Genomic DNA, 57,671 nt, shown 5'->3' with positions numbered 1-57,671 from the left:
GCAAGACTCATTGCCGGGTTTATTTTGCTCACGCTGGTTGCCTGGGTCGGCGCAAGTGTTGCTGCCTGGCAGCAAACCAGCAAAACCCTCAATAAACTCTTTGATACCCAACAAGTGCTGTTTGCCAAACGCCTGAGCGCGTTAGAGCTTGATGGCGTGCAAAACGATACACAATTGCCTCGTACCAAAAAGATGATTTCGCATCATCGAGGCAAACAAGATGATGACACCCTCGCCTTCGCCATTTATACCGCCAACGGGCAGTTGCTGCTAAACGACGGCGACAACGGCAGATATCTCAGCTATCGCTACCAGCGTGACGGATTTGTTGATGGCAAACTGGCGGGCGATGACGATATGTGGCGCATGGTCTGGGTGACAACACCCGACGGAAAATACCGCATCGTAGTAGGTCAGGAGTGGGAATACCGCGAAGACCTGGCACGGGACATCGTTTTGTCTCAGCTCACCCCATGGCTTATCGCCTCGCCGATGATCTTACTGTTGTTGGTATGGCTGGTCAGCCGGGCACTCTCCCCGCTTCACAAACTGGCACTGCAATTACGTAGCCGCAAACCAGACGATGCCAGTGAGCTGCCAACGCAAACCCTGCCACAAGAAGTACGCCCTTTGGTAATTGCGCTTAATCAGCTATTTACCCGCACCGGGGAGTTTATGCAGCGCGAACGGCGCTTTACCTCTGATGCCGCACATGAGCTACGCAGCCCACTCGCCGCATTAAAGGTACAGGCCGAAGTGGCACAGCTTGCACAAAATGATGAACCGATGCGCGATCACGCACTGAATAACCTGAGCGTAGGCATCGATCGCGCGACTCGTCTGGTCGATCAACTGCTGACTTTATCGCGGCTGGATTCTTTAGCGGGTCTGGATGATGTCCAGGACGTGCCTTTCCAGCCACTACTGCAAAATGCGGTGATGGATGCTTATCACGAGGCGCAGCGTGAAGGCATTGATATTCGCCTTGATATTCAGGACGCAAAAGTAAAACGCCAGGGTCAGCCGCTACTACTTAGTTTGATGGTCAGAAACGTGCTGGACAATGCCGTGCGCTACAGCCCACGCGGCAGCGTAGTCAATGTCGTTCTCCAGAGCCACGAAATTACGATTACCGACAACGGCCCGGGCGTCAGCCCTGAATATCTGACCTCACTTGGTGAACGCTTCTTCCGTCCACCCGGGCAGGAAAAAACCGGCAGCGGCCTCGGGTTATCTATCGTCAGGCGAATCGCTGCATTACACGGTATGCAGGCGAGCTTCGTAAACGCCCCCAGCGGTGGATTTCAGGTACAAATACGCTGGTAAAAACGGATTCAGCCCTTTGATTATTGCGTTTTTAGCAAAAGTCTTTGCCTATATATGGCATTTAATTGTGACATACATCACGGTAAACTCCGCGCCAGACGCAATTATTCGAGGACTAACTATGAGCAATATTCTGATTATCAATGGTGCGAAAAAATTCGCCCATTCTAATGGCCAACTTAACGACACCCTGACCGACGTCGCGGAAAGCTTTTTGCGCGACCTCGGGCATGATGTTCAGGTCACCCGTACCGACAGTGAGTACGACATTAAAGAAGAAGTCGCGAAATATATGTGGGCCGATACCGTGATTTACCAGATGCCAGGCTGGTGGATGGGCGCACCGTGGACCATGAAGAAATACATTGATGATGTATTTACTGAAGGTCATGGCTCACTGTATGCAAGCGATGGTCGTACCCGTTCTGATGCAGAGAAAAAATACGGTTCTGGCGGCCTGATCCAGGGCAAAACTTATATGCTGTCACTGACCTGGAACGCCCCGCTACAAGCTTTTGAAGACAAAGAACAGTTCTTCCACGGTGTTGGAGTTGATGGTGTTTACCTGCCATTCCACAAAGCTAACCAGTTCCTTGGAATGGAAGGTCTGCCGACATTTATCGCCAACGACGTAATGAAAGCGCCTGATGTACCGCGTTTTATTGCAGAATACCGCGAGCATCTGGGCCGAGTTTTTGCTTAACTGTCTTATGACTACAACAAGGAGTTGAACATGATTACAGTAATAGCTGAAATTCGTACCCGCCCTGGTGTTCACCATCGCCAGGCTGTACTGGACGCGTTTGCAAAAATTATTCCTACTGTGCTCGAAGAGGAAGGCTGCTTTGGTTATGCGCCACTCATCGACCATAACGCACAAGTCGCGTTCCAGACCACTGCACCAGATTCTGTGTTTATGCTGGAAAAATGGGAGAGCGTGGCTCACCTCGAAGCTCACCTGCAAACAAAACACATGAAAGATCACAGCGTCACTGTTAAAGACGACGTTCTGGACGTTCATATCCATATTCTGGAAGACGCAATTAAGTAATTGGGTTTACCGAATGATTTAAGGGGGCGGCTTTCATATCTGCCCCCTTTTTGTATCTGCATTCTAAACGCTGCCCTGAGCCATTCACATTGAGAAAATGCTGCTAAGCTATTCTTTAATCAATATTCTCAGCAAGGCCAGGACATGAAGACGAACACGGTTTCCGATAAAATCATCAACCTTGCCAACTTTAATCTCAATCTTTTAACCACCTTCTGTTTGATCTATTCCACACGCAGTATTACTGAAGTTTCTGAAATATTGGATGTAACTCCGCCGTCAATAAGCCACTCGTTACGTAAACTGCGTCTGCATTTTGCCGATCCGTTATTTATTCGCCATGGCAATACCATCGCACCAACTGTATTTGCAGATGATCTGTACGTTAAACTTAAACAGTCTCTGGAAATAATGAGTGATTCTGTCGAGCGGAGTAAAAAAACAAATAAACGAGAGACAGTGGTTATTTACTCTCCTTTTTCAGTAGCAATACATGATTTGTCAGACACGGTATTAAAGATCAAGGAGGCGAAATTAAATTATAAAATAAAATATATAGAAACGCTTCTTGGTATTCCAGATGCTGTTGGTCTGCTTAATTTACGTAAAGCCGATATTGTTTTCTCTGCCACTTCTGTTATCAACACGACACTAACCAGTGTCCTGCTGCGTGATTTCACCCCAGTTATGGTCTGTCGGGAAGACAATCCATTTAAAAAGACCACAATTAGCACCGATGAATTAAAGCAACTGGATCTAGTCAGCCATTTGACTGGCGATGAAATGATATACCAAAGAAAGCAATCATTTCTGGCAACCTTAAAAGATGCCCATATCGTATTCGAAACGAATTCAATAATGATGCTTCTCACGCTGTTATCCGAGACCGATTGTGTAGGGTTTCTGACGCCTGAAGCCTTTACCCGCTATAAAGTACTCTTCAAGCTGCGACAGATAACACCGCTATTCCCGCTACAGCTTATTGGTGTCTATTTAGTTTACCGTAAAGAGATGGAAAAAAAGCCAAGTTTTATGCAACTCCTGGAAGCAATTAAGGGGAGTTAATGCGTAAAGAAAAGCGATGTAATAGAAATAAATCCGCAATTAACGCCACGTAATACCCTCAAAGTAAGCTGTACGTATAATCACCAGCACATAACGCCACCCGGCTTCAATATTTATACTCACCACTTTTCCCCATTATATTATCAATATACTGTCGAAATTTTCGTTGGTGATTATTCATTTACGTACAGTTACTAACATGAATATCCGTAATCAGGATTCATGGAGGCATTCGCATGAAAATCATCAAGATACTCCCCACATACACCGGGCAAAGCAGACGAAAAATAATTCTTAAAACATCGGCGAGTCTGGTTGCTGGTGTACTGAGCTTTGGTTGCGCCGATACCCGAGCAGAAACACTGCTTAATACTTCCGGAACCATAGGAATTGGTACCAGTGGTTTATATTTCGATGAAACAATAAAAATGAATGCTGCAAATACAGCGGGAATTAAAATAGGTGCCGATGGCACGGTTACCCTGAGCAGAGGTAGCATTAAAAATAATGCAATCTCAGCAGCGGGATCAAAAAATCAGATCGGTGTTTATGTTTTTGATGGAGGTCATGTTGCCCTTTCTGACAGCGCAGTAGCACTTGATCCAAAAACCGCAGCGGGAGCAACCGTCACCGCAAATAACATGACTGCATTGGTCGCGAAATCTGGTGGGCAGCTCAATCTTGATAATTCCACCGTGACGGTAGGTGGCGGCGCTAAGGGAAATAACAACTTCGGAATTGTCGTAACAGGCCCGCATTCTAAGGCATCACTCAGTAAATCCACGGTGCAGACTTCATCCTGGGGAGCCCCGGCGGTTTCAGCAACTCAAGGTGGTCGAATCAATCTTTCTGAAGGAACTGTAATCCTGACCACGGGGGCAAGAGGCAGCAACGGCGGCAGTCATGGTGCAGCCGTTGATGGCCTGGACAGCACACTTTATGCGGAAAGTACCTCCATCACTACCACTGGTGCTTCAGCATATGGCGTCAAACTCGAAAATAGTGCGGCGCTTAATTTAACTGAAACCACTATCACAACCAGCGGAGCGAATGGCCACGGTATTTTGCTTGATGGGGACGCCACCAGCGGCACAATATCAGGCAGCAGCATTCAAACCACAGGAAAAGGGGCGACAGGGTTATGGGCACGTAACGGCGCAAACGTATCGCTGCAACAAGGGACACGAATCAACACTTCTGGGGCCGCGCTATCTACCGCTTCACCGCTGGATAATGAAAAAAACCTGAGCTTAAGTCATACCCTGCTGGCAAGTGAGTTCGGCAGTGATATTGACGCGCAGGGCGTGTTTTTGACCACTTCTGCCGCCAGCGCCAGTGCCGCGCGAGCCGAGAATAATGCCCGTATTAATTTGCAGGCAAGCGAGATTGTAAGTAGCGGCGGTGCTGGTAGCACAACCAGCACCGCCGCCCTTCATGCATTGTCAGGGGCCACTATCACCGGTTCAGACCTCACTGTTAACGTCACGGGGAATTATCAAGGAGGCGGACGTGCCGAGGGTGATGGTAGCTCAATTTACCTGAACAATAGCCACATCCTGGTGAAAGGTGCCGGAGGCGCAGAAGCCACATCAACTGCAGCTCGCGCAATATCTGGTGGCTCTGTACTTGTTAACCGTTCAACAATGACCACATTGGGTATGCAAAGCCATGGTGTCTCAGCAGAAGGAGCCGGCTCTCACGCACAAATCAGCGATACAACTATCGAAACGTTCGGCGCGCGCAGCTCTGGGGTCAATATCATAAATGGCGCAACTGCTGACATTAGCGGCTCAATTATCAAAACAACGGCTCCTGATAATGGAACTGGCCCATGGGGGCCGGGCATACTGCTTCAGGGGGTGGGTTCATCCTTAAGCCTTACCAACACTGATGTCAGCACCACACAAAAGTCCAGCGTAGGCATCAGTGCCACAAGTGGCAGTCATCTGGAGGTTGATACCTCTCGAATTACCACCTCCGGGAACTACGGCTCCGGTATTGCCGTCGCGAACACCACGGCCACGATAACCGGCACTCACATCACGACATCAGGTGATGATAATGCAATGGGAGTTATTGCCGATGCGGGAGCTACAGTCACAGTCGTGGGTGGTAGTATCGTCACGTCGGGTAATGGCTCAATCATACAGTCAAACCTTACCTTCCCACACGCAGTCGCGTCACGTAACCCAGGTTCTTTGCTGACAATTGAAGGGACCAGCCTTCTTACCACGGGCACCCAGGCCTATGGAGCCACCGCCGATGACGGCGGCAATATCATCCTGAAAAATATGTCGGTCAAAACGCAGGGGGATAATTCACTCGGTTTATACGCCGGAATTGGTGCGGCAAAACCGGGTAGCGTTAGTTTATCGGCCAGTAATGTCACAGTCGAGACACTTGGAAATAATGCGACAGGTGCTTTTGTTGGCCGCAAGTTTAAAACCGAAACAGCTGAAATGGCACTTGATAGCGTCACGTTAACGACACATGGGGATAACTCACGTGGTATCTGGGCCGAAGCAGGCGCTGACTTAAGTGCCGAAAACTCAGTCATTCGAACCATGGGCGCAGGCTCAACAGGTGCGCTGGTGAATAACACGGCAACATTGTCGCTCAACAAAACAGGTATCACCACATCAGGGGAGCTGGCGCACGGCATCCTCGCCAGTAACGGAGGGAGTGTTTTTGCCGAGAATACGATTGCTACCACACAAGGTGATGGCGCGGCGGCACTGGCGGTTCAGGGTTCAGAAACTCAACCCGGAAAGGCCAGCATCAGCAATACTATTTTGTCCAGTAATCATGGCTATGGCATTGAAACTACTGGCTATGCGGATATTGATATGCAAAACAGCCATGTTAACGGCGAAAACCAGTGGCTACAGGTGAAGAATGGCTCTGGAGTGGTGCCAGGCAATGCTTCTGTAGATATGTCCGGGAGTATTGTCACGGGTGCGGCATTAACAGATGCAGGTGCATGGTCTGAGGTGTCATTAAACAATACCAGTCTGTGGTTTTTAACCGGTAACTCTGTGCTTAGCGAGCTTACCAATAACCACAGCCTGATAAATTTCAGCACTCCGGAAAACAACCAGTACAAAACGCTGATGGTGAATAACTACCATGGCGACAACTCAACGATTGCGTTAAACACCCATCTCCATGACGACGATTCACCTACGGATCTGCTCGTTATTAACGGCGGGAAGGCTGATGGATCCACAAGCCTGAAAATTACCAATACCGATGGTAGCGGTGCACTCACACATGGCAATGGTATCAAGGTCGTCGATGCCATAAGTGGCGCAACCACCGCAACGGAAGCATTCAGTTTGCTCAGTAAGGTTAAAGCTGGGCCCTATGAATATTCGCTTTACCGTTCAAGTGTTGATGACAGTAATAAACAGGCCTGGTATCTGCGCTCTCATAAAAATGTACCGGATGATGTTAAGAATGATGATCCGCCTCCTCCTCCTCCTCCAGCAGATCCCGTACCCGATCCTGAACCAGAGCCAATCCCGGAACCTAAGCCCGGAGAAAAACCGGTCATAAAACCGCCAGTGATTCCTGTAAATCCCCCTCCCGTCACGCCGGTTGATGAACAACCAGCACCAGATGAACAGGTAAAACCAGATGAGGAGGGAAAACCAGAAACGCCGCAGCATCCTGAACCGCCACAACATGCTGGCGAAGTCCCGAACTACCGAGCAGAAACCTCGCTGTACCAGGATATCCCACAGTTGGCTTTGCTCTACAGCCGAATGCTCGTCGATAGCCTGCATGAACGCACCGGGGAACAGTTCGCCAGCGCAGAAAAGATCACCCTGGCAACGCAGTCGCCACACATGAGTTGGGGGCGTGTGATATATAAAAATGGCAAATCAGACTTTGATGGGCCGCAATCGCGCTTTACGCTTAATGCTATTCAGTTAGGAATTGATTTGTATCGAGAAAGCAAAGACGACGGAAGTTCGAATTTTGCTGGCGTGCTTGGAAACATCGGCAAAATAAATAGTAAAGTCACTCACACCGACGGTGAAAATGCAGGTCGAAACACGCTGAAGTCATGGGGAATCGGCGGCTATTGGACGCACTTTACGCCTGCGGGAAGTTATCTGGATGCGGTCGCGCAGTACAACCGGCTGTATGTGGAATCCAGCCCCACCGATCTTAGCCCGATGAAAACTAAAGGTTACGCGCTTAGCGCCTCGCTGGAAGCCGGTTACCCATGGCAGCCCGATGCAGAGGTTCAACGTTTTATCGAACCTCAGGCGCAGCTGATTTACTCAACGGTTAAGCTGGATAACACCCATGACGACGCTTCCGGGGTGAATTTCAGCAATGCCGATTCGCTTACCGGCCGCGTGAGCCTGCGTTTCCACCAGTCGTGGAACCACAATAACACCCAAAAAAGTCAGGAAAAGAGCACTCGCACCACGGCATGGCTGCGCCCAGGGATTGTGCATGAATTCAGGGGAGAGACTAAAACCAATTTTGCCTCACAGGACGGGTATATTCCTTTCGTCACCAATAGTGCTGGCACATGGGGGCAGTTAAATGCAGGCGTTGATCACCAGCTTAATAAGTCGGTTTCTCTTACCGGTTCTTTAAGCGTTGAAAAAGCGTTTACAGGTAACAGCATCAATTACGGCGGGATTGTGGGCTTAAAAATTAAGTTTTAAGAAACGATATGGGGCGAATAAGTGCAAACCAGACAAATGGGTAACACTTATTCGCTCTGAAAAATTAGGGCAGCTTAAAGGAAATCAGCCTTGCGGAAGGCTTGCAGCGCATCTTGCTTTTGCTGCTCAGTCATTGGGCGCAGCGGACGACGCGGGTCACCTACATCAATGCCGTGCAGTTTCATCGCAACTTTACCAGCCGCAACGCCACCGTACTGCACCAGCACGCGGATGATAGCGATGACCTTATCCATACAACCAGCAACATCTGCCTGATCACCACGATTAAAGCTATCAATCAGGCGGTGATACAACGGCGCTGCATAGTTATAGGTACTGCCTACTGCGCCAACTGCACCACATGCCAGACCCGCAGGTAAAAACTCATCAACACCGAATGGAATATCAAACTGGCCGTTATTCACGCGCACACAGCGCTGATACTCATACATGTCACTGGAGTTAAACTTCATGCCAGTGAGGTTAGGAATACGATCGGCTGCAACCTGTAAAAATTGCTCCATATCGAGATTCACACCCGACATGCCGGAATGGTAATAGTAGAAACCTTTAGATGGTGCGGCGGCCGCATTAATACGGCAGTATTCCACTAGATCTTCAATATTGCCCGGCTTGAAGAAGCAAGGACCAATTACTGAGGTAGCGAAGATATCCAAAGTTTCAGCGTGACGGCTAAGTTCAACGGAGTCCGCGATACTCAGAGCACCTGTATGCAAAGTAATACTCAGTTTACCCGCACTTGCACTCACCCAACGTTCTGCAATTTTTTTGCGCTCATCGACCGAGCAATGAATGCCCTCACCGGTAGTGCCCAGTACATAGGCACCTTTAACACCTTGCTCAATCAGATGTGCGGCAATTTGGTCAATAACCGGATAATTAACACTTCCATCAGCGGTAAATGGTGTGTGTGGCGCGGCGATTAAGCCAGTTAACTTTTCCATGCAAGCCTCTTTGGAGTTTTACTTCTAATGATTTGTGATTATGAAGTTTAACTCTATATTAAGACGACAAATGGAGTGATGCAACCATCGTGGCATCGCTAAAATGGCTTAATACGTTGAACTGTGATCAATGCCGCTAATGTGGCATTACTTTGCGATATTAAGTGCATCCATGGTACGCAACTTACTTTCGCGAGCTTGCTCTGGCGCAGCCTGTACCAGCAAGGTATAGAGCAAATCCAGCACAAATAGTTGTGCTGTCTTAGTGCCAATCGAATCGCCTTGCAGCATCCCCTGGCGGTTACCGTTGATCAGGCTAAAATCAGCTACTTCAATTAGCGGGGAGCCTAAATTATGGGTCAGAGCAACGGTGGTTGCCCCCGCTTGTCTGGCAAGCTTGAGGGCATGGACCGTTTCCGGAGATGTACCGGTGTGGCTGATAGCAATCGCCACATCGCCCGCTTTGAGCAATGTAGCCTGCATATACATAAAGTGATTATTGGTAACGGCATCGACCCGCAAACCAATACGCATCAGCTTATGCTTCATATCTTCCGCAGTAATTCCCGACGAGCCGACACCGAAAATGTACACCGAGTTGCTGGTGCGTAATGCGTCGACGACCTGATTAACCTGATTCATATCCAGCAAATTCAGGGTTTCAGACAACACATTATTAATGGTGCTTTGCAGTTTCAAACCAATGGTGCGCGCATCGTCTGACTCATTGATTTCCCCATCTAACAGCGGGCTACTGTTATCGGTATCCACCGTGGCCAGTTCAATAGCCAAATCCATTTTAAAATCTTGAAAACCCTTATAACCCAGGGTGCGACAGAAACGAATGACGGTGGCTTCTCCAGCCTGTGTTTCGCGTGACAACTCGGCGATAGAGAGCTGAGTCACCTGCTGTGGAGAGGTCAAAATATAGTGCGCGATCCGCTGTGAAACACGCGTCAGGCTATTTTGCATCGCACCAAGTGTGTCGAGGATTTTTCCGGGTTTAAGGCGTTGGACTTGAGACTCCATAATTTCCTGCTCTTGAGTACGTGATGTGGCAAAAAGCCTGCAATATTGAATGGTTGAGAGCGTAACAAGTCTGTGGCATGAAAAAAAGCGCGATGTAAGCATAGGGGGTATGCGTACATCGCGCCGTCAAAGAAGAACTCATTTACTGCTTAATATTATTATGACGTTAAAACATCGTGTTATAGACAGCGATAATGCACTTTGATGACTACCTTGCTAATAGACTGCGCCGTTTCGCTGATACAACCTGGTTTATGTGGCTCGCCCGGAAGGAATATCGCAAACATTCCGGGTTGCATATGCAAAGTCTGGCAAGGTGCCACCTCATCACAAAGCAGATAATCATCATCTTCGTGATAAATATCTGGCTCTATTGCCGCACCAATCGGGCCAAAATCAATGCGCTCCTGACCACTGAGTAACAGCTGAATATCAAGATATTCGCGATGCTGCTCGTAACGCTTGCTCTGTGGTTCTGAGGTATCAAAGCTCATAACATTCATAAAGATATCGTCACCGTCTATTTCATGGCGGCCCGCACTTAGTGTTTCCGGATGCTTCGCCAGCGCCTGCTTAATAATGGCCAGTAACTGAGGTGCAATACCAGTCTGAGCGCTGAGCTCTGAAATTCGTCCTAAAATCATGATGTCACCTTTTACTCACGTGTTTCATCAAGCGTCAGCGCCGGCGCTGAAGCAAATAATGGGGCGAAAATAACGCCGCTGATAACCACACTCAGACAGCCAACCACGCCATAGAAGAAGAAATTCAAGTCGGTGGCATAGCGAGCAAACAGCACCGCTACAATACTGACCACAATGCCAAGAGTTGCACTACCCGCATTGGCACGTTTGCAGAAAATCCCCAGCATAAACAGACCAGTCATAGGGCCACCCATCAGCCCAATTAAGCTGTTAAAGGCATCCCAGATTTCTGATTCATTCGCCATCACCAACCATACCGTCGCAGCGCTACTAAATAGCCCGGCAATAAGGATCACCAGTTTAGCCATACGCATACTGTTTTCTGGGGTTCTTTTTTTGCTGCTCAGTCTTTGATAAATATCGGAGTTAAAGCAACTGGAGATACTGTTCAGGCTACTTGAAATACTGGACTGCGCAGCTGCAAAAATAGCGGCGATAATCAAACCGGCAATACCTGTAGGCATTTCCGTCACCACGAATAGCGGCAAGATCCCCCCGATGTTAAAGCCTGCTGGTAACAGACTTGGGTTTTGTTTGTAGTAAACAAACAGAGCCGAACCGATAGCAAAGAAGAAAATTGGAATAATGGCGATTAGCTTAGCGTTGGTGAGCAGTGTTTTCTTCGTCTCCTCAATGGAGTCCGTCACGATATAGCGCTGGACCACATCCTGACTGGCGGTAAATTGCTGAATATTGGCAAACAGGAAACCAATCATCAGAACTGGCACAGTGCTTTCCGTCCAGCTCCAGCGGAACTGTGACGCCGGGAAGAATTTATCGGCATGTTGTGTCACGGTGAAAATCTCACCGAACCCGCCCTGCACCTTGAAGCAAATCACGATGAAAATAAGCACCGCGCTGCCCGATAACAACAACCCCTGAATAACGTCAGTCCAGATAACCCCTTCAATACCACCCATCCAGGTATAGATAATGCACATAACACTAATCAGCAGCACCAAAACGATTGGGTCAATGCCAATAAATGGTCGCAAAGCCAACACCGTTAAGTAAGTGATAATGGCGATACGGCCTATGTTAAACATCATAAAAGAGAGGCTGGCGAACAAACGGCTACGAACATCGAAACGAGCTTCAAGATATTCGTAGGCAGAGGTTACCTTTAGCTTACGGAAGAATGGAATATAGAAGTAAAAGACCACCGGTAAAATAGCAATAACCAGATATTGGCCAAGAATAAACGTCCAGTCGGTGGTGAATGCCTTGGCTGGAATTGACATAAAAGTAATCGAGCTTAGCGTGGTGGCGAATACACTAACACCTGCAGCCCAGCCAGGAATTCGGCCACCGCCACGGAAATAATCATCAGCCGTTTTCTGCCGCTTTGAAAAATAGACACCGACTAACATCATTGCCAGTAAATAACCGAAAAGAACAACGTAATTAAAGATGCCGAAAGAGTGAGTCATTATGGCACTTTCCTACTTATGGTTTTATTAGGATGAAGTAACTGTCTGAATTTTAAATTTTATAAATGATCAGACTGCGTGATGTTCAGACCAGAGGGCAGCCCCCATTAACCCAGCATCATGCTGATAGTGAGCGGAATAAACAGGAACATAGAATGCCGCAGGTAGTGTTGCGAGCTGCTTTTCCACCTGTATACGGTAACCCGGAGCAAGCCCGACGCTGCCGCCTAGCACGATACATTCGGTATCCAGCAGGGCTTTAAGATTGGCGATCAGTTGGCAAATCGCCTGTGCTGAACGCGCAAATAGTTGTTGTGCCTGCTCGTTGCCTTCTTGCGCCAAGGCAAAGATTTCACGGGCATTTTTGCCCAAAAGATCGTGCTGAGCCCCTGCTGCAATGGCGCGCCCGGAGGCTATAGCCTCAACGCAACCAACGCGTCCGCAACCACACATTGGGCCATTCGGATCGGCCTGAGTATGCCCAATATGGCCTGCGAAGGCATGAGGACCCGTTAGCAATTCGCCATTGATAACGATGCCACCACCTACTCCAGTGGAAACCGTAATAAACGTAACGTGTTTGAATTGATCTGACAGATAGCAATATTCTGCCCAGGCGGCAGCCTGCGCATCGTTGAGAACCACGCACGGCAACCCTGTGAGGCGTTCAACGGTTGCCTGCAACGGGAAATGATTCAGGCCACCGAGATTATCTGGATTTAGCGCGGTAAGAATTCCGTTATCAATAATACCTGTAGAGGCAATCGCCACTCGCTGTGCTTTCCCCTCATAGGCTGCAACCAAATCAGCCAAAGCCTGCTCCAGAGCTTGTGGCTTGGCATTAGCCGGAGTGGGAATTTCCGTGCGTAAAGAGATTTCATGCTGTGAGTTGATAAGCGCCGCGGCCAGTTTTGTGCCGCCGATATCAATGGCAAGTGTGTTCATCGTCTTCTCCGGCTTAGCGCTTAACAGCATCGCTGAACCACTGGCAAATATGTTCAATACGGGTGATGGCTGAACCAACAGTAACAGCCCATGCGCCATGATTGATAGCCTGTGATGCCAGCTCAGGGGAGTTGTAACGACCTTCAGCAATGACGCGGCAGCCAGCATCGCTTAACTCGGACACCATCATCAGATCCGGCCCTTCAGGCGTAACTGAAGTGGTGTACCCAGACATCGTTGTGCCAATGAACTCAACGCCTTTGTGTTTGCAATTGAGGCCTTCTTCTACCGTTGAGCTGTCTGCCATTGCCAGTAATCCATGATGGTGAATACGTGCAATCAGTTCATCAATGGCCACCGGGCGTGGGCGGAATGTTGCGTCAAAGGCAATAATATCGGCCCCGGCGTTTGCGAGCGCATCAACGTCATGCAAAAACGGAGTGATGCGCACAGCAGAATCTTCCAGGTCGCGTTTCATAATGCCAATAATTGGAACTGAAATAAGTGGCCGTACCGCTTCCAGATTGGCGATTCCTTCAATGCGGATGGCAACAGCCCCCGCAGATACGGCAGCCTGCGCCATTGCTGCCACGATATCGGGCCTGTCCATTGGGCTTCCGGGTACGGGCTGGCAGGAGACGATGAGCCCCCCACAATCACGCACGCTTTGTTCTAATTTTGTTAGTAGTGACATTCTGCTCCGCCTTGCAAATTCAAATGAAGTTTAACTCCAAAAAAGAATAGCGGATGGAGTATTACTATTTCAAGCTGCAAACGGGAAAAATGTGAGGAGGGTCATGCGCAAGGGGAGAAGGAACCGTCAGGAATTGAAGCGAGCAGAGAAGATTTTTAACCTGCAAGGCTGATTTGGAAAGCCAAATGGGTGTCTTTATTTTCAAAAAGAGCAAGGATTTCTGCCGGGATAATGAGTCCATAATTCAATCGCTTTATGGTTACTGCAATAAATATAATGAATAACTCAATAATTACCCTACTGATGAAAATTCGGTAATTCATATAATTTAAAAAAACTTGTAAAATAACACCATCCAGAAACATCCAAATCTATATATTGAATAGAAGATGAAATTACTTATATAATGATGCACAAAAAACTCATAACTGTCTCATTAATAATGAATAAAAAGCATCTATTGTTAGTAATTTGGGTGGTTTGCGTTGCTGCCATGTTGGGCTCATATTGGGAAAAAGATACTGTACGTATAAATGAAACTGTTGATTCATATATAAAAAGCATAAGTGAAAAAATAAATGTCAGTATTGTATTATGCGAAATGCTACGAAAACAGATGGAAATCAATTTACAATCTAACAATAGCTACAACACCATTTCAATGCCAAATAAGAACATTAACGCATCAGAGAATTGGCATTTTAAAATAACACCACACAAGAATATTTCCGGAGGGATGATTAGTGGACTTGGTGCTTATGAGAAGTTAAATCCTCAGACAAAAAATGAAGCAAATGCTGCAGCGTCTCTTAACATTGATGTAGGGGATGGTTACTTTACCAAATTATATTCATGGATTTACTATACCTCAAAAAACTCATTCGTCTATATAGCCCCTTATTCATCTAAAAAAGAGATTAGTACTTATTATTTTAATCCAGGTATGTATACCGATCCATTCTGGTATTTAATTACACCAGAAAACAATCCGAAGCGTGAGGTCAAAATCACAACTCCTTATATTGATATTGCTGGAAAGGGGCAGATATTAACGGTTACAGCACCTGTTTATAATAAAGATGAATTCACAGGGGCTATTTCTCTTGATCTCAACCTTAATTATATAAATAAAATAGTCAAGAATAATGACAATAATTATCATGTTACTGTATTTGATAAGAATCATAAAATTATAATTTCTAGTGATAATGATACATCCAATAACGCGATTTCCTCGATCGTTGAAACTAAAGGTGGAGTTTACTCTAACTATACCAACAAAGAGATATTGAGCGGTATACTCTATATTGAGCAATATACAACCTTACAAGAAAAAGTTATTAGAGTAATAACTCAAGCAGGATTACCAATAGGTATTATAACATTTATTGTTTTTTCTGTTATATTCCTTCAATCGTTTTCTCACTATAACTTTCTTTCTAAAAGATATATGCTTCGCGCGATGAGAAAAAATGAGTTCATACCTTTTGCACAAGCTATAATAGACACAAGAAACAATAAAATCATTGGTTGTGAGATACTTCTTCGATGGAAACATCCAACAATGGGACTCATCCCCCCAAATACATTTATTCCGGCGATGGAATCAAGTGGCATCATTATTAAGATAACGCATCAATTACTTGAAAATGTGCAAAAAATCTTACAAGACAAAGCACATAAACTGCCAAAAGATTTTCACTTATCAATTAATATCTCTCCTGAACATTTAGAAGATCCAGAACTAGTTACAAAAAGCAAATCATTCAAAGAAAGTTGTGATTCGATAACTACCATATTCGAAATAACAGAAAGAAACTTTAATACTGATGCTAAAATTGCGATAAAGGGCGCTGTGGCGCTTAAGAATCTCAATATACTTTTTGCTCTTGACGATTTTGGAACAGGGTATGCCACTCACCACTACCTCCAAAAATTCCCAGTAAGCTATATTAAAATTGACCGTAGTTTTATTAAAATGATTGGTCTTGATGCTATCTCTCACCATATTGTAGAAAATGTTGTCTCATTATCAAAATCACTGAATTTAAAAGTTATTGCGGAAGGTGTTGAAACTAAGGAACAGGCAAAATATTTGCATGATAACAACGTTGATTATCAACAAGGCTATTTGTATCACCGCCCAGTTCCTTTATCCGATTTTTTAGATACATTGGGGGCATAGGAGGGGTTTTACTTCGATATCGCAAAAGAATCGATTTCCGACAATTCCATATAATCGCCGGAAATCAAAAAATAATTTTCAAACTAAATCTTACGAGCTGGTTCTGATATTTTACAGCCTGACCAGAGCTTCCATGCTCAAAGCTAAGCTAATGTATCAATTTACTCTTAGGGATATTAGACGTCGAGATCTGCCATATCGCCTTTATCCTGCAACCAGTTACGACGATCTTCAGAACGCTTCTTCGCCAGCAACATATCCATGATTGCCATTGTTTTGTCGTTGTCTTCATCGTCAATGGTGAGCTGCACCAGGCGGCGAGTATTTGGATCAAGCGTGGTTTCACGTAATTGCAGTGGGTTCATCTCGCCCAGTCCTTTAAAGCGCTGCACGTTCGGTTTCCCTTTCTTACGCTTAAGCTGCTCAAGCACACCTGCTTTTTCTTCTTCATCCAGCGCGTAGTAAACCTCTTTACCGAGGTCGATACGGTAAAGCGGTGGCATCGCGACATAAACGTGACCACCGCGAACCAGCGAGCGGAAGTGGCGTACGAACAACGCGCACAGCAGCGTGGCGATATGTAAACCATCGGAGTCCGCATCCGCAAGGATACAAACTTTGCCGTAGCGCAGTTGGCTTAGATCTTCGCTGTCTGGGTCGATACCGATCGCGACAGAAATATCATGCACTTCTTGCGACGCCAGCACTTCATCCGACGAGACTTCCCAGGTGTTTAAGATCTTACCTTTGAGCGGCATGATCGCCTGGTATTCACGGTCACGAGCCTGTTTAGCAGAACCGCCAGCGGAATCCCCTTCCACCAGGAACAGTTCGGTGCGGCTTAAATCTTGTGCAGAACAGTCAGCCAGTTTGCCAGGCAATGCCGGGCCACTGGTCAGTTTCTTACGCACCACTTTTTTTGCGGCACGCATACGGCGCTGGGCGCTGGAAATAGCCAGCTCAGCGAGTTGTTCTGCAATCTGAATATTCTGGTTCAGCCACAGGCTGAAGGCATCTTTCACAACACCGGAAACGAAAGCAGCGCACTGACGCGATGACAGGCGTTCTTTGGTTTGCCCCGCGAACTGAGGATCCTGCATTTTAACGGAGAGCACGTAAGCGCAACGTTCCCAGATATCTTCCGCAGATAGCTTTACGCCGCGCGGCAGAATGTTGCGGTATTCGCAAAACTCGCGCATTGCATCAAGCAGACCCTGACGCAAACCGTTAACGTGCGTACCGCCTTGCATCGTTGGGATCAGGTTGACGTAGCTTTCCGTCAGCAGTTCGCCGCCTTCTGGCAGCCACAGCAGCGCCCAGTCTACTTGCTCAACGTCACCGGCAAAATTACCGACGAACGGTTTTTCAGGCAGCGTCGGCAGGCCGTTTACCGCTTCGCACAGATAGTCTTGCAGACCATCCTGATAACACCAGCGCTGCTCGGTGTTGTTCACTTTATCGGTAAAAGTGATCTCTACACCCGGGCAAAGTACCGCTTTGGCTTTCAGCAAATGGCTTAAACGAGAAACGGAGAAACGTGGACTGTCGAAGAACGATGCATCTGGCCAGAAGTGAACACTGGTGCCGGTATTGCGTTTGCCGCAGGTGCCGACCACCGCCAGTTCCTGGACTTTATCGCCGTTTTCAAACGCGATGCTGTAAACCTGCGCATCACGACGCACGGTGACTTCAACGCGTTTGGACAAGGCGTTAACGACAGAAATGCCCACGCCGTGCAGACCACCAGAGAACTGGTAGTTTTTGTTGGAGAATTTACCGCCCGCATGCAGGCGGCAAAGGATAAGCTCGACCGCCGGAACGCCCTCTTCCGGGTGGATATCTACCGGCATGCCGCGCCCGTCATCAATAACTTCTAATGACTGATCGGCATGGAGAATAACATCAACACGCTTCGCATGGCCTGCCAGCGCTTCATCCACGCTGTTATCAATGACTTCCTGGCCCAAATGGTTTGGACGGGTGGTGTCGGTGTACATCCCGGGGCGGCGGCGAACAGGCTCAAGCCCGGTGAGTACCTCAATGGCATCGGCGTTATAACTGGATTGCGTCATGGTTTATTCGTTCAGATAGCGAAACAGGAATCCGACATCAGGCCTTAGTGCAGGCCAAGAAAGTCGACGATCTGTGTGAAATAATCTTCGAAGCCTACAAAGGCGTGATTGCCACCGGATTCTACCGTCTGGCGACAGGGGGTGTAGTACGCAACCGCCTGGCGATAATCAAGCACTTCGTCACCCGTTTGTTGCAACAACCAGATGAGATCTGGCGAATCTAACGGGTCAACTTGCATGACTTTAAGATCGTAAATATGGCGAGACTCTAGCACATATTGCTGCCCAGTGTAGGGGTTCTCGTTGGTGCCGAGATAATCCACCAGCAGCTCAAAAGGCCGGACTGCCGGGTTTACCACTACCGCTGGGAGCGTAAAACATTGCGACAACCAGGTGGCGTAATAGCCGCCCAAAGACGAGCCAACTACACCTAACGGTTCGCCACCATGCTCCAGCACCAACGACTCCAGCAACTCTGCCGCATCGGCAGGATACGGTGGGAGTTCCGGTACAATCATATTGATATGAGGATGGTTCTGCGCAAGCCACGCTTTCAAACTCGTGGCCTTGGCTGAACGCGGCGAACTGTTGAAGCCGTGTAAGTAAAGTAGCGTTGACATCAATACCCTTCTGACGCGGTATCAGGGTTAAACACCGCACCCTTCAGGCGGCAAACCTCCGTGGTCACCTCACCGTTTGGATGAAGTTCCAGCCAACGCCAACCCGGCTCGATGGTATCGAGTGTGAAGTTGGAGCAGTGAGGTTTGAATTGCACGCAAGTCGAAGGTGTTGCCAGCATACGTCGACCATTCCAGTCGAGATCTAACTCCTGATGAATATGCCCACATACCAGAGTTTTCACTTTTGGGAATTTTTGCAGCACGTTATCAAGCTCAGCGGCATTGCGCAGGCTATGTTGATCCAGCCAACTACAGCCCGCAGGGACTGGATGATGATGCAACAGCAATAGAGTATGGCGTTCAGGCGCACCAGCGAGTTTGCGCTCTAGCCAGTCGAGCTGATAGTCGCTCAATTCACCATGTGGAACACCAAATACCTGGCTGTCCAGCAACAAAATCTGCCAGCTATCGCCTAAGAAAACTTGTTTAGCCGGGGAAATTCCGGCTTCCAGCAACGAGCTGAACATCGCCGGTTGGAAATCGTGATTACCAGGGAGCCAAACGCAGGGCGCAGGAATCTCCGCGATGCCTTCAACAAAGTGTTGGTAGGCTTGCGCACTGTGATCCTGGGCCAAATCCCCAGTTGCAACGATAAGGTCATAATGACGCTGCTCAGCGAGGATGGCGTCAATAACAGCCTGATAACTCATCCAGGTATTGATACCAAGCAGCGTTTCGTTCTTTCCAGAGAACAGGTGGGTATCTGTAATTTGCAAGATCCTGATCTGGCCCCCACCGGCCACAGGAAGATTTAACAGGCTTTCCAAATGGTGTCCTTAGGTTTCACCCTCACTAACAAACCGGAACCGCCATCGCTCCATGCGCCAAACAATAACGCAGCCAATCGGCTAGAAACTGGTTAATTTGATGCTTTTCGTCGCGTTGATGCAACTTTTTATTAGGATAATCATAACGCGCTTTGAAGCGAAAGATCTGCTGACTTGAACACACTTCCGCGACCATCGCGTCATGATATAGCCTCACAGACATCGATGGTAGGCTCCAATAGCTCACAGCTGGGGCCGTTTGTTCGATTTGCACAAGAGTTGTATAACGTGTCGACTCAATAATAGTGAGCCGATATTGGGCGCTACTGACCTGGTAAGTGACTTTTTCACCTACCTCATCATTACGAGGAAGCAGACGTCGTAGTTGTGCGAAATTGGTTTCGCACAGACGCATCATTTCCGGGAAGTCAGGTGTGTAGCGCTTCATGTTTAGTTGTTCCACTCGGCTCTTAATTTCTCATGATGCAATTGCAGCCAAAGCAGTGCGATGACTGAAGCTGCGTTATCGATTTTCCCTTCTTCTACTAACTGATAAGCCTGTTCCCGGCTCACGACATGAACACGAATATCTTCGTTTTCATCTGCCAGACCATGTATACCCTGCGCGTTCGAAGCATCCACTTCCCCCACCAGGATAGATAAACGTTCGCTGGTCCCACCCGGGCTTGCAAGGTAGTTGATAACAGGTTTTGTTCGACCTACTACCAGACCCGCTTCTTCGATTGCTTCACGGCGCGCAACGTCTTCGACGCTTTCACCTTCTTCAATCATTCCTGCAACCAGTTCGAGCAGCCATGGGCTCTCACTTGTGTCATAGGCAGCAATCCGAATCTGCTCTATCAATACAACTTCGTCTCGCACAGGGTCATAGGGTAGCAGTACTGCAGCATGCCCGCGTTCTAAAATTTCACGCCGAACTTCACCACTCATTTCGCCATTAAACAGGCGATGGCGGAAGCGATAAAGATCTAGCGAAAAAAAACCGCTATAAAGCGTTTCCCGTGCAATAATTTCAACATCGTTTTTACCTAACGTGACAAGTTGATCTTTTTGCTTAGTCATAGTGGTTTCCTGATATTTTTATGGTCATGAAATGTGCGATTTAAGTCTGTATGACTGCCGTTTCATTTCCTATGATGGTAGATTGATGAAAATTAAGGGCAGATGGCACATTACGCCAAGCTCCCCAGCTGGCAGACTCTGCTAGAATCGGCGATCATTTTCGGCTCTTGTCAGCGCTAACAAACAATTTCTGCTTCACAACAAGGAATGCAAATGAAGAAACTGCTCCCAATTCTTATCGGTCTGAGCCTAACGGGTTTCAGTGCCATGAGCCAGGCAGAAAACCTGATGCAGGTTTATCAGCAGGCACGTTTAAGCAACCCGGACTTGCGTAAATCCGCTGCTGACCGTGATGCCGCATTCGAAAAAATCAACGAAGCACGTAGTCCATTACTGCCACAGCTAGGCCTTGGTGCTGATTATGAATACAGCAATGGCTTCCGTGATTCGAATGGCATCGACTCCAATACGACCAGTGCCTCTTTGCAATTAACGCAAACTATTTTTGATATGTCGAAATGGCGTGCGCTAACCCTGCAAGAAAAATCTGCTGGTATTCAGGACGTCACTTATCAGACAGATCAGCAAACGCTGATCCTGAATACAGCGACCGCCTATTTCAATGTGTTGAGTGCCATTGACGCCCTCTCCTACACAGAAGCACAGAAACAGGCTATTTATCGCCAGTTAGATCAAACTACTCAGCGCTTTAACGTAGGCCTGGTAGCCATCACAGACGTTCAGAACGCCCGTGCACAATACGATAACGTATTAGCGAACGAAGTGACTGCACGGAATAATCTGGATAACGCGGTAGAAACGCTGCGCCAGGTCACCGGTAACTACTATCCTTCTCTGGCTTCGCTGAATGTTGATGGCTTCAAAACCAACAAGCCTGACGCGGTGAATAACCTGCTGAAAGAAGCAGAAAAGCGTAACCTGGCATTGTTACAGGCACGTCTGTCTCAGGACCTGGCGCGCGAGCAAATTCGTTACGCTGAAACTGGCCATATGCCAACCGTGGGCTTAACCGCTTCGACAGGTGTTTCTGATACTGACTACAGCGGCTCTAAAACCACCAGCCAGGCGTACGATGATAAGGGTGTTGGTCAGAATAAAATCGGGCTGAATTTCTCTCTACCATTGTATAGCGGCGGTTCTGTAACTTCTCAGGTGAAACAAGCGCAATACAACTTTGTAGGCGCAAGTGAGCAACTGGAAAGTGCACATCGTAGCGTGGTGCAAACAGTTCGTTCTTCGTTTAACAACGTTAACGCCTCTATCAGTACCATCAACGCTTATAAACAAGCGGTTGTCTCTGCCCAAAGCTCTTTAGATGCAATGGAAGCAGGATACTCCGTAGGTACACGTACCATCGTTGATGTGTTGGATGCGACGACTACGCTGTATAACGCAAAACAACAGCTCTCTAGTGCTCGTTATAACTACCTGATCAACCAGCTGAATATTAAATCAGCTCTGGGTACGCTTAACGAACAAGATCTGATTGCGTTGAACGGCACATTAGGCAAACCAGTACCAACTACTGCCGAAAGCGTCGCGCCAGAAACGCCAGACCAGAATGCTCGCGCAGATGGTTACTCCGCTGATACAGCCGCAACCACTGAGACGGCAACACCAGCAAAAGCCACTCCGGTCTCTGCAACAAACAAAAAATCAGCTAACCCATTCGGTAACTGATCAGGTATTTCGGGGGCATGACAACATGCCCTCGTCACAACTTACGCACGTGAACGTAAGGCAAAGTAAAGATCTCCCTCCAAACAGCCGTCATCGCTTTAATTTCAACCATTCATCCCCTATTCTAAACGCAATATTAGCTTCATTCCTTTGGGCTCAGGACAGAACAATGAAACGGACAAAAATCATAAATCACGCATCGTTCCGCAAAAGCTGGAACGCTCGCCATTTAACGCCGGTCGCACTGGCCGTTACCGCTGTGTTTATGCTTGCCGGTTGCGAACAAAATGACGAAACAGTTTCCATGTATCAAAACGCGGATGACTGCTCGCAGGCCAACCCTGGCAAAAGTGCTGAATGTACTACTGCCTTTAACAACGCGCTGAAAGAAGCAGAACGTACCGCACCGAAATACGCTTCGCGCGAAGAATGTATTGCTGAGTTTGGTGAAGGCCAATGTCAGCAAGCCCCTGCACAAGCCAGTATGGCTGGTGAACAAGCTCAGGCTCAGCCACAACAAAGTGGCAGCTTCTGGATGCCGTTGATGGCAGGCTACATGATGGGTCGCCTGATGGGCGGCGGTGCGGGTTTCGCACAGCAACCGTTGTTTAGCTCTAAAAATCCAGCGAGCCCGGCTTACGGTAAATATGCTGATGCCTCCGGCAAAAGCTATGGTGCAGCCACACCAGGCCGTACGACTACAGTTCCAAAAACTGCCATGGCACCAAAACCTGCAACCACCAGTACAGTGACTCGTGGCGGTTTCGGTGACTCAGTTGCCAAACAATCAACTATGCAGCGCAGTAACAGCGCAACAGGTTCTTCTCGCTCCATGGGTGGCTAAGAAATTATGGAAAGAATTGCGATTACTGAGCGCCCGGATTGGCGCGAGAAAGCCACTGAATACGGTTTTAACTTTCACACCATGTATGGCGAGCCGTACTGGTGTGAAGACGCATATTACAAGCTAACGCTCGCTCAAGTTGAACGCCTGGAAGAAGTCACCGCTGAACTGCACCAGATGTGTCTGAAAGTTGTCGAAAAAGTGGTGAGCAGTGATGAGCTGCTGGCCAAATTCCGCATCCCGAAACACACCTGGGAATTTGTGCGCCAGTCCTGGCGTTCGCAGCAGCCGTCTCTCTACTCCCGTCTGGATATCGCGTGGGATGGCGTGGGTGAACCTAAGCTCCTGGAAAATAACGCCGATACCCCAACTTCGTTATACGAAGCGGCATTCTTCCAGTGGATCTGGCTTGAAGACCAAGTTCAGGCAGGGAATCTGCCTGAAGGAAGCGATCAGTTCAACAGCCTGCAAGAGAAGCTGATTGAACGTTTTGCTGAATTAAAACAGCAACACGGCTTCAATCTGGTGCATTTCGCCTGCTGCCAAGACACCACAGAAGATCGCGGCACGGTTCAGTATTTGCAAGATTGTGCAGCTGAAGCAGAAGTGGCGAGCGAATTCGTCTACATGGAAGATATCGGTCTGGGCGAGAGAGGCCAGTTCACCGATTTGCAGGATCAGGTTATCAGTAACCTATTCAAGCTCTATCCATGGGAATTCATGCTGCGTGAAGTGTTCTCCACCAAACTCGAAGATGCTGGCGTTCGCTGGCTGGAGCCTGCCTGGAAGAGCATTATCTCCAACAAGGCATTGCTGCCAATGCTGTGGGAAATGTTCCCGGATCATCCAAACTTGCTGCCTGCTTATTTCGCCGAAGATAACTATCCGGCGATGGATAAATACGTGGTGAAGCCAATCTTCTCCCGGGAAGGTGCAAATGTGAAGATCATCGAAAACGGCGAAGAAATTGCCCGTGTCGATGGCCCTTACGGTGAAGAAGGCATGATCGTGCAGGAATTCTATCAGTTGCCTAAATTTGGCGACAGTTATGTGCTGATCGGTAGCTGGCTTATCAACGATCAACCTGCAGGTATTGGCATTCGTGAAGATCGCGAGCTGATCACTCAGGATCTTTCGCGCTTCTATCCGCATGTGTTTGTAGAGTAAATATTAAAATACTCGAAACTAGCATCATATTCTTACCCTAAATAATTCAGCTTGCAGGTAGACGGCAAGAGAACAAATCCCCAGGAGCTTACATGAGTAAGTGACTGGGGTGAGTGAGCGCAGCCAACACCTCTGCAAGTTGAAGTATGACGGGTAAGTTAGCCAATCTGCACAGAAAGCATACTCAACGATCCCATCTCAATACCGTCTGTCGGCAGTGTAACTGGCTCTTTACCATCCCATGCCCCGAGAACATATAACAGTGGCAGGTAGTGATCCGCTGTTGGGTTAGATAACGATCCACCTTCATGTTCCAGGTAGTTAACCAATGGGTGTTCGGCTACCGGCCCAAGCCAGGTGAGATTGTCTTTAACGTATTGGTTAAATGATTCTGCCCACGGATATGGCGTGTTTTCACCGTGCCAGCGCGCAGTTCTCAGGTTATGAACCACGTTACCACTGGCAATGAGCATGATGCCCTGATCGCGCAATGTCGCCAGCTTGCGGCCTATTTCAAAATGCCAGTCCGCCGGTTTCGTGCTGTCGATACTGAGTTGCACCATTGGAATATCGGCATTAGGGTACATCTTAATAAGTACACCCCAGGAGCCGTGGTCAAACCCCCAGGCTTCTTTGTCTTGCATCACCGGAACGGGGGCCATCAAATCGACCAACTGTTGTGCTAGCTCAGGGGAACCCGGTGCCGGATAATGAGTATCGTAGAGAGCCTGTGGGAAACCACCAAAATCATGGATAGTTTTTGGCGTTTCCATTGCCGTAACACCCGTGCCTTTAGTGAACCAGTGCGCAGATATCACCACAATAGCTTTTGGGCGCGGTAACGTCTCTCCCAAATGGCGCCAGGCTTGGGTATATTGGTTATCTTCCAGCACGTTCATTGGGCTACCGTGTCCGAGGAAGAGCGCAGGCATTCGTTGAGTTGTCATGGTGGTGTCCTTTAATCGGGTCATTCAGTTTATGAAAACTACAGTACGCGCTTTTACGCTATGAAGAACTCAGATAAGAATGATGAAGATCTTCAGGAAATTTGAATGTAAGCGATGTGTAAAGCTTCTCAACTGGCTCTCGATTTTTATCACATCGCCCATTAATATGAATGAGAATCATTATCAAAAGGAGTGATAAATGTCAGTACCCTTGATCCTGACCCTATTAGCAGGGGGAGCCACTTTCATTGGTGCTTTTCTTGGCGTGCTCGGCCAGAAGCCATCAAACCGTGTGCTGGCATTTTCCCTCGGCTTTGCAGCGGGCATTATGCTGCTTATCTCTTTAATGGAGATGCTGCCTGCCGCACTCCATACCGAGGGAATGTCGCCGGTACTGGGTTATGGCATGTTTATGCTGGGTTTGCTGGGCTACTTCGCACTCGATCGCGCCCTGCCCCATGCGCATCCGCAAGATTTGATGGACAGCAAGCCACAGCCGCGTAATTTACGCCGCACCGCATTGCTGCTGACGCTGGGTATTAGCCTGCACAACTTCCCTGAAGGGGTAGCAACGTTTGTAACTGCCAGTAGTAACCTGGAATTAGGGATGGGGATTGCGCTCGCAGTAGCATTGCACAATATTCCTGAAGGTTTGGCCGTGGCTGGCCCGGTCTACGCGGCTACGGGTTCAAAACGCAAAGCCATCTTCTGGGCAGGGATTTCGGGACTTGCGGAAATTCTCGGTGGTGTCCTCGCCTGGCTGATTTTAGGCCCGATGATTTCGCCAGTTTTAATGGCTGCCATTATGGCCGCCGTAGCAGGCATTATGGTGGCATTGTCAGTTGATGAACTAATGCCACTCGCTAAAGAAATCGATCCACATAACAATCCAAGTTACGGTGTGCTTTGCGGTATGGCGGTGATGGGGTTTAGCCTGACGCTGCTGCAAAGCAACGGAATCGGCTAAAAAAGAAGCCCGGTGTAATAACCGGGCTTTTTTTTTAGCTCGCTAGTTAGCTTGCTTTGCGTTCGTGAGACTGGCGGTATTCCACCAGGTCTTCAATCGTTACAACAGCCATATTGTGCTGGCGAGCAAAGGTGATGCACTCAGGTGCACGCGCCATGGTGCCATCATCGTTGGTCAGTTCACACAAAACACCAGCCGGTTTAAAACCAGCAAGCGTTACCAAATCAATGGTTGCTTCAGTGTGACCACCACGAGTTAACACGCCACCAGGCTGAGCACGCAGCGGGAACACATGGCCCGGGCGGTTCAGGTCGCTTGGTTTTGCGCCATCAGCAATCGCGGCACGCACAGTCGTAATACGGTCTGCAGCAGAAACACCGGTAGTTACACCACTTGCAGCTTCGATAGTCACAGTAAACCCGGTGCCATAAGCACTGGTGTTATTCTCAACCATCATTGGCAATTCGAGTTGTTTACGGCGTTCTTCAGTCAGGCACAGGCAAACAATACCGCTACCGTGGCGAATGGTCAGAGCCATTTGCTCAACGGTCATGGTTTCCGCAGGGAAAATCATGTCACCTTCGTTCTCGCGATCTTCATCGTCAAGAACCATAACCCCGCGGCCTTCACGTAGTGCTTCAAGAGCGTGTTCTACGCGCTGTGTAGGGGTGCCAAATGCAGAAAGGAGCGTCTGATTCATGGTAAAAAAACCTCATTAAAATTATGGTTACCAGAATCAGGGCAGTCTTAGGAGCTATAAAAATAACGTGAGCAGGCTTAAAAGCTTGAGCTTAGTCGTTACTCTCTCCCATCCGGACTATAACCGTCGGCTCCGGAATTACACCGGATCTGCTGACCTCCAGATTGCTCTGGAGCGCTCGCGGGCTTTCAGCGTTCGCTGATTTACCGCCGGTGGGGAGTTACACCCCGCCCTGAGAATAAGCAGACTTACTATAACGCCGATGATTTTCTCTGGCAACGGCAAACCTTATAACATTTCGGGTTTCTAACCTGCCATGCAGGCATTACAATTAAGGCAGACAATCCCGTAAGATTATGGAAGCCGCTATGATTGACCCGAAAAAAATTGAACAGATCGCACGCCAGGTCCACGAGTCAATGCCGAAAGGGATTCGTGAATTCGGGGATGATGTCGAGAAAAAAGTTCGCCAGGTTTTGCAGTCGCAGTTAACTCGCCTGGACTTGGTGAGCCGTGAAGAGTTTGATGTGCAGACTCAAGTGCTACTGCGCACCCGAGAAAAACTGGCTTTACTGGAGCAGCGTTTAACCGAGCTTGAGAATCGTAGCGTTCAGGCACCGGAAGTTACTCCTCCAACTGAACCGCAGATGTAAAAATTCGCTCCCTTTTCATCAGGGAGCGTATTCCTGATTCTCATCCCTTGATTAATTCGCATAATTAGTTGCGAAACTTCTGAATATTAGCTTCGTTTGCCTCAGAAAAGATTGACCCGCGCCTTTCCAAGGCTATATTTTCCCAGTACTCATTCGCATCGTAATTTTATAATTCACATTATTTATGTATTAAATTAATTTATAACTTATGCGAATATTATAAAAAGGGAAATTTCCACTCATGAATTTACTTACGTATGACTACAGCCCTTTTTTATGTGCCTTCACCATATTAATTCTTCTGGGTATTGCTGAGCTTATTTCACTTCTTTTAGGATGGTATTTATCGGGCGCGCTGGATGCTCATTTTGAGCACATCCATATCAGTACTCATGAATCCCCGGCTATACAATTTTTAGACTATCTGAACGTAGGTCGAATCCCCCTTATGGTCGTACTATGCCTTGTACTGGGATGTTTTGGGCTTATCGGCGTCTGTAGTCAATACTGTATAATCACATTCTTCGGCTCCCCTCTCTCGCCCTTTTTAGTTTCTATTTTCAGCCTGATACTCACATGTCCTTTGGTCCATACTTTGGGCATAAAACTGGCCCCTTGGTTACCACATGATGAAAGCAGCGCAGTTTCAGAAGAAAGTTTTATAGGATGCCTGGCATTCGTTACCGGCTCCCTCGCCATTGCAGGTAAACCTTGCGAAGCAAGGCTGAAAGATAAATTTGGGCAGATACATTATTTACTTGTTGAACCTGAAGAAGGAACCCAACTGCATTCAGGAGACAGAATAATCATTATTGAACGTTTAACGAGCACACGCTATTTGGCCGAGAAAAACCCCTGGCCTGATATTTTAATTTAGAAAAGGAAGAGATATGTTTGAAGGAATAAATTCCATGCCCTTGTGGCTTGTTACTGCCATCAGTGTCGTGGTCACGCTTTTTATAATCGGTTTGATCTTTGCCCGATTATATAACCGCGCTTCTGCGGAACAGGCATTTGTCAGAACCGGGCTTGGCGGTCTTAAAGTTGTGATGAGCGGGGGAGCCATTACGCTGCCTGTTTTCCATGAAATCATCGTCATTAATATGAACACCCTAAAGCTTGAAGTTAGCCGGGCGATGAAAGACAGCTTAATTACCAAAGATCGCATGCGTGTCGATGTCGTGGTTGCATTCTTTGTTCGAGTCAAACCGACAAAAGAAGGTATTGCCACCGCTGCTCAGACATTAGGTCAACGCACACTTTCTCCCGAAGATTTACGCATTCTGGTAGAAGATAAATTCGTCGATGCGCTGCGAGCTACCGCTGCGCAAATGACGATGCATGAACTCCAGGACACCCGCGAAAACTTTGTCCAGGGCGTTCAGAACACTGTTGCAGAAGACCTTACCAAAAACGGTCTGGAGTTAGAAAGTGTATCCCTGACTAACTTCAACCAAACTGAGAAAGAACATTTTAATCCTAATAATGCCTTTGATGCCGAAGGCCTGACCAAGCTCACTCAAGAAACAGAACGCAGGCGCCGAGAAAGAAACGAAGTCGAGCAGGATGTTGAAGTCGCTGTACGCGAGAAAAACCGTGACGCATTGTCACGTAAGCTCGAAATTACGCAGCAAGAATCTTTTATGTCGCTCGAACAAGAACAGCAGATTAAAACCCGTACAGCTGAGCAAAACGCTAAAATCGCGGTGTTCGAAGCCGAGCGTCATCGGGAAGCGGAGCAAAGCCGTATTCTCTCTGAACGCCAGATCCAGGAAAGTGAAATCGAAAGAGAGCAGATGGTTCGGACTCGTAAGGTTGAAGCCGAACGAGAAATTCGTATCAAAGAGATTGACCAACAGCAAGTCACCGAAATTGCGCAACAAAATAAAGCGATCGCTATTGCAGGCAAATCAGAACAGCAATCCCAGGCAGAGGCACGAGCCAACGATGCCCGTTCGGAAGCCGTGAGATCGGAACAAAATGTGGTTACAACCAAAGAAACCGCGATAGCGGACCGTGCAAAGCAAGTGGCATTGATTGCAGCAGCTCAAGATGCGGAAACTAAAGCTGTGGAACTGACTGTTCGCGCAAGAGCTGAGAAAGATGCGGCAGAAATGCAGGCTGCAGCTATTGTTGAACTGGCAGAAGCTGCACGTAAAAAAGGCCTCGCGGAAGCGGAGGCTCAGCGCGCACTTAACGATGCTATCAACGTGCTTTCCGATGAGCAGACCAGCCTCAAGTTCAAACTGGCGCTGCTGCAATCCCTGCCAGCTGTCATTGAAAAATCTGTTGAACCGATGAAAGCTATCGAAGGTATTAAGATCATTCAGGTTGATGGCTTGAACCGTGGCGGCGCAGTCAACGAAACCTCTAGCGGTGGTATTGGGGGTGGAAATCTGGCTGAACAAGCGTTGTCTGCAGCGTTAGCCTACCGCACTCAAGCTCCGTTAATTGATTCTTTACTCAATGAAATTGGTCTTTCCGGCGGATCACTTTCTGGACTGAGCGAACCATTGAAAGCCCTGGAAAAAAGAGCACAGCCCGCATTGATTGCAGATGTAGATAAGAACTTACATGTTGAAAGGAAAGAACAATCCGACAACAGAGAGCTTGAGTCCCTGCCGGTAGTGGCAGAGTAACCCTTACGCTAGCTGGAATAGTAAAGTCTACAGTTCTGGCAAAAATGCCCCGGTTATTGTTACCGGGGCATTTTTTTAGTGGCAATTACTGACCACTATCTTTTTGAATCTTCTTAATAATGTTCGTGGTTGAACAACCATCTTCAAAATTCAGCACCATCACTTCACCACCGTTGGCCCAGACCTCTTTACTCCCGGCAATATCATCCGGTTTGTAATCGCCACCTTTGACCAGCAGGTCAGGCAAGATCTCGCCAATCAAGCGTTGCGGAGTGTCTTCTTCAAACAACACAACCCAATCCACTGCTTCCAGCGCCGCTAACACGATCATGCGTTGATCCTGCGGGTTCACCGGACGGGTTTCCCCTTTCAGGCGCCTGGTTGAAGCATCGCTATTTGCCGCAACAATCAGACGGTCACCGAGCTTACGTGCATTCGCCAGATACGAAACATGGCCTGCATGGAGAATGTCGAATACGCCATTAGTCATCACGACTTTCTCACCACGCTTACGTGCGTTAGCCACAGCCACTTTCAGCTCTGCTTCGGTCATAACGCCAAAGCCTGAGTCAGCACGCCCACGCACAGCGTTTTCCAGCTCAATTGGCGAAACGGTAGAAGTACCCAGTTTGCCAACAACTACACCTGCTGCCGCATTGGCAAAGTAGCATGCTTCTTCCAGCGAATTACCCGCAGCAAGCGTTGCCGCCAGCACACCAATTACCGTATCACCCGCACCGGTCACATCGTAAACTTCCTGCGCCTGCGTCGGCAGATGGAACGGTTCAATACCCGGTTGCAGTAGCGTCATGCCGTGTTCGGAACGAGTAATCAGCAAAGCGGAAAGATCGTATTCAGCGATTAGCTTCATACCACGTTCCACCAGCTCTTCGTCGTTCTTACACTTGCCAACAACCGCTTCAAATTCAGAGAGATTTGGCGTCAACAACGTAGCACCGCGATAGCGATTAAAGTCTGTGCCTTTCGGATCAATCAGCACTGGCACATTGGCCGCACGCGCAAGGCTAATCATATGCTGAACGCTTGCCAGCGCGCCTTTTGCGTAGTCAGAAAGCACCAGCGCGCCAATATGTGGCAAAGCCTGGCTAATACGCTCGTGCAAAGGTTCCGGGTCAACGCCTTCAAAGCCTTCTTCAAAATCGAGGCGAATCAGCTGTTGGTTGCGGGAAAGTACACGCAGTTTGGTGATTGTCGGATGAGTCGGGACCGAAACGAAATCGCACTTAACGTTCACACCGGCCAGCGTCTGGCTGAGCGCGCGTGCAGCATCGTCGATGCCCGTCAGGCCAACCAGGCGTGAATTTGCACCCAGCGAAGCAATATTCATTGCCACGTTAGCCGCGCCGCCAGGGCGTTCTTCAATATTCTCGACTTTCACCACTGGCACCGGAGCTTCCGGGGAGATGCGGCTAGTAGGGCCATACCAGTAGCGATCCAGCATCACATCACCAACTACCATGACGCCTGCACGGCTGTATTCGGGCAGCGTTACTTTCATTCCTGACTCTCCAGAGAGGGATAAAATTTTGTCGCGGATAATATCACAATTAATCTTATGCGCGTGTTTGCGACTCACTCAGCCATTTGTGCCAGCTTGTTAATACCTGCTCGCGCTCTTGAGTGAATGTATCCATTGCCACGTTTCCAGGCAGCTCTTGCAATGCCAGGTGATGAAGTTCATCGCGCAACGTGACATAAGCATGCGTCAGCGCTTTCGCTTCGTCATCACTCATGATGTCGTTTTGCGCCATTAATTCCAGAATGCGCACATTGTCAGACCAACGCGTCAATTTTGGAGCCTGCGCCGCATAACGTAAAACCAGATATTGAGTGATAAATTCGATATCGGTAATACCACCTTCATCGGCTTTAATATCAAAGCGTTCACGGGTTTTCCCTCCCAGATGCGCACGCATTTTTTCGCGCATTTCACGCACTTCGGTCTGGAGTTTTTGACCTTCACGCGGCACACATAAGATCTTGCGGCGAATTGCATCGAATTCCTGCTTAAGCAGCGGATCGCCATAGACAATACGTGCGCGCACCAGGGCCTGGTGCTCCCAGGTCCAGGCTTCATTTTGCTGATAATCAGCGAAAGCTTCGGCGGTAGTCACCAGCATGCCAGCGGCACCCGACGGGCGCAAACGCGCGTCGACTTCATACAAAATGCCCGATGAAGTTCGTGTGCTAAACAGGTGCATAACGCGTTGCGCGAGGCGCAAATAGAACTGGCGACCGTCAATTTCACGCTCACCATCAGTCATCACATCCGACGGGCAATCGTGCAGGAATACAAGATCCAAATCGGAACTGTAGCCGAGTTCCCAGCCACCGAGTTTGCCATAACCGACCACCGCAAACCCGCGCCCTTCACGGTTCTGTAAGTGTTTTGGCTGGCCGTATCGTAAAACCATTTGCGCCCAGGCTTGCTGGACGACAGCATCGATCATCGCTTCTGCAAGCCAGGTCAGATGATCACTGACTTTCATCACCGGCAACGTGCCCGTAATGTCAGCCGCCGCCACACGTAGCAGCTGCGCCTGTTTAAACTGGCGCAACGCTTCCAACTGTTGTTCTTCATCGTCATCAGGAACGCGCAGCAAATACTGGCGCAGTTCATCACGATAGGCGTCGGTGGCGGTCGGTTGGTAAAGCGTATTCGGGTCTAGCAATTCATCCAGCAGCAGCGGATAACGTGCCAGTTGACTGGCAATCATTGGCGACGCAGCACACAGCGTGATCAGGTGCTTCAGCGCTCCCGGATATTCCGTCAGCAGCTCAAGATAGGTGGTGCGTGTGACAATGCCGAGTAACAGCGGGGTTAAGCGCGACAACGGCAACGGCGCATCGCTGCGGGAACAAGCCTCGCACAGCAGGCGCGGCATCAGTTGATCCAGCACCTGGCGGCCACGCGGGCCAATGGTGCGCTTGTCAGTGTCCTGGCGGAAATCACTTACCAGACGCAGAACTTCGCCACGCGCTTGCGGCGTTAAATGCTCCAACACTGGCGTATTCTCATCAGCGTCCAATGCGTCCTGCCACAACTCACGCCAAGCTTCAGAGAGTTTATCCTCGCCCGGTTCAGGTTCATCATCGCCAATCAGCTCGTTAAATACCTGGCGCACCGCATTCATATGCTGTTGCAGCGTTTCTTGCAGTTCATCCCAGGTTTGCGCGTTCATGCCCCATGCAAGGCGAGCGCGGTTCAGCTCATCCCCAGGCAGCGTCTGAGTTTGTTCGTCATTGATGCTTTGCAGCAGGTTTTCGAGGCGGCGAAGATATAAATAGGCCTCATTCAGTTTGACGGCATCGCCTTCTGGCAGCAGGTGCAAATGTTGAATAGCTTTAAGGGTCGGCAGCAACGAACGTGACTGCAAAGAGGGCTCGCGGCCGCCACGAATCAGCTGGAATACCTGAACGATAAACTCGGTTTCGCGAATGCCGCCCGCGCCAAGTTTAATGTTATCGGTCAACCCACGGCGGCGGACTTCACGGGCGATCATCCCTTTCATGTTTCGCAAGGATTGGATCACACTGAAATCGATATAACGGCGGAAGACAAAAGGCCGCAGCATGTTGCGCAGCTCCTGACTCCACACATCGTCGTTATCGCCCATGATACGAGCTTTAACCATCGCGTAGCGTTCCCAGTCACGGCCTTGTTCCTGGTAATAATCTTCTAATGCGGCGTAGCTCACCACCAACGGGCCGCTGTCGCCAAACGGACGCAGGCGCATATCGACGCGATAAACAAAGCCGTCTTGTGTCGGTTGGTCGAGGACTTTAATCAGGCGCTGGCCGAGGCGTGTGAAGAACTGGGCGTTGTCCAGTTCACGGCGCCCACCCAGGGTAGAACCGTTTTCCGGCCAGGCAAAAATCAGGTCGATATCCGAGGAGAAGTTCAGCTCACCGCCGCCAAGTTTGCCCATACCAAGAATCATCAGCGGTTGTGCGACACCCGCCTGGTTACACGGCGTGCCCCATTCGCGGCAGCATGCGGCATAGAGCCAGTCACGGGCGGCGATAATCAGCGTTTCTGCCAACGCACTCAGTTGCTGGAGAGAGCTTTCAGTCGGCATCTGTTGCAATGCCTGCGACCAGGCAATTCTCACCATCATGCGGCGGCGAAACAGGCGCAGCGCGGTCATTAACGCAGGTTCACTGTCGACGCTCTGCAACTCTTGCTGCAGCCAGGCCGCGTAGTGCTGCCATTCGTCGGCAAGCGGCGCTGAGTGCTGTAATTCCTCGAACCATGCGGGGTGAGCTGCCATGCTGTCACAAACAAAATCACTAAACGCCAGCACAGCCTGAGCCTCAGGGCTTAGCGTCTGGCGGTCAATCTCTTGTGGCAGACGCGCCAGCGCCGCCTGCAAATGCTGCTGTAATAGTGGCGCTTGCGACATCATGGTCGTATCCCTTGTTAACAGTATCCCCTAAATAATTCGAGTTGCAGGTAGGCGGCAAGGGAACTAATCCCCAGGAACTTACAAGAGTAAGTGACTGGGGTGAGTTCCTGCGGCCAACAACCCTGCGACTCGAAGTATGACGGGGATTATTTTCCGCTATGCAGCCAGAATGGGGCCTGCGCAATAGCTTCATTACGATAATGTTCGATTTCTACTTGTTGGCGCGTCGCAATGGCATGACGCAGCCCTTGCCAGTTGTCCAACCACGGTTGCGTTTTCGCATCTTCATAAACGCCTGCCAGCAGACGGATAGAGCCAGTTTCACGCGCCAGACGCGGCAGTTGATCAGCATAGCTGTCACCTAACGGGCGCTGGAAAGTTTCTTTCAGTTCTGCGGCGTGGCGCGAAAGATGAGTATCCGCAAAACGCTTAAACGAACCCGCCAGTTTGACGTTAACTTTTTCGTCGGTGAATTTCTGCCATTGACGCCCTACCAACCACTCGGTCAGCGCCAGTTTGGCCTGGCTACTTTCGGCGCTGAAAGCCAGCTCCTGCGCTTTAAGGTCAGAGGCCAGCATGGTTTCGTAAGTTGCGACCAGTTCACGAACTTGCGTACTCGCCTTGCGTGGAATAATGCCGCCAAACAGCGCCAGTGCGTAGCGCACAAGGCCAACCGCTTCCAGAACCTGTGCTTTCGCTTTGCCGTTACCACGCAACCACAGCTCTTCATGGTATTGCCAGTGGCTAAGCGCCAGTTCCAGTGAACCTTCCAGTCCTTGTTCAACCGTCGCTTTCGGGGGAACGCGTAATACCGTTAACGGCTTAATTTCTCTTTCCATATTTCCCTGCACCAGATGGTATCCACGCGCGGCTTTGCTCAGGCTGCCCTGACGTAAACCCGGTTGAGCAACCAGTTGCTTCGCAAAGGCTAAAACGTCTGCCGTCTCGCCTTCGAGTAATTCCAGTTCCAGCTCGCACAATGGCTCAGACAGTTCACCCGCTTTCACTTCTCCGAGATCCAGCGCCAGTTCGATACGGCTTTTGCCGTGCGTCACCACCCATTTTTCGCGGGCAAAATCAGTGCTGAAAAGTGGGTTTAGCTGGGATTGCAAATCGTCCGGAGAAAGGCCCTCAGGCCAGACTTCTTTTGGCAGCAGCGACAGGTCAAGCTCAGCCTTGCTAAGCTCAACATTATATTCCGGGCGCTGGTGCAGCCCGCCAGTGACACGGCCTGCGATTTTCATCGTCATTTCATAGCGGCCATTATCGCCACGGATGCGTAAACCCATATCATGACGGCGCAACTGGTTGTCGGCGGTTTCATAATAGATGTTGAGCAACTGGCGGGGTTCACTATGCTGGCTTTCCAGCGAATTTAATGTGTTACGAAGAGAGTCCAGTACAGCTGGATTAACAATAAATTTGAGTTCGATTTCCTGAGTCATCGTCATTTTACTTTTGGTTGTGTCACATCGGGCTAATGCCTGACGAACTTAATCGTTTGATGGGTGTCAGTAGATAATATTTTTCGCCAAATTACCATGAGTGGCGCGCATTTTGACGAGCCATAAGCTGTGAGCAATTGGTCAAATTCACACCAGGATGATTCTCATTCAGGTTTACGGATTGCACCGTCAGACTGATGCCACTACTATCGTTCCACTATTTATGACAATAACGACGAAATCATGCACAAATTCCGCCTAATTTGCCTTACTTTGCTCTCCCTTAGCGTTTCCGTAGTGGCTCATGCCGATGAAAAACGTTATGTATCTGACGAATTGAACACCTGGGTGCGTAGTGGTCCTGGGGATAATTACCGCTTGCTTGGCACCGTAAATGCGGGCGAAGAAGTGACATTGCTGCAAAGCAATGAAGAAACTAAATATGGCCAGGTGCGCGACAGTAATGGCCGTACCTCCTGGATCCCACTGGCGCAACTGAGCACCAATCCAAGCCTGCGTACGCGTGTGCCGGACCTTGAAAACCAGGTTAAGACGCTGACTGACAAGCTCACAAATATCGATACCACCTGGAATCAGCGCACGGCTGAAATGCAGCAGAAAGTTGCACAGAGTGACAGCGTAATCACTGGTCTTAAAGAAGAAAATCAACAACTTAAGAACCAATTGATCGTCGCAAAGAAGAAAGTCGATGCCGCGAATGTTCAGTTGGATGACAAGCAACGTGCCATCATTATGCAGTGGTTTATGTATGGCGGCGGCGTCGCTGGTTTCGGTCTGCTGCTCGGCCTGTTGCTGCCTCACATGATCCCAAGCCGCAAGAAGAAAGATCGCTGGATGAACTAATCTGCAACCCTGTATCCTACACTTACGTATTATAGTAATTGGATGCAGGGGCATTAAAGCGTGAAGATTTATCTGGTCGGTGGTGCAGTACGTGATGGGTTGTTGAGATTACCGGTCAAAGATAAAGATTGGGTGGTTGTTGGTGCAACACCACAAGAGATGCTTGATGCTGGGTACCAGCAGGTAGGGAAAGATTTCCCGGTGTTCCTGCACCCTAAATCACGTGAAGAATATGCACTCGCGCGTACTGAACGTAAATCAGGCCAGGGATATACAGGTTTTACCTGTTATGCCGCGCCTGATGTCACGCTTGAGCAGGACTTGCTGCGCCGCGATTTGACCATCAATGCGATTGCCCAGGACGAACACGGCGAATTTATCGACCCTTACAACGGGCGTGCCGATATCGAAAAACGTCTGCTGCGCCATGTTTCTCCCGCTTTTAATGAAGACCCGCTGCGCGTTTTACGCGTGGCGCGTTTTGCTGCACGTTACGCCCATCTTAGTTTCCAGATTGCCCCAGAAACCCTGACGCTAATGTCCTCCATGGCCTCTAACGGCGAACTTGAGCACCTCACGCCGGAGCGCGTGTGGAAAGAGACGGAAAACGCCCTCACTAGCCGTAACCCACAGGTTTATTTCGATGTGCTGCGCAAATGCGGGGCATTGAAAGTGTTGTTCCCGGAAATCGACGCGCTATTTGGTGTGCCTGCGCCAGAAAAGTGGCACCCGGAAATCGACACCGGTATTCACGTTCTGATGACGCTGGCGATTGCCGCCCAGCTCAGCCCGGACGTTGACGTACGCTTTGCCACGCTGTGCCACGATCTCGGTAAAGGGCTCACGCCAAAAGAGTTCTGGCCGCGTCACCATGGGCATGGCCCGGCAGGGGTAAAACTTGTCGAACGGTTATGCCAGCGCATGCGTGTGCCGAATGAAATTCGTGACCTCGCCAAACTGGTTGCCGAATATCACGATCTGATTCATACGATTTCTATCCTGCAACCCAAAACCATCATCAAATTATTCGATGCCATCGACGCATGGCGCAAACCACAGCGCGTCGAACAGGTGGCGTTAACCAGTGAAGCCGATGCTCGTGGGCGCGCCGGTTTTGAAGCCAGTGATTATCCACAAGGCAGGTTGCTGCGAGCGGCATGGAATGCGGCGCAAAGCGTCACCAACAAAGAAGTGATTGATGATGGTTTCAGCGGACCCGCGATTCGCGATGAATTAACTCGCCGCCGTATTGCCGCCGTGGAAGCATGGAAAAAAGAAGCGGGGTTGGTTACGCCTTTACCATCCACTCGCTGATGGATATCTGCCACAAACGAAGACGCCAAACAAAAAGCCACTCAATATGAGTGGCTTTCTATTACTGAGTGGAGAACTTTAGAAGAAGACGAAATAAACCACTGCTGCGACCGCAAAGCGATAAATTGCGAACGGGATAAAGGAGATGCGTTTAATAACTTGCAGGAAGGTTTTAATCGCAATCAGCGCAACGATGAATGCGGTAATAAAACCAACGGCAAACATTGGCAAATCAGCCAATGTTAGGAAACCGATGCTCTTATACACATCCAGCACCGTGGCACCCATCATCATCGGCACCGCTAGCAAGAACGAGAACTCAGATGCTGCATAACGGCTAACGCCCATTAACATCCCACCTGAAATTGTCGCACCAGAGCGAGAAAAACCAGGCCATAACGCTAAGCACTGGAAGCAACCAATTGCAAAAGCCTGACGATAGGTGATGTCATCGACCCCATCAGCACGCGGGACTTTTGGTTTTAACAGTTCTGCTGCAATCAGCAATACGCCGCCGACGACTAATGCGTACATGACGTTTATAGGGTTAAAGAGTGATTTAATGGCATCGTGGAATACCAGTCCCAGAACCACAGCAGGCACCATACCCAGCAAGATATGGATCAGCGACAAACGCCCTGTTCCAGTACCTTCATGCGGTTGGCGACCAAAATGAATGCCAATCAAGCCAAACAGGCGGCGCCAGAACATCACCACAACAGCTAAGATCGAACCAAGCTGGATTACCACTTCAAATGTTTTCGCGGTATCACCTTCAAATCCCAGAAGATGACCAACAATAATCATATGGCCGGTGGACGAGACGGGTAAAAACTCCGTTAACCCCTCGACAACACCAAGAATCGCGGCAATAACCAACGAGTGCAGATCGCTCATTAAAAAAATCCTCTAACCCCAAAAACAAACGTTAAAAAAGCGGCATCTGCCGCGAAAGATCACAGTTCAGACCAGGTTACCTACTTTTGGTTTAACTATGATGAACTTATTTACTGAGTTTAAGATTAACGCCACGCTCAATCACCACGCCAACATTCGCGGCCTGTGCCACAGCGCCTGGCTTGCTGACTTTTAACCTGATCCAAGGTGAGTTAAAGCGAGTCAGCAGCAATTGCGCTACCTCTTCAGCAACACGTTCTACCAATGCAAAACGGCCGCCAGATACATGGTTGATTACCGCTTCGCTGACATCTGCATAGCTTAAACAATGAGTTACATCATCACTGCTGGCGGCCAGGCTATTATCCCATGCCATCTCGATATCAAATACCAGCTTCTGGGAGATGGTTTGTTCCCAGTCATAAACACCAATAGTGGTGATTACAGTAAGTTGCTCTATAAATACAATATCCATCACGCCCTGCCCGGTTTTTAGTCACGCCAGATACCACTTCCGGCGAAATATGCGTATTATCCACAGATGCAGAGAATACAACGACACTTTCAAAATGGAACAGCGTTATGAGTGCAATCGCGCCTGGCATGATCCTGCTTGCGTATCTTTGCGGCTCAATTTCTAGCGCCATCCTGGTCTGCCGAATCGCCGGTCTCCCTAACCCACGAGAGAATGGTTCCGGCAACCCAGGTGCGACCAATGTTATGCGAATTGGCGGTAAAGGTGCAGCCGTAGCGGTACTCATTTTTGATGTTCTCAAAGGAATGTTACCCGTCTGGGCGGCTTACGCGCTGGGTGTGACACCTTTCTGGCTTGGGCTTATCGCCATCGCTGCCTGTCTTGGCCATATCTGGCCCGTTTTCTTTAATTTCCACGGTGGCAAAGGGGTTGCAACCGCCTTTGGCGCTATTGCACCTATCGGCTGGGACTTAACCGGCGTGATGGCTGGAACCTGGCTGTTGAGTGTATTACTCAGCGGTTATTCCTCACTAGGTGCCATAATTAGCGCACTGATTGCCCCTTTCTATGTCTGGTGGTTCAAACCGCAGTTCACCTTCCCGGTCGCTATGCTCTCTTGCCTGATTTTAATGCGCCACCACGACAATATTCAGCGTTTATGGCGCGGGCAAGAAACCAAAATCTGGAAGAAACTGCGCCAAAATAAAGACAAAAAAAAGGAGTGATTGCTCACTCCTTCTCGACTAATTCTGCAAAGTTTTTACGCCGCAGGTAACTCAGCCAATGGCCAACGTGGGCGGACTGTTACGCTTAATTCGCCCACCGTTCCTGCTTTCAAACGAATCATACCTGCATAGGCAATCATCGCACCGTTATCGGTACAAAACTCAGGACGAGCGTAGAAGACTTCGCCACGGCGCTTAGCCATCATTTCTGCCATACGCGCACGCAGTGTACGGTTGGCGCTCACACCACCAGCCATCACCAGACGTTTAAAACCAGTTTGATCCAATGCACGTTTGCATTTGATTGCCAGGGTATCGACAACCGCATCTTCAAAGGCACGAGCGATATCGGCACGCGTTTGCGGGTCTGCTTCGTTGCCACGAATCGTGTTCGCAGCAAATGTTTTCAGACCAGAGAAACTGAAATCAAGACCAGGGCGATCGGTCATCGGACGTGGGAAAGTAAACCGCCCTTCAGTGCCCTCAGAAGCCATTTTTGACAACATTGGGCCACCAGGATAATCCAGACCCAATAGTTTGGCCGTCTTATCAAAGGCTTCACCTGCAGCGTCGTCAATTGACTCACCCAGAAGTTCGTATTGGCCAATACCCGTCACACTAATCAGTTGCGTATGGCCGCCGGAAACCAGCAGTGCCACAAACGGGAACTCTGGCGGATTATCTTCCAGCATCGGGGCTAATAAATGCCCTTCCATGTGATGCACAGGCACAGCGGGTACATCCCAGGCAAACGCCAGAGAACGGCCAATTGTTGCGCCTACAAGCAGTGCTCCTACAAGCCCTGGTCCGGCGGTATAGGCAACACCATCAATATCTTTTGCTGTTAATCCAGCCTCTTTAAGAGCGGTCTGAATCAATGGCACGGTTTTACGTACATGGTCACGGGAAGCAAGCTCCGGCACCACGCCGCCGTAGTCAGCATGCAATTTCACCTGACTATACAATTGATTGGCTAACAAACCTTTTTCATCGTCGTAAATGGCGATGCCGGTTTCATCACAGGATGTTTCTATACCCAGTACACGCATGGCGTTCTCTACCTCAAAGTCTTGCGGCGAAGTTTAAGCCCATGAGCGCTTATTGTAAAACTTTGCTCACATACTGGGCGTAGGTGGTGTATAATCCGCACCCCTGGAAGATTCCGGCCTTAAAAGCCAGGTTTCTGGTTGTCCGGTGCTTTACAAAGCAGCAGTAGTTGCAGTAAAATTCCGCACCATTTTGAAATAGCTGACGCCTCAGTCAGCGGCAAACCGAATTTATCAAAGGTGAGAGTTAATGCCGGTAATTAAAGTACGTGAAAACGAGCCATTCGACGTAGCACTGCGTCGCTTCAAGCGTTCTTGTGAGAAAGCAGGTGTTCTGGCGGAAGTTCGTCGTCGTGAGTTCTATGAAAAACCAACGACTGAACGTAAACGCGCTAAAGCTTCTGCTGTGAAACGTCACGCTAAGAAACTGGCTCGCGAAAACGCACGCCGCACTCGTCTGTACTAGTATCCTGGAGGTTTACACCTCCGGAACAGACTTGTAGTAGTTGTAAAGGCCGTGCTTCCGAAAGGAATGCGCGGCTTATTTTCGTTCATGAACTGACATACTTCCTGCTCTTTCGCACTGCTGCAATATCGCATGTCTGAAGGAAAGCGAGTACCAAACGGGGCCTATGGCTGGACGAATTCCACGTGTTTTCATCAATGACTTGCTGGCTCGCACCGACATCATCGATCTGATCGATGCGCGTGTTAAGCTCAAAAAGCAGGGCAAGAACTATCATGCGTGCTGTCCGTTCCATAACGAAAAAACCCCCTCTTTCACCGTAAACGGTGAAAAACAGTTTTACCATTGCTTCGGCTGTGGGGCACACGGCAACGCCATCGATTTTTTAATGAACTATGACAAGCTTGAGTTTGTCGAAAGCGTTGAAGAATTATCAGCGATGCACAATCTTGAAGTGCCTTACGAAGTCGGTAGCGGACCAAGCCAGATTGAGCGTCATCAACGGCAAAGTCTTTATCAATTGATGGATGGCTTGAACGCCTTCTATCAGCAATCCCTGGCTCAACAATCGGCTGAATCTGCGCGCCAGTATCTGGAACGGCGTGGTTTAAGTAACGAAGTTATTCAACATTTCGCCATTGGCTATGCTCCTCCCGGCTGGGATAACGTATTAAAGCGTTTTGGTGGCAATAGTGAAAACCGTCAAGCTCTGACGGATGCAGGCATGTTGGTAACTAACGATCAGGGACGCAGTTACGACCGTTTCCGCGAAAGGGTGATGTTTCCCATCCGCGACAAACGGGGCCGGGTAATTGGTTTTGGTGGACGAGTGCTTGGCGATGGCCAGCCTAAATACCTTAACTCCCCGGAAACCGATATTTTCCATAAAGGCCGCCAGCTCTATGGCCTGTATGAAGCACAGCAAAGCCAGCCTGAACCAGCACGTTTATTGGTTGTGGAAGGCTACATGGATGTGGTGGCATTGGCGCAATACGGCATATCGTACGCCGTTGCTTCATTGGGCACCTCAACCACCGCTGACCATATCCAGTTGTTGTTCCGGGTGACGGATACCGTTGTTTGTTGTTATGACGGGGATCGCGCAGGGCGTGACGCTGCATGGCGTGCTCTGGAAACTGCGCTACCTTATATGACGGATGGACGTCAGTTGCGCTTTATGTTCCTACCTGACGGTGAAGATCCCGACACGCTGGTGCGTAAAGAAGGAAAAGAAGCATTTGAAGCGCGCATGGAACATGCTCAACCGCTTTCGACGTTTCTTTTTAACAGCCTGATGCCTCAGGTTGATTTGAGTTCACCTGATGGCCGTGCGCGACTGAGTACTCTTGCTTTACCCCTGATTAGTCAGGTACCTGGTGAAACACTACGCATTTATTTGCGTCAGGAACTGGGAAACAAACTGGGCATTCTGGACGATAACCAGCTTGAAAAGCTGATGCCAAAGCTTGCGGAAAGCAGCACCCCGCGCCCGGCTCCACAGCTAAAACGCACAACCATGCGTATACTGATAGGACTGTTGGTGCAGAATCCGGAGTTGGCACCGAGTGTGCCACCGCTTAGCGGTCTGGAGCAGGCGAAGTTGCCAGGATTAAAACTCTTTATTGACCTGGTGAACACCTGTCTGGCACAACCTGGTTTAACCACCGGGCAGCTTTTAGAGCTATATCGCGGCACAAATGAAGCAGCCACCCTTGAAAAACTCTCTTCATGGGACGATATAGCAGATAAGGACATTGCAGAAAAAACGTTCAACGATGCACTCGAACATATGTTTGATTCCGTGCTGGAGTTGAGGTTTGAAGAATTGATGGCACGTTCCAGAACCACTGGGCTAACGCCTGCGGAGCGTGAGGAAGTCCGCGTGATAACAGAATCACGCGCGAAAAAGTAAAGGCGTTATCGGTGAAACCAGTTTTCGTGCGGACAGCGCACAGCCACCGGAGCATACTCAAGTATGTGAGGATGGCGAGCACTGCCCAAGCGGAAAATGGTGAACAAGATAGCCTGCAAGATTCTATCGGCTTAACTGCCGAACATTCGTCGGGTAAACCCGAACGCCGCGAGGATGGGCAGCGGCAATAAAATAAGTCAGCCCTCGTTACGTTATTGTTGGCGGTTTCGCCGACCGACACCAACCCTAATACTGAAGTGTGGATACCGTCTTATGGAGCAAAACCCGCAGTCACAGCTTAAACTTCTTGTTACCAAGGGCAAGGAGCAAGGCTATCTGACCTATGCCGAGGTCAATGACCATCTGCCGGAAGATATCGTCGACTCTGATCAGATCGAAGACATCATCCAAATGATCAATGACATGGGCATTCAGGTGATGGAAGAAGCACCTGACGCCGATGACCTGTTGCTTGCTGAAAACTCAAACAACACAGACGAAGATGCGGAAGAAGCTGCCGCTCAAGTACTGTCCAGCGTAGAATCCGAAATCGGGCGTACTACTGACCCGGTTCGCATGTACATGCGTGAAATGGGTACCGTTGAGCTGTTAACCCGTGAGGGTGAAATCGATATCGCTAAGCGTATCGAAGACGGTATCAACCAGGTGCAGTGCTCCGTTGCCGAATATCCGGAAGCGATCACTTATCTGCTTGAGCAATACGACCGCGTTGAAGCAGAAGAAGCTCGTCTGTCTGATTTGATCATCGGCTTTGTTGACCCGAATGCTGAAGAAGACCTTGCCCCTACCGCCACTCACATTGGTTCTGAGCTAACCAGCGAAGAAAACACTAATAGTGACGATGAGGAGGAAGACGAAGAAGAAGCTGACGATGACAACAGCATCGACCCAGAACTTGCTCGTGAAAAATTCGGTGAGCTGCGTACACAGTACGAAAAAGCTCGCGACACGATCAAAGCGAAAGGCCGTGCACACGCCGATTCTGCAGCTGAAATCCAACAACTGTCTGAAGTCTTCAAACAGTTCCGCCTGGTACCGAAGCAATTCGACTACCTGGTAAACAGCATGCGCGTCATGATGGACCGCGTTCGTACTCAAGAACGTCTGATCATGAGATTGTGTGTTGAACAGTGCAAAATGCCGAAGAAAAACTTCATCACACTGTTCACTGGCAACGAAACCAGCGAAACCTGGTTCAACGCAGCCATCGCAATGAACAAGCCATGGTCTGAGAAACTGCATGACGTTTCTGATGACGTGCATCGTAGCTTGCAGAAACTGCAACAAATTGAAGAAGAAACCGGCCTGACCATCGAGCAGGTTAAAGATATCAACCGTCGTATGTCCATCGGTGAAGCGAAAGCTCGTCGTGCGAAGAAAGAGATGGTTGAAGCAAACTTACGTCTGGTTATTTCTATCGCTAAGAAATACACCAACCGTGGTCTGCAATTCCTCGACTTGATTCAGGAAGGCAACATCGGCCTGATGAAAGCGGTTGATAAGTTTGAATATCGTCGTGGTTATAAGTTCTCTACTTATGCAACATGGTGGATTCGTCAGGCTATCACGCGTTCTATCGCTGACCAGGCGCGTACCATCCGTATTCCTGTGCATATGATTGAGACAATCAACAAACTCAACCGTATTTCGCGCCAGATGCTGCAAGAGATGGGCCGTGAACCGACGCCGGAAGAATTAGCTGAACGTATGCTGATGCCGGAAGACAAAATCCGTAAAGTGCTGAAAATCGCTAAAGAGCCTATCTCCATGGAAACGCCAATTGGCGACGATGAAGATTCGCATCTGGGTGATTTCATCGAGGATACCACCCTCGAGCTGCCACTGGACTCTGCAACGTCTGAGAGCCTGCGTAACGCAACTCACGACGTTCTGGCAGGCCTGACAGCGCGTGAAGCTAAAGTTCTGCGTATGCGTTTCGGTATCGATATGAATACCGACCACACGCTGGAAGAAGTGGGTAAACAGTTCGACGTTACCCGCGAACGTATCCGTCAGATTGAAGCGAAGGCACTGCGCAAACTGCGCCACCCAAGCCGTTCTGAAGTACTGCGTAGCTTCCTGGACGATTAATCTTATCGCCCTTCTAAAGAGCCCTCTTCGTGAGGGCTTTTTTATGCCTGTGATTCTGCTATCTACCTTCCTTTGGCCGTCAACGAAAGCTCCAGCTCCCGATAAGACTCCACAAGACCATCAAGCGTGGCCCGGTTCAATCCGCTGGGATTAGGCAAAATCCATACTTCAGTATCACCGATAGTAATATCCTGCCGTCCCCATTTTGCACCACGCTGACTGAAAGCCTGCTCGAATGCCTGTTTCCCTAACACAGCCAGCGCCATGGGCTGATAATCCTGCATTTTTGCCACCAACTTACGCGTCCCTGAGCGGAGTTCTTGCAACTTAACTTCGCTTGCCTGAACCGTGGGCCGTTCGACCAACATCGTGATGCCACAGCGCGTATCAAGCAGATGTTGCTCTTCTTCAGGTTTGAGTTGTCGTTCGGTAAAACCCGCAAGATGAATCACTTTCCAGAAACGGTTCCCAGGATGTGCAAAATGATATCCGGTATGCGCTGATGACTTACCCGGATTTATGCCGCAGAACACAACCCGCAGTTCCGGTTGCAGGATATCGCTAATCATGACATTCCCCGAAGTGATAGATGAAGAAGCAAGCATAAGAGATTGATTCAGCATTGTTTACAAAACCAGCAGATGTCACACAATGACTGGATTGAAGTTGAGAGTTACATTATAATCCTGCGCCACGGCCCCTTAGCTCAGTGGTTAGAGCAGGCGACTCATAATCGCTTGGTCGCTGGTTCAAGTCCAGCAGGGGCCACCAAATTTTAGCTTTAAAATCCTATGATTAAGCCACTCGAAAGAGTGGCTTTTTTGTTGTCTAAACTTTGAGTGGCGATGGTGTGGCAACAGTGCCGCGTCGGCGATACCAGCGAGACACCATGTAATTCAGGCCACTGCACAGCAGGTAATACACCAACCCCGTAAAGATAAAGATGGCCGCGGGATAGACCTGTACCCGGCTGTTGACCTGTCCCGCCACGGTGGTTAGCTCTGGCACATTGACGATGAACGCCAGAGAAGTGTCTTTAAGCAGCGCGATAAACAGCCCCACGTAGGAAGGAAAGACGTTGCGCATCGCCTGTGGCAGTAATACCAGGCGCAGTATTTGCCATACATTCAATCCACCAGCCACCGCTGCTTCACGTTGCCCGGACGGGAGAGCCTGTAAACCCGCGAGCGTGGTGTGCATCACTGCAGCAGAGGTAAACCACGCCAGCGCCAGAGTGACGGTCAGCGCACCGGGTAAATCGCTACCGGTGATAATCGGCAGCAAGAAGTAGAGCCAGAAAATTACAAAAATAAGCGGGATACCGCGGATGAATTCAGCCCAAATAAACAGTAACCGCCGCACAATGCCATCAAACCGCCAGGCGAGTCCTGCCAGCAATACCCCCCCTACCAGCGCCAACACTGCCGCTCCGGCCGCCATTAGCAGCGTAAGCAATACGCCGCCCGGTTCACCCTGCGCCATTCTTCCCCACAGTAGATAATCCAGGTTGTCGGTAATCACCGTCAGATTAGCGATCATGCTGTGCCTCCGTATCCCGCACTTTAGTAACATGGCGCTTATGTTCAGACGGGTGCGGGCCAAGCCAGGCGAACAATCCACCCATCACCAATCCTAAAGCCAGATACAGCACTGTTCCCACAGCAAAAGCCTCCAGCGCATGTGCGTTGTAGCTTTCGATTTGTCTGACCTGATAAGTCAGTTCCGCAAAGCCGATACCAGTGGCCAGCGACGAGAGCTTCATCAAGTTAAGATACTGCCCCACTATCGGCTGCCAGGCATTCCTCATCCCTTGTGGAAGTAGGATCCAACGGAAGATCGACCAGAATGAGAAGCCTTGCGAAAGCGCAGCTTCCACCTGTCCCTGAGGTACGGCCTGCAACCCGCTGCGCAGCTCTTCGAGCAGAAATGCAGAAGTAAACAGCCCAAGCCCCCAGGCAGCGCAGAGAAACTCCGGAGTGAACCACCACACATTTCCGGGCAGTATCGACCAACTGTGCTCATCGTTAATAAAGCTACGCAACGCCTGCGGAAGGAAATTCCACGCGGCGAAATACCAGAACAGCAGTTGCACCAGCAGCGGCGTGTTGCGAAACAGAGATACCCATACCGCAACCACCGCGCGACCGATACGCCCGCAGGCAAGTCTCAGCCCGAGTAATAACAGCGTTGAAGCCGTTGCCAACAGTACTCCCGCCAGGGTGACCCAGACCGTGGTTAAAAAGCCGGAAATAATCCATTGCAACGGCTGTCCTGTCAGGACTCCAGCCCAGTCTATGTGCCAGTTCATGGTTCATCCTTAAACCCGGCATGCAAAGGGTCGAGTACCTTTTGTAGAAAACGCCGGGTGCGTGGATGTTGCGGTGAGCTGAAGAACCGCGCCGGAGGAGCCTGCTCAAGAATTTCGCCGCCATCGATAAACACCACCCGATCGGCAATTTCCCGGGCGAACTGCATTTCATGGGTGACGACAATCATCGTAATGCCACTGTGGGCCAGGGATTTCATCACCATCAGCACTTCACCGATCATTTCCGGATCCAGTGCCGAAGTGGGTTCATCGAACAAGATTATCTGCGGCGAGGATGCTAAAGCCCGGGCGATGGCCACACGCTGCTGCTGCCCGCCGGAAAGCTGCGCAGGATATTGATGTGCTTTCTCGGCAAGCCCGACCCGAGACAACAACGTTACTGCCTGCTGTTTAGCCTCATCAGGTTCCCAGCCATGAACATGCGTCAGAGAAAGTGTGATGTTCTGCTCGGCGGTGAGATGAGCATATAAATTGAACTGCTGGAACACAAATCCGATGCGGCTACGCAAGGCACGCAGAGCTTTGCCTTGCAAATCCCGTGTCGGTTTGCCATCAATAAAAATGTCCCCCGCACTTAACGGTTCGAGCTGGTTTATCAGTCGGATTAACGTCGATTTACCGGAGCCCGAAGGCCCGCAAATCGCCACCACTTCACCGGCGTTGATTTTCAGGTCGATGGACTTGAGGACCTGGTTTTCGTCGTAACTTTTGCCAGCCTGACGAAACTCAACGCTGGCATCCTGTAAATGTGCAAAATCCGCGGCCTGCACCGCGGATCGTTTGGATAAGGCACTCACCATGTTACTGAGCTTCTATTTTAAAGCCGCGTGGCTGGGGAGTTTTACTGCCAGGACCAAACCAGCTGTCGTAAATCTTCGCCGCTTCACCGTTTTGCTCAAGCTTCACTAACTCGCCGTTAACTGCTGTAAGCAGTGCCGTTTCGCCCTTCTTCACCCCGACGCCAATCTCTTCTTTGCTGAGTAGGTCAGGGAGAATTTTGAACTTCGCTTTATCCGGTGCTTCAGCCAACAGACCGGCCAGAATGGTGCTGTCCTGGGTAATCGCCTGCACGTTGCCGTTACGCAGCGCCGTCAGCGCCAGCGGGATATCGTCATAGGAAAGCACGCGAGCGGATGGGAAACGCTGATGCAGCGCCTGCTCACCGGTCGTGCCTTTTACTGCACCAATACGGTCGTGCCCGTAGTCATCAAGTTTGTCCGCTGACGCTGCCGGTACCAGGAATTGCTGGCCCGTCACGAAATAAGGCGTGGAGAAGTCGACAACCTGCGCGCGCTCCGGCGTGATGGTGATATCAGCGACGATCAGATCCACTTTACCAGATTGCAGCAAAGGAATGCGGTTGGCTGGATTAGTTGCCACCAGCTCCAGTTTTACGCCAAGAGACTTTGCGAGGGCCTTCGCAAAATCAACATCATAGCCAACGATATCGTGAGTTTTAGCATCGATGGAGCCAAATGGCGGGTTAGCGTCAAAAGTGGCGACGCGCACGACGCCTGCTTTTTGAATATCGGCCAGTTGGTCAGCCTGAGCCACTGTGGCGGTAAGGCCGGACAGTGCCAGTAAAACGAGTGATGCGATCTTATTTTTATGAGAGGTCATTGCGTGTGCCATAGTTTTTCCTTGTTATCCCAGCTTTTAGCAAGCTAAGGCCTTACACTCCCATATCCCGAATCGCACCACCAATGCTTAAAAAACATTAACATATGAGGAAAATATATTAAGGTTGGAGGCGTTTCACATCGATAGACAGAGAAATCCGCCATCCTTAAGCTCGCAGATATAGCCGCTTTAATGGTTCAAATAAGGGTCCATCAATAATGAATGCTCAAATAACGAAAACCCCGACGTCCACGATATCTACCGGTACAACTTTTAGCCCGGCGAGTCTGCAGTTCCTGAACAAGCTCGCGCAAAACAATTCCCGAGACTGGTTTAAAGACCACCAGGATGAATACGAAAATACCGTGCGCACTCCTGCCCTGCGATTTATCGAGCAGATGCAGCCCGGCATTCTTGCCATTTCATCGAAGCTCACTGCCGTGCCAAAAAAAGTCGGCGGTAGTCTTATGCGCCCGCAGCGAGACAGTCGCTTCAGCAAAGATAAAACGCCCTACAAAACCAATGTCGGGATTCAGTTCCGTCATTTCCAGGGAAAAGACGTTCATGCACCAGGGCTCTATCTCCATATAGCCCCTGAAGGTTGCTTTATTGCCGCCGGAATTTGGCACCCCGAATCAAAAGCCCTGAGTGCTATTCGCCAATGTATTGATGAGAACCCCAACGCTTATCAAAAGGCGTTACAGGAGCTACAAAGCCAGGGATTTATCATGGATGGCGATAGCTTAAGTCGCCCGCCAAAGGGCTTTGATAAAACCCATCCTTTGCTTACTGAATTGAAGCGCAAAGATTTTATCGCGTTGAAAAACATCGATTTCGAAGAGCTGTGCAAACCGGATGCTATCAATTTCTGTGCCGAACAATTTCAGCATTGCTCTCAATTGATGGCTTATCTCTGTTTTGCCCTGGAACTTGATTTCTAAAACATCTCGGAAAAGTTGCCAAAACGTTAAATGCATCACATTTACGGTGCTACACTACGCGGCTTTATTGGAAGCAGCGGCGGGTAGATTAATGAGTGAGCATATTGAAAGGATGAACGAGACAAAGGCCGTATCCAGGCCTAACTGGTCAGCAGTATTTGCTGTGGCGTTTTGCGTAGCCTGCCTGATTACCGTGGAGTTCTTACCAGTAAGCTTGCTGACACCAATGGCACAGGATCTGGGGATCTCGGAAGGTGTTGCCGGGCAGTCTGTCACCGTGACCGCTTTTGTGGCAATGTTCGCAAGTCTGTTTGTGACCAGCATTATTCGCTCAACCGACAGACGCTATGTAGTCATCCTTTTCTCTGTGCTGCTCACCCTCTCATGCCTGCTGGTTTCCTTTGCTGAAAACTTCTCCATGTTGCTGATTGGGCGCGCCTGTTTAGGGATAGCCCTCGGCGGCTTCTGGGCAATGTCGGCCTCTTTAACCATGCGGTTAGTTCCAGCTCGTACAGTGCCAAAAGCGCTCTCAGTTATCTTCGGGGCTGTCTCTATCGCACTGGTTATCGCCGCCCCGCTCGGTAGCTTCTTAGGCGGCATTATTGGCTGGCGCAACGTCTTTAATGGCGCGGCATTAATGGGTGTGGCCTGTATCATATGGGTGTGGAAAGCACTGCCGCCGCTGCCAGGTGAATCAACGCAGCATAAGCAAAACATGTTGGGTCTGCTTAAACGCCCGGGCGTACTGGCCGGCATGACGGCAATATTTATGACCTTTGCCGGGCAGTTTGCCTTCTTCACTTACATTCGCCCGGTATATATGACGCTTGCAGGCTTTGATGTCGACGGCCTGACGCTGGTGCTGTTGAGTTTTGGCATTGCGAGTTTTGTCGGCACATCGCTTTCTGCGGTTTTCCTCAAGCGTTCACTCAAACTGTCGCTGACCTGTGCCCCGCTGATTCTGGCACTGAGTGCGCTGGTTCTGGTGTTGTGGGGGAGCGATAAAATCGTCGCATCAGCCATTGCCATTATTTGGGGCTTTGCCTTTGCGCTGATTCCAGTTGGCTGGTCGACGTGGATCACCCGTTCACTTGCGGATCAAGCAGAGAAAGCGGGATCTATTCAGGTTGCAGTGATCCAGTTAGCAAATACTTGTGGAGCGGCAATTGGCGGCCTGGCACTTGATAATCTCGGCATTATTTCGCCGCTGGTGTTGTCAGGGAGTTTGATGTTACTGACAGCGTTGTTAGTAGCGACAAAGGTACGAGCAAAATAACTGCGTCGGATGGCGCATTGCTATCCGACCAGCTCCCCCACCAAAATCCCATCACCCTCGCCAGAAAGGCTTATCCCCCAGAATCGTTGCGCGATGCATGATGCGACGAGCGGGGAGATAGTCAGCATTCGCATAATGCTGCGTGACACGGTTATCCCAGATAGCGATATCGTTTTCCTGCCAGCGCCAGCGAACCTGGAACTCCGGCTTCGTAATATGTGCAAACAGGAAGGCGAGCAGCGCATCGCTCTCTTTTTGCGAAAGGTCGACAATCCGCGTAGTGAAACCCTCGTTAACAAACAACGCCTGCTTACCGCTTACCGGATGGGTGCGGACTACCGGATGCAACAACGGTGGATTCTTAACGACCGCCTCACGCCAGCGCTGATGCTCTTCTTCACTACGGAGATGTTTATACTCCGGGAAAGATTTGCGGAAATCGTGTTCTGCTTTTAGCCCCGAAAGCAAGCGCTTGAACGGTTCTGAAAGTGCCTCGAACGCAGCAATGCCACTGGTCCACAATGTATCACCACCGAATTCTGGAAGCTGTTTTGCTGCCAGTATCGCACCGGCTGGCGGCGTTTCGATAAAGGTCACGTCGGTGTGCCAGTTATCGTTATCAGGCGGGTTATCGTTGTGCGTATCCAGCACGATAATCTCCTTCACACCTTCCGCATGTGGATAAACCGGGTGGATGTGCAGATCGCCAAACCGCTGTGCCAGCGCTCGTTGCTGTGCAGGTGTAATAAGTTGATCGCGCAGGAACAGTACTTGATGGCGGATCAGCGCGTGGTAGAGCTGCTCAAATTGGTTATCCGTTAAGCCCCGGCTCAGCGTTAAACCACTAACCTGCGCACCGATGTAAGGCCCCAGTGGCGTAATATTCACTTTCTCGCTCATTGCCCTTCTCCATGCCATGGGGTTAAACGGCGCTGCAATGCCCGTAACCCTAGTTCTAAACAGAATGCGATTACCGCAATCACACCAATACCCGCAAGCACTACATCAGTTGCCAAAAACTCACCCGCCGATTGCACCATAAAGCCGAGCCCACGGGTGGCGGCGATAAGCTCAGCGGCAACCAGTGTTGACCAGCCTACGCCAAGCCCAATGCGGAATCCGGTCAGGATTTCCGGCATTGCTCCGGGCAAAATCACATACCAGACTATCTGAGCGCGTGATGCTCCCAACGCTTCGGCAGCACGGATGCGAACCTGTTTTGCGCTGCGCACTCCCGCCATGGTCGACATAGCAACAGGGGCGAAAATCGCCAGATAAATCAGCAAGATCTTCGAGGTCTCACCGATACCAAACCAAATCACCATCAGTGGTAAATAAGCCAGCGGCGGCACCGGGCGATAAAGCTCGATCAGTGGGTCAAGAATGCCGCGTACCGTCGGGCTTAGCCCCATCGCAATGCCAACCGGAATACCAATCAATACTGCGGCCAACAGCGCGGTGAGTATCCGCAACAGGCTGGCAGCGAGGTGCTGCCAGAGCGTGGCATCCATAAAACCTTGTGGCCCAGCGATGCTAATCAGCTTTGTTAGCACCTGAAGTGGCGGTGGCAAAAATAGTGGACTTACCCACTGCTGCGCTGCCACCCACCACCACAGCAAAATGATGGTAGTGATCGTCGTGAGGCTTAACGTTATCTGGCGCGAGAACGGCCAGCGCAACGCCAGCCGTTTACGGCGAGCTTTATCCTGAATAACGATGCTCATAGGAAGCCCTCACGTTGCTCAAATACCCGGCTCAACACATATTCGCGTTTCGCGATAAATTCCGGATCGGATTTAATACTGCGGCATGGCTCACCTGCGGTGAAGCGGCGACCAAAGTCGAGCGGGATACGCTCCAGCACACGCCCTGGCCCCGGTGACAGCAATACCAGTTCAGTTGCCAGAAATACGGCTTCTTCAATGTCGTGCGTAATTAACAGCACCTGACGGCGGCTTTCATGCCACAGCTTGAGCAGCAAGGTCTGCATTTGCTCGCGAGTAAAGGCATCCAGCGCACCGAAAGGCTCATCGAGCAGTAAAAGTTGCGGGCGAGTCGCCAACGCACGTGCAATCCCTACCCTCTGACGCTGCCCGCCGGAGAGCTGCCAGATGGCGCGTTTCGCCTTATCTTCGAGCCCCACTTTACGCAACATATCGAGCGCGATTTCCTCACGTACAGGCTTTGGCTGCCCGGCAAGCTGCAAACCAAATGCGACGTTATCCAGCACCGAACGCCACGGCAGTAGCCCTTCATTCTGAAATACTACGCCGCGCTCAACGCCCGGCCCCGTGACCTGTTTGCCCGCTAGTGTAATGCTGCCGGAGTGATAAGGAACAAAGCCAGCTATCAGGTTCAGCAGCGTAGTTTTCCCGCAACCAGATGGGCCGAGAACCACCAGTAACTCGCCCTCATCCACGGTCAGATTAATATCGTTAAGAACCGTTTTACCGTCATAATCTGCGCTTAAATGCGAAACCTGTAACATGGCTAACTCCTTACTGCGCCAGCGTTTTCACGAAGCGGTCGGTGACAAACTGGCTGTAATCCGTTTCCACAGACGGGACTTTCCCCTGCGCTTTCAGGAACTGGGCAGTATCAACAATCGCTTTATTTACTGGGCCACTAAGCTGCTCAGTTTGTTGGTTAGCGGTGAGGTAGGTATTACCCTTCACCAGCACCGGAACATCGCTTTCAGGTACGCCACTCAAACGTGATAGTTTGCTCAGGTTATCCGGCTGTTTTAGCCAAACGTCCGGGTTGTCGATATAGCTTTTCTGGGCAGCGAGAGCGCTTTTAGCAAAGGCTTCCACCACTTCAGGATGCTGTTGCGCGAAATCTTTACGCACAACCCAGACATCCAGTGTTGGCGCACCCCATTTGCCCACTTGCGCGGAGTCGGTCAACACCGTGCCATCTTTCTCCAGCTCGTTAACCGCAGGCGCCCAAACATAAGCGCCGTCAATGTCGCCACGCTGCCAGGCGGCAATTATTGCCGGTGGCTGAAGGTTAAGGATTTCTACCTGGCCGGGCTTAATTCCCCAGTGCTTCAGGGCCGCCAGCAGGCTGTAATGCGTTGTAGAGATAAACGGTACGGCAATACGCTTGCCGATGAGATCTTTCGGACTTGAGATACCTTTCTTCACAACCAACGCTTCGGAGTTACCTAATTGCGAAGCGAGCAAGAAGACTTCGATAGGCACATTTTGACTTGCTGCCACAGCCAGCGGGCTGGAGCCGATATTGCCAATTTGTACATCGCCCGATGCAAGCGCTCGGACCACGCTCGCGCCGCTGTCGAATTTACGCCATTCAACTTTTGCTCCGCTGTCTTTGGCAAACGTGTTATCAGCCTGCGCGACCTTGGCTGGTTCAGCAGAAGTTTGGTACGCAACCGTCACGTCCACCGCGAATACTGGCGTTGCAATAAGGGCAAGCGTAGCCAGCCAGAGAGAATGTCGTTTTGCCATGAGGAGAGCTCCTGTATCGATGATGGGAGCAGTATTTCCAATGGCGGTGATTAGATAAAAGAATTAAAAATTATCGCTAATACTTTTATGTTTTTAGATGAAATGTAGGGAAGGATAGTTGGGAGATGGGAATAGGATGGCGCTTAGAAAAAAAATGGATCCAATCTGCTTGCTGGCAAATATACTGATATCTCCCCCGAAGCCAGGCCTTTTGCTTCATGTTTATGTTGCCGCTCACGGCTCGAATTGACTCACAAAATGGATAACCAGGGAGCTACGGAAAGGAAAAATGAAAATACTAAAAAGCGGTATCAGAGATGTGACAGCCAGTGACAAAGTAACGGTATGCGAACCGGTAAACCTTTACGAATGCACCCTGCACGATGATGTCTTCGTCGGCCCTTTCGTGGAGATTCAAAGACATTGTGTCATTGGTGCGGGAACCCGAATTCAGTCACATTCATTTCTCTGCGAGAAAGTTACCACCGGCAGTAACTGCTTTATTGGCCACAATGTGACGTTTGCCAACGATCTCTTCCGCTCCGGAAAACTCAATCCAGATCCCGAAAGTTGGATTAGTATTCACCTTGGCGACAACGTGATCGTGGGCAGTGGAAGCACGATCCTGACGGAATTTATCTGTAGCGGTGCAGTGATAGGAGCCGGGAGTGTGGTCACGAAGGATATTCTTAAGCCGGGAATTTATGCAGGCAACCCGGCCCGGTTATTGCGGGAGGTTTAGGGCCGGGATTTACCGTTTTATGACGGCGACACGCATTGGCTATAGGTCCAATGTGCTTCAACTCGTCAACCACGTATTGCCGCTTCGATAGCAGCCACATCTATTTTCTTCATCGACATCATCGCTCCAAACGCACGCCTGGCGGTGTCTCCCCCCGTCGCCAGAGCTTCAGTCAGTACGCGAGGAGTAATTTGCCAGCTAACACCCCATTTATCTTTGCACCAACCGCAGTCGCTTTCCTGGCCGCCATTACCAACAATTGCGTTCCAGTAGTGGTCCGTTTCCGCCTGGTCTTCGCTCGATATCTGAAAGGAAAAAGCTTCACTATGTTTGAAATGCGGCCCGCCGTTGAGGCCGATGCATGAAACACCCGCGACGACAAATTCGACAACTATTGTGTCGCCTGCCTTGCCAGCTGGATAGTCTCCAGGGGCAGGAATAACGGCACCAACGCTGCTGTCTGGAAAGGTCGCAGCATAAAAATGAGCAGCGTCTTCCGCATCATGATCAAACCAAATACAGATAGTATTTTTAGCCATAAGTTAGCCTGCTTGTTGTGTTTCTCAGTTTCGATAACCGTACCGCGGTGCCTTGCTAGCATTGCGTCTTTTATGTTTTACCAACCATAAGTATGTACTGGATCTGATTCATGTGAGTGTCAGAGGCGTGATCTGTGGTCTGTATCGCTTAATGGATGGGAGGTTTAGCTACGGGAATAGTAAATCAGCGGGATGAGGGAATTTAAAATAGTGGATTAAACTGTATAACGATGCGTTCTTCAGAGGATTATAGCGAGAAAATGAGGGTGGTTTTCGTAAATCGCAGACAGCAAAAAGCCCTGTACGTCAGTACAGGGCTTGTATTCGTATCATCCTGATACTCACCCCTGCGGGGCCGTCGCAAGCGACGTGCAACATTGCTCCCGACAATGTTGTCCACTTAGCAAGCACAAAAAAGCCCCATGCTTTCGCATGAGGCTTGTTTGTTTATTTGGAGCCTGGCAGTTCCCTACTCTCGCATGGGGAGACCCCACACTACCATCGGCGCTACGGCGTTTCACTTCTGAGTTCGGCATGGGGTCAGGTGGGACCACCGCGCTGTTGCCGCCAGGCATATTCTGTTTCATCAACCGTCATGCTTTCACATAACCATCGACTTAAAATCTCGGTTCAAGCTGAAAATCAAATATCTTAGTCTCTCAACCAAAACACCTTCGGTGTTGTAAGGTTAAGCCTCACGGATCATTAGTACTGGTTAGCTCAACGTATCGCTACGCTTACACACCCAGCCTATCAACGTCGTAGTCTTCAA

Annotated in this window: 50 protein-coding genes, 1 tRNA gene, 2 rRNA genes, 1 pseudogene and 1 riboswitch (1 of these 55 running past the window's edge); of the genes and pseudogenes, 23 read left to right on the top strand and 31 right to left on the bottom strand. The window is 49.6% G+C overall.

Annotated features, from left to right (window positions below; all coding sequences use genetic code 11):
* The 5 genes from qseC to LVQ76_RS14915 form a co-directional block, all read left to right on the top strand.
* Positions 1–1,326, top strand: the 3' portion of a protein-coding gene (qseC, locus tag LVQ76_RS14935) for a quorum sensing histidine kinase QseC (protein ID WP_232905162.1). The gene continues 30 nt to the left of window position 1, outside the view; 1,326 of the gene's 1,356 nt are visible here — the last part of the coding sequence; its start codon lies beyond the left edge, outside the window; its stop codon occupies positions 1,324–1,326.
* A gap of 121 nt (positions 1,327–1,447) precedes the next feature.
* Positions 1,448–2,029 (top strand): NAD(P)H-dependent oxidoreductase, encoded by a 582-nt coding sequence (locus LVQ76_RS14930; RefSeq protein WP_034461002.1) that lies wholly within the window; start codon positions 1,448–1,450, stop codon positions 2,027–2,029.
* Between the two features lie 30 nt (positions 2,030–2,059).
* Complete coding sequence (locus LVQ76_RS14925; protein ID WP_232866233.1) at positions 2,060–2,377, top strand: putative quinol monooxygenase; 318 nt, start codon at positions 2,060–2,062, stop codon at positions 2,375–2,377.
* Between the two features lie 144 nt (positions 2,378–2,521).
* Positions 2,522–3,442: a LysR family transcriptional regulator gene (locus LVQ76_RS14920; RefSeq protein ID WP_232921961.1), complete on the top strand. Its 921-nt coding sequence runs from the start codon at positions 2,522–2,524 to the stop codon at positions 3,440–3,442.
* Between the two features lie 236 nt (positions 3,443–3,678).
* Entirely contained in the window at positions 3,679–8,127 is a 4,449-nt protein-coding gene (locus LVQ76_RS14915) for an autotransporter outer membrane beta-barrel domain-containing protein (protein ID WP_232921960.1), read from the top strand.
* Between the two features lie 74 nt (positions 8,128–8,201).
* Here the strand turns inward: LVQ76_RS14915 and LVQ76_RS14910 are convergent, their stop codons facing one another.
* The 6 genes from LVQ76_RS14910 to LVQ76_RS14885 all read right to left on the bottom strand — a co-directional run bounded on the left by LVQ76_RS14910 (position 8,202) and on the right by LVQ76_RS14885 (position 13,894).
* Positions 8,202–9,092 carry a dihydrodipicolinate synthase family protein gene (locus tag LVQ76_RS14910; RefSeq protein WP_064516102.1) on the bottom strand — a complete coding sequence of 297 codons (891 nt, stop codon included), beginning with the start codon at positions 9,090–9,092 and terminating at the stop codon, positions 8,202–8,204.
* 147 nt (positions 9,093–9,239) lie between these two features.
* Complete coding sequence (locus tag LVQ76_RS14905) at positions 9,240–10,121, bottom strand: MurR/RpiR family transcriptional regulator (protein ID WP_232866239.1); 882 nt, start codon at positions 10,119–10,121, stop codon at positions 9,240–9,242.
* 179 nt (positions 10,122–10,300) lie between these two features.
* Positions 10,301–10,765, bottom strand: a complete 465-nt coding sequence (gene nanQ, locus LVQ76_RS14900; RefSeq protein WP_232866241.1) for an N-acetylneuraminate anomerase — start codon at positions 10,763–10,765, stop codon at positions 10,301–10,303.
* 11 nt (positions 10,766–10,776) lie between these two features.
* Complete coding sequence (locus LVQ76_RS14895) at positions 10,777–12,258, bottom strand: sodium:solute symporter family protein (protein WP_151995975.1); 1,482 nt, start codon at positions 12,256–12,258, stop codon at positions 10,777–10,779.
* 66 nt (positions 12,259–12,324) lie between these two features.
* Positions 12,325–13,200 (bottom strand): N-acetylmannosamine kinase, encoded by an 876-nt coding sequence (nanK, locus tag LVQ76_RS14890; protein WP_232866243.1) that lies wholly within the window; start codon positions 13,198–13,200, stop codon positions 12,325–12,327.
* Between the two features lie 13 nt (positions 13,201–13,213).
* The gene (locus LVQ76_RS14885; RefSeq protein ID WP_232866244.1) at positions 13,214–13,894 is read right to left on the bottom strand and encodes an N-acetylmannosamine-6-phosphate 2-epimerase; all 681 of its coding nucleotides are present in this window, start codon (positions 13,892–13,894) and stop codon (positions 13,214–13,216) included.
* 406 nt (positions 13,895–14,300) lie between these two features.
* On the opposite strand from LVQ76_RS14885, the gene LVQ76_RS14880 reads away from it, so the two are divergent.
* The gene (locus LVQ76_RS14880) at positions 14,301–16,079 is read left to right on the top strand and encodes an EAL domain-containing protein (RefSeq protein ID WP_232921959.1); all 1,779 of its coding nucleotides are present in this window, start codon (positions 14,301–14,303) and stop codon (positions 16,077–16,079) included.
* Positions 16,080–16,255: 176 nt separating this feature from the next.
* On the opposite strand, the gene parE is transcribed toward LVQ76_RS14880, so the two are convergent.
* From parE to nudF, 5 genes are read right to left on the bottom strand one after another with little or no spacing between them, the layout of a single operon-like run.
* Complete coding sequence (gene parE / locus LVQ76_RS14875; protein ID WP_232866246.1) at positions 16,256–18,151, bottom strand: DNA topoisomerase IV subunit B; 1,896 nt, start codon at positions 18,149–18,151, stop codon at positions 16,256–16,258.
* 44 nt (positions 18,152–18,195) lie between these two features.
* Positions 18,196–18,771 (bottom strand): esterase YqiA, encoded by a 576-nt coding sequence (gene yqiA / locus LVQ76_RS14870; protein ID WP_034461016.1) that lies wholly within the window; start codon positions 18,769–18,771, stop codon positions 18,196–18,198.
* Positions 18,771–19,598: a 3',5'-cyclic-AMP phosphodiesterase gene (cpdA, locus tag LVQ76_RS14865; RefSeq protein ID WP_232866248.1), complete on the bottom strand. Its 828-nt coding sequence runs from the start codon at positions 19,596–19,598 to the stop codon at positions 18,771–18,773. The genes yqiA and cpdA overlap by 1 nt, the downstream gene beginning before the upstream one ends.
* Before the next feature lie 25 nt (positions 19,599–19,623).
* Positions 19,624–20,046, bottom strand: coding sequence for a DUF1249 family protein (locus LVQ76_RS14860; protein ID WP_151995981.1), 423 nt, complete (start codon positions 20,044–20,046; stop codon positions 19,624–19,626).
* Between the two features lie 2 nt (positions 20,047–20,048).
* Positions 20,049–20,681 carry an ADP-ribose diphosphatase gene (nudF, locus tag LVQ76_RS14855; protein ID WP_151995982.1) on the bottom strand — a complete coding sequence of 211 codons (633 nt, stop codon included), beginning with the start codon at positions 20,679–20,681 and terminating at the stop codon, positions 20,049–20,051.
* Positions 20,682–20,888: 207 nt separating this feature from the next.
* Between nudF and tolC the strand changes: the two genes are divergently transcribed.
* The 3 genes from tolC to LVQ76_RS14840 all read left to right on the top strand — a co-directional run bounded on the left by tolC (position 20,889) and on the right by LVQ76_RS14840 (position 24,393).
* A complete protein-coding gene (gene tolC / locus LVQ76_RS14850; protein ID WP_232905168.1) occupies positions 20,889–22,382 on the top strand; it encodes an outer membrane channel protein TolC in 1,494 nt (497 codons plus the stop codon).
* A 169-nt stretch (positions 22,383–22,551) separates the two neighbouring features.
* Positions 22,552–23,226: a DUF1190 family protein gene (locus LVQ76_RS14845; protein WP_232905169.1), complete on the top strand. Its 675-nt coding sequence runs from the start codon at positions 22,552–22,554 to the stop codon at positions 23,224–23,226.
* Between the two features lie 6 nt (positions 23,227–23,232).
* The gene (locus tag LVQ76_RS14840) at positions 23,233–24,393 is read left to right on the top strand and encodes a glutathionylspermidine synthase family protein (protein WP_151995984.1); all 1,161 of its coding nucleotides are present in this window, start codon (positions 23,233–23,235) and stop codon (positions 24,391–24,393) included.
* A 158-nt stretch (positions 24,394–24,551) separates the two neighbouring features.
* Here LVQ76_RS14840 and ygiD read toward each other — a convergent pair whose 3' ends face one another.
* Positions 24,552–25,340 carry a 4,5-DOPA-extradiol-dioxygenase gene (gene ygiD, locus LVQ76_RS14835; RefSeq protein ID WP_232921958.1) on the bottom strand — a complete coding sequence of 263 codons (789 nt, stop codon included), beginning with the start codon at positions 25,338–25,340 and terminating at the stop codon, positions 24,552–24,554.
* 199 nt (positions 25,341–25,539) lie between these two features.
* Between ygiD and zupT the strand changes: the two genes are divergently transcribed.
* Positions 25,540–26,307 (top strand): zinc transporter ZupT, encoded by a 768-nt coding sequence (gene zupT / locus LVQ76_RS14830; protein WP_064516072.1) that lies wholly within the window; start codon positions 25,540–25,542, stop codon positions 26,305–26,307.
* A 46-nt stretch (positions 26,308–26,353) separates the two neighbouring features.
* On the opposite strand, the gene ribB is transcribed toward zupT, so the two are convergent.
* Positions 26,354–27,007, bottom strand: a complete 654-nt coding sequence (gene ribB / locus LVQ76_RS14825) for a 3,4-dihydroxy-2-butanone-4-phosphate synthase (RefSeq protein ID WP_151995986.1) — start codon at positions 27,005–27,007, stop codon at positions 26,354–26,356.
* A 96-nt stretch (positions 27,008–27,103) separates the two neighbouring features.
* A riboswitch (FMN riboswitch) is annotated at positions 27,104–27,251 on the bottom strand.
* Between the two features lie 124 nt (positions 27,252–27,375).
* Here ribB and ubiK point away from each other — a divergent pair.
* The 3 genes and pseudogenes from ubiK to LVQ76_RS14810 all read left to right on the top strand — a co-directional run.
* Complete coding sequence (gene ubiK, locus LVQ76_RS14820) at positions 27,376–27,660, top strand: ubiquinone biosynthesis accessory factor UbiK (RefSeq protein ID WP_232866253.1); 285 nt, start codon at positions 27,376–27,378, stop codon at positions 27,658–27,660.
* Between the two features lie 241 nt (positions 27,661–27,901).
* On the top strand, positions 27,902–28,537 hold the full coding sequence (locus tag LVQ76_RS14815; RefSeq protein WP_232866255.1) for an OB-fold-containig protein: 636 nt from the start codon (positions 27,902–27,904) through the stop codon (positions 28,535–28,537).
* 13 nt (positions 28,538–28,550) lie between these two features.
* A pseudogene (locus LVQ76_RS14810) lies at positions 28,551–30,179 on the top strand (flotillin family protein); the annotation flags it as partial.
* A gap of 205 nt (positions 30,180–30,384) precedes the next feature.
* Here the strand turns inward: LVQ76_RS14810 and hldE are convergent.
* From hldE to LVQ76_RS14795, 3 genes are all read right to left on the bottom strand, one after another.
* The gene (gene hldE / locus LVQ76_RS14805) at positions 30,385–31,818 is read right to left on the bottom strand and encodes a bifunctional D-glycero-beta-D-manno-heptose-7-phosphate kinase/D-glycero-beta-D-manno-heptose 1-phosphate adenylyltransferase HldE (RefSeq protein ID WP_232921957.1); all 1,434 of its coding nucleotides are present in this window, start codon (positions 31,816–31,818) and stop codon (positions 30,385–30,387) included.
* 55 nt (positions 31,819–31,873) lie between these two features.
* Positions 31,874–34,726 (bottom strand): bifunctional [glutamate--ammonia ligase]-adenylyl-L-tyrosine phosphorylase/[glutamate--ammonia-ligase] adenylyltransferase, encoded by a 2,853-nt coding sequence (gene glnE, locus LVQ76_RS14800; RefSeq protein ID WP_232921956.1) that lies wholly within the window; start codon positions 34,724–34,726, stop codon positions 31,874–31,876.
* A gap of 146 nt (positions 34,727–34,872) precedes the next feature.
* A complete protein-coding gene (locus tag LVQ76_RS14795) occupies positions 34,873–36,171 on the bottom strand; it encodes a CYTH domain-containing protein (protein ID WP_232921955.1) in 1,299 nt (432 codons plus the stop codon).
* A 243-nt stretch (positions 36,172–36,414) separates the two neighbouring features.
* Here LVQ76_RS14795 and LVQ76_RS14790 point away from each other — a divergent pair, with 243 nt between their 5' ends.
* Positions 36,415–37,035, top strand: coding sequence for a TIGR04211 family SH3 domain-containing protein (locus LVQ76_RS14790; RefSeq protein WP_064516062.1), 621 nt, complete (start codon positions 36,415–36,417; stop codon positions 37,033–37,035).
* Positions 37,036–37,095: 60 nt separating this feature from the next.
* Positions 37,096–38,349 carry a multifunctional CCA addition/repair protein gene (locus tag LVQ76_RS14785; protein ID WP_232921954.1) on the top strand — a complete coding sequence of 418 codons (1,254 nt, stop codon included), beginning with the start codon at positions 37,096–37,098 and terminating at the stop codon, positions 38,347–38,349.
* 78 nt (positions 38,350–38,427) lie between these two features.
* Here LVQ76_RS14785 and bacA read toward each other — a convergent pair whose 3' ends face one another.
* Entirely contained in the window at positions 38,428–39,246 is an 819-nt protein-coding gene (bacA, locus tag LVQ76_RS14780) for an undecaprenyl-diphosphate phosphatase (protein ID WP_232921953.1), read from the bottom strand.
* 106 nt (positions 39,247–39,352) lie between these two features.
* Positions 39,353–39,721: a bifunctional dihydroneopterin aldolase/7,8-dihydroneopterin epimerase gene (gene folB, locus LVQ76_RS14775; protein WP_232866264.1), complete on the bottom strand. Its 369-nt coding sequence runs from the start codon at positions 39,719–39,721 to the stop codon at positions 39,353–39,355.
* A 107-nt stretch (positions 39,722–39,828) separates the two neighbouring features.
* Here folB and plsY point away from each other — a divergent pair, with 107 nt between their 5' ends.
* Positions 39,829–40,446 carry a glycerol-3-phosphate 1-O-acyltransferase PlsY gene (gene plsY / locus LVQ76_RS14770; RefSeq protein ID WP_232921952.1) on the top strand — a complete coding sequence of 206 codons (618 nt, stop codon included), beginning with the start codon at positions 39,829–39,831 and terminating at the stop codon, positions 40,444–40,446.
* Positions 40,447–40,481: 35 nt separating this feature from the next.
* Here plsY and tsaD read toward each other — a convergent pair whose 3' ends face one another.
* Positions 40,482–41,495, bottom strand: a complete 1,014-nt coding sequence (tsaD, locus tag LVQ76_RS14765) for a tRNA (adenosine(37)-N6)-threonylcarbamoyltransferase complex transferase subunit TsaD (protein WP_232921951.1) — start codon at positions 41,493–41,495, stop codon at positions 40,482–40,484.
* 247 nt (positions 41,496–41,742) lie between these two features.
* Here tsaD and rpsU point away from each other — a divergent pair, with 247 nt between their 5' ends.
* The 3 genes from rpsU to rpoD all read left to right on the top strand — a co-directional run bounded on the left by rpsU (position 41,743) and on the right by rpoD (position 45,982).
* On the top strand, positions 41,743–41,958 hold the full coding sequence (gene rpsU, locus LVQ76_RS14760; protein ID WP_001144069.1) for a 30S ribosomal protein S21: 216 nt from the start codon (positions 41,743–41,745) through the stop codon (positions 41,956–41,958).
* Positions 41,959–42,124: 166 nt separating this feature from the next.
* Positions 42,125–43,870: a DNA primase gene (dnaG, locus tag LVQ76_RS14755; protein WP_232921950.1), complete on the top strand. Its 1,746-nt coding sequence runs from the start codon at positions 42,125–42,127 to the stop codon at positions 43,868–43,870.
* A 273-nt stretch (positions 43,871–44,143) separates the two neighbouring features.
* The gene (gene rpoD, locus LVQ76_RS14750) at positions 44,144–45,982 is read left to right on the top strand and encodes an RNA polymerase sigma factor RpoD (protein WP_232905171.1); all 1,839 of its coding nucleotides are present in this window, start codon (positions 44,144–44,146) and stop codon (positions 45,980–45,982) included.
* Positions 45,983–46,044: 62 nt separating this feature from the next.
* Here the strand turns inward: rpoD and mug are convergent, their stop codons facing one another.
* Complete coding sequence (gene mug / locus LVQ76_RS14745; protein WP_232921949.1) at positions 46,045–46,551, bottom strand: G/U mismatch-specific DNA glycosylase; 507 nt, start codon at positions 46,549–46,551, stop codon at positions 46,045–46,047.
* Between the two features lie 126 nt (positions 46,552–46,677).
* On the opposite strand from mug, the gene LVQ76_RS14740 reads away from it, so the two are divergent.
* Positions 46,678–46,753 (top strand) — tRNA-Ile (locus tag LVQ76_RS14740).
* A 57-nt stretch (positions 46,754–46,810) separates the two neighbouring features.
* Here LVQ76_RS14740 and LVQ76_RS14735 read toward each other — a convergent pair.
* Genes LVQ76_RS14735 through LVQ76_RS14720 form a run of 4 tightly spaced genes read right to left on the bottom strand, consistent with a single transcriptional unit; the run spans position 46,811 to position 49,931 of the window.
* On the bottom strand, positions 46,811–47,521 hold the full coding sequence (locus LVQ76_RS14735) for an amino acid ABC transporter permease (protein ID WP_232921948.1): 711 nt from the start codon (positions 47,519–47,521) through the stop codon (positions 46,811–46,813).
* Entirely contained in the window at positions 47,511–48,290 is a 780-nt protein-coding gene (locus LVQ76_RS14730; RefSeq protein ID WP_232921947.1) for an amino acid ABC transporter permease, read from the bottom strand. The genes LVQ76_RS14735 and LVQ76_RS14730 overlap by 11 nt, the downstream gene beginning before the upstream one ends.
* The gene (locus LVQ76_RS14725; RefSeq protein ID WP_151996013.1) at positions 48,287–49,111 is read right to left on the bottom strand and encodes an amino acid ABC transporter ATP-binding protein; all 825 of its coding nucleotides are present in this window, start codon (positions 49,109–49,111) and stop codon (positions 48,287–48,289) included. Before LVQ76_RS14725 ends, LVQ76_RS14730 begins: the two co-directional genes overlap by 4 nt.
* Position 49,112: 1 nt before the next feature.
* Positions 49,113–49,931 carry an ABC transporter substrate-binding protein gene (locus LVQ76_RS14720; protein ID WP_232866283.1) on the bottom strand — a complete coding sequence of 273 codons (819 nt, stop codon included), beginning with the start codon at positions 49,929–49,931 and terminating at the stop codon, positions 49,113–49,115.
* 218 nt (positions 49,932–50,149) lie between these two features.
* On the opposite strand from LVQ76_RS14720, the gene LVQ76_RS14715 reads away from it, so the two are divergent.
* Positions 50,150–50,872 carry a DUF2461 domain-containing protein gene (locus LVQ76_RS14715; RefSeq protein ID WP_232866274.1) on the top strand — a complete coding sequence of 241 codons (723 nt, stop codon included), beginning with the start codon at positions 50,150–50,152 and terminating at the stop codon, positions 50,870–50,872.
* 91 nt (positions 50,873–50,963) lie between these two features.
* The gene (nepI, locus tag LVQ76_RS14710; RefSeq protein ID WP_232866276.1) at positions 50,964–52,148 is read left to right on the top strand and encodes a purine ribonucleoside efflux pump NepI; all 1,185 of its coding nucleotides are present in this window, start codon (positions 50,964–50,966) and stop codon (positions 52,146–52,148) included.
* 51 nt (positions 52,149–52,199) lie between these two features.
* Here nepI and tauD read toward each other — a convergent pair whose 3' ends face one another.
* The 4 genes from tauD to tauA are packed head-to-tail and all read right to left on the bottom strand — an operon-like array spanning position 52,200 to position 55,618.
* The gene (tauD, locus tag LVQ76_RS14705; RefSeq protein WP_232866277.1) at positions 52,200–53,048 is read right to left on the bottom strand and encodes a taurine dioxygenase; all 849 of its coding nucleotides are present in this window, start codon (positions 53,046–53,048) and stop codon (positions 52,200–52,202) included.
* Complete coding sequence (gene tauC, locus LVQ76_RS14700) at positions 53,045–53,872, bottom strand: taurine ABC transporter permease TauC (protein WP_232866278.1); 828 nt, start codon at positions 53,870–53,872, stop codon at positions 53,045–53,047. Before tauC ends, tauD begins: the two co-directional genes overlap by 4 nt.
* Positions 53,869–54,636 carry a taurine ABC transporter ATP-binding subunit gene (gene tauB, locus LVQ76_RS14695; RefSeq protein ID WP_232866279.1) on the bottom strand — a complete coding sequence of 256 codons (768 nt, stop codon included), beginning with the start codon at positions 54,634–54,636 and terminating at the stop codon, positions 53,869–53,871. The genes tauC and tauB overlap by 4 nt, the downstream gene beginning before the upstream one ends.
* A gap of 10 nt (positions 54,637–54,646) precedes the next feature.
* Positions 54,647–55,618 carry a taurine ABC transporter substrate-binding protein gene (gene tauA, locus LVQ76_RS14690; protein WP_034460787.1) on the bottom strand — a complete coding sequence of 324 codons (972 nt, stop codon included), beginning with the start codon at positions 55,616–55,618 and terminating at the stop codon, positions 54,647–54,649.
* Between the two features lie 289 nt (positions 55,619–55,907).
* Between tauA and LVQ76_RS14685 the strand changes: the two genes are divergently transcribed.
* Positions 55,908–56,360, top strand: coding sequence for an acyltransferase (locus LVQ76_RS14685; RefSeq protein ID WP_232866281.1), 453 nt, complete (start codon positions 55,908–55,910; stop codon positions 56,358–56,360).
* Positions 56,361–56,425: 65 nt separating this feature from the next.
* Here LVQ76_RS14685 and LVQ76_RS14680 read toward each other — a convergent pair whose 3' ends face one another.
* From LVQ76_RS14680 to LVQ76_RS14670, 3 genes are all read right to left on the bottom strand, one after another.
* Entirely contained in the window at positions 56,426–56,899 is a 474-nt protein-coding gene (locus LVQ76_RS14680) for a VOC family protein (RefSeq protein ID WP_232921946.1), read from the bottom strand.
* A gap of 456 nt (positions 56,900–57,355) precedes the next feature.
* Positions 57,356–57,471 (bottom strand): 5S ribosomal RNA (gene rrf / locus LVQ76_RS14675).
* 112 nt (positions 57,472–57,583) lie between these two features.
* Positions 57,584–57,671: ribosomal RNA gene (locus tag LVQ76_RS14670) — 23S ribosomal RNA — on the bottom strand; the annotation flags it as partial.

Origin of the sequence: Buttiauxella cochleicola, from assembly GCF_021283185.1 — a bacterium.
GTDB lineage: Bacteria > Pseudomonadota > Gammaproteobacteria > Enterobacterales > Enterobacteriaceae > Buttiauxella > Buttiauxella massiliensis.
The sequence above is the reverse complement of the archived record's forward strand: the minus strand, read 5'-3'. Positions and strand labels throughout refer to the sequence as shown.

Excerpts from the sequence above, each read along its gene's own strand:
- LVQ76_RS14915 (WP_232921960.1), top strand. The coding sequence starts at position 3,679 with ATGAAAATCATCAAGATACTCCCCACATACACCGGGCAAAGCAGACGA.
- LVQ76_RS14860 (WP_151995981.1), bottom strand. The coding sequence starts at position 20,046 with ATGAAGCGCTACACACCTGACTTCCCGGAAATGATGCGTCTGTGCGAA.
- LVQ76_RS14730 (WP_232921947.1), bottom strand. The coding sequence starts at position 48,290 with ATGAACTGGCACATAGACTGGGCTGGAGTCCTGACAGGACAGCCGTTG.
- nanQ (WP_232866241.1), bottom strand. The coding sequence starts at position 10,765 with ATGATTTTAGGACGAATTTCAGAGCTCAGCGCTCAGACTGGTATTGCA.
- LVQ76_RS14840 (WP_151995984.1), top strand. The coding sequence starts at position 23,233 with ATGGAAAGAATTGCGATTACTGAGCGCCCGGATTGGCGCGAGAAAGCC.
- tsaD (WP_232921951.1), bottom strand. The coding sequence starts at position 41,495 with ATGCGTGTACTGGGTATAGAAACATCCTGTGATGAAACCGGCATCGCC.
- LVQ76_RS14725 (WP_151996013.1), bottom strand. The coding sequence starts at position 49,111 with ATGGTGAGTGCCTTATCCAAACGATCCGCGGTGCAGGCCGCGGATTTT.
- LVQ76_RS14885 (WP_232866244.1), bottom strand. The coding sequence starts at position 13,894 with ATGTCACTACTAACAAAATTAGAACAAAGCGTGCGTGATTGTGGGGGG.
- LVQ76_RS14845 (WP_232905169.1), top strand. The coding sequence starts at position 22,552 with ATGAAACGGACAAAAATCATAAATCACGCATCGTTCCGCAAAAGCTGG.
- nepI (WP_232866276.1), top strand. The coding sequence starts at position 50,964 with ATGAGTGAGCATATTGAAAGGATGAACGAGACAAAGGCCGTATCCAGG.
- LVQ76_RS14795 (WP_232921955.1), bottom strand. The coding sequence starts at position 36,171 with ATGACTCAGGAAATCGAACTCAAATTTATTGTTAATCCAGCTGTACTG.
- ribB (WP_151995986.1), bottom strand. The coding sequence starts at position 27,007 with ATGAATCAGACGCTCCTTTCTGCATTTGGCACCCCTACACAGCGCGTA.
- LVQ76_RS14790 (WP_064516062.1), top strand. The coding sequence starts at position 36,415 with ATGCACAAATTCCGCCTAATTTGCCTTACTTTGCTCTCCCTTAGCGTT.
- parE (WP_232866246.1), bottom strand. The coding sequence starts at position 18,151 with ATGACGCAATCCAGTTATAACGCCGATGCCATTGAGGTACTCACCGGG.
- dnaG (WP_232921950.1), top strand. The coding sequence starts at position 42,125 with ATGGCTGGACGAATTCCACGTGTTTTCATCAATGACTTGCTGGCTCGC.
- plsY (WP_232921952.1), top strand. The coding sequence starts at position 39,829 with ATGAGTGCAATCGCGCCTGGCATGATCCTGCTTGCGTATCTTTGCGGC.
- LVQ76_RS14930 (WP_034461002.1), top strand. The coding sequence starts at position 1,448 with ATGAGCAATATTCTGATTATCAATGGTGCGAAAAAATTCGCCCATTCT.
- mug (WP_232921949.1), bottom strand. The coding sequence starts at position 46,551 with ATGATTAGCGATATCCTGCAACCGGAACTGCGGGTTGTGTTCTGCGGC.
- LVQ76_RS14735 (WP_232921948.1), bottom strand. The coding sequence starts at position 47,521 with ATGATCGCTAATCTGACGGTGATTACCGACAACCTGGATTATCTACTG.
- hldE (WP_232921957.1), bottom strand. The coding sequence starts at position 31,818 with ATGAAAGTAACGCTGCCCGAATACAGCCGTGCAGGCGTCATGGTAGTT.
- rpsU (WP_001144069.1), top strand. The coding sequence starts at position 41,743 with ATGCCGGTAATTAAAGTACGTGAAAACGAGCCATTCGACGTAGCACTG.
- LVQ76_RS14685 (WP_232866281.1), top strand. The coding sequence starts at position 55,908 with ATGAAAATACTAAAAAGCGGTATCAGAGATGTGACAGCCAGTGACAAA.
- tauA (WP_034460787.1), bottom strand. The coding sequence starts at position 55,618 with ATGGCAAAACGACATTCTCTCTGGCTGGCTACGCTTGCCCTTATTGCA.
- LVQ76_RS14905 (WP_232866239.1), bottom strand. The coding sequence starts at position 10,121 with ATGGAGTCTCAAGTCCAACGCCTTAAACCCGGAAAAATCCTCGACACA.
- tauC (WP_232866278.1), bottom strand. The coding sequence starts at position 53,872 with ATGAGCATCGTTATTCAGGATAAAGCTCGCCGTAAACGGCTGGCGTTG.
- LVQ76_RS14910 (WP_064516102.1), bottom strand. The coding sequence starts at position 9,092 with ATGGAAAAGTTAACTGGCTTAATCGCCGCGCCACACACACCATTTACC.
- LVQ76_RS14680 (WP_232921946.1), bottom strand. The coding sequence starts at position 56,899 with ATGGCTAAAAATACTATCTGTATTTGGTTTGATCATGATGCGGAAGAC.
- LVQ76_RS14880 (WP_232921959.1), top strand. The coding sequence starts at position 14,301 with ATGATGCACAAAAAACTCATAACTGTCTCATTAATAATGAATAAAAAG.
- LVQ76_RS14925 (WP_232866233.1), top strand. The coding sequence starts at position 2,060 with ATGATTACAGTAATAGCTGAAATTCGTACCCGCCCTGGTGTTCACCAT.
- ygiD (WP_232921958.1), bottom strand. The coding sequence starts at position 25,340 with ATGACAACTCAACGAATGCCTGCGCTCTTCCTCGGACACGGTAGCCCA.
- LVQ76_RS14815 (WP_232866255.1), top strand. The coding sequence starts at position 27,902 with ATGAATTTACTTACGTATGACTACAGCCCTTTTTTATGTGCCTTCACC.
- glnE (WP_232921956.1), bottom strand. The coding sequence starts at position 34,726 with ATGATGTCGCAAGCGCCACTATTACAGCAGCATTTGCAGGCGGCGCTG.
- LVQ76_RS14715 (WP_232866274.1), top strand. The coding sequence starts at position 50,150 with ATGAATGCTCAAATAACGAAAACCCCGACGTCCACGATATCTACCGGT.
- bacA (WP_232921953.1), bottom strand. The coding sequence starts at position 39,246 with ATGAGCGATCTGCACTCGTTGGTTATTGCCGCGATTCTTGGTGTTGTC.
- zupT (WP_064516072.1), top strand. The coding sequence starts at position 25,540 with ATGTCAGTACCCTTGATCCTGACCCTATTAGCAGGGGGAGCCACTTTC.
- nanK (WP_232866243.1), bottom strand. The coding sequence starts at position 13,200 with ATGAACACACTTGCCATTGATATCGGCGGCACAAAACTGGCCGCGGCG.
- tauB (WP_232866279.1), bottom strand. The coding sequence starts at position 54,636 with ATGTTACAGGTTTCGCATTTAAGCGCAGATTATGACGGTAAAACGGTT.
- folB (WP_232866264.1), bottom strand. The coding sequence starts at position 39,721 with ATGGATATTGTATTTATAGAGCAACTTACTGTAATCACCACTATTGGT.
- LVQ76_RS14720 (WP_232866283.1), bottom strand. The coding sequence starts at position 49,931 with ATGACCTCTCATAAAAATAAGATCGCATCACTCGTTTTACTGGCACTG.
- nudF (WP_151995982.1), bottom strand. The coding sequence starts at position 20,681 with ATGACTAAGCAAAAAGATCAACTTGTCACGTTAGGTAAAAACGATGTT.
- rpoD (WP_232905171.1), top strand. The coding sequence starts at position 44,144 with ATGGAGCAAAACCCGCAGTCACAGCTTAAACTTCTTGTTACCAAGGGC.
- ubiK (WP_232866253.1), top strand. The coding sequence starts at position 27,376 with ATGATTGACCCGAAAAAAATTGAACAGATCGCACGCCAGGTCCACGAG.
- tauD (WP_232866277.1), bottom strand. The coding sequence starts at position 53,048 with ATGAGCGAGAAAGTGAATATTACGCCACTGGGGCCTTACATCGGTGCG.
- tolC (WP_232905168.1), top strand. The coding sequence starts at position 20,889 with ATGCAAATGAAGAAACTGCTCCCAATTCTTATCGGTCTGAGCCTAACG.
- LVQ76_RS14920 (WP_232921961.1), top strand. The coding sequence starts at position 2,522 with ATGAAGACGAACACGGTTTCCGATAAAATCATCAACCTTGCCAACTTT.
- yqiA (WP_034461016.1), bottom strand. The coding sequence starts at position 18,771 with ATGTCAACGCTACTTTACTTACACGGCTTCAACAGTTCGCCGCGTTCA.